The 57,671-nt window shown below is 37.8% G+C and carries 58 protein-coding genes and 2 pseudogenes (2 of these 60 running past the window's edge); 39 read left to right on the forward strand and 21 right to left on the reverse strand.

Annotation, left to right across the window (positions count from 1 at the left end; genetic code table 11):
- From rsiV to ACIQZI_RS01795, 7 genes and pseudogenes are all read right to left on the reverse strand, one after another.
- Positions 1-617, reverse strand: the 5' portion of a protein-coding gene (gene rsiV, locus ACIQZI_RS01765; RefSeq protein ID WP_403068614.1) for an anti-sigma-V factor RsiV. Its footprint begins 250 nt before the window's first position; 617 of the gene's 867 nt are visible here — the first part of the coding sequence; it begins with the start codon at positions 615-617; its stop codon lies off the left edge, out of view.
- Complete coding sequence (locus ACIQZI_RS01770; RefSeq protein ID WP_403068617.1) at positions 610-1,122, reverse strand: RNA polymerase sigma factor SigV; 513 nt, start codon at positions 1,120-1,122, stop codon at positions 610-612. The genes rsiV and ACIQZI_RS01770 overlap by 8 nt, the downstream gene beginning before the upstream one ends.
- A 140-nt stretch (positions 1,123-1,262) precedes the next feature.
- A pseudogene (locus ACIQZI_RS01775) lies at positions 1,263-1,671 on the reverse strand (D-serine ammonia-lyase); the annotation flags it as partial.
- A 366-nt stretch (positions 1,672-2,037) separates the two neighbouring features.
- Positions 2,038-2,718 (reverse strand): ABC transporter ATP-binding protein, encoded by a 681-nt coding sequence (locus tag ACIQZI_RS01780; protein ID WP_403068620.1) that lies wholly within the window; start codon positions 2,716-2,718, stop codon positions 2,038-2,040.
- Positions 2,718-3,818: an ABC transporter permease gene (locus ACIQZI_RS01785; protein WP_403071974.1), complete on the reverse strand. Its 1,101-nt coding sequence runs from the start codon at positions 3,816-3,818 to the stop codon at positions 2,718-2,720. Before ACIQZI_RS01785 ends, ACIQZI_RS01780 begins: the two co-directional genes overlap by 1 nt.
- Positions 3,819-3,893: 75 nt before the next feature.
- The gene (locus ACIQZI_RS01790; protein ID WP_403068623.1) at positions 3,894-5,276 is read right to left on the reverse strand and encodes a sensor histidine kinase; all 1,383 of its coding nucleotides are present in this window, start codon (positions 5,274-5,276) and stop codon (positions 3,894-3,896) included.
- Positions 5,273-5,950, reverse strand: a complete 678-nt coding sequence (locus tag ACIQZI_RS01795) for a response regulator transcription factor (protein WP_403068626.1) — start codon at positions 5,948-5,950, stop codon at positions 5,273-5,275. Before ACIQZI_RS01795 ends, ACIQZI_RS01790 begins: the two co-directional genes overlap by 4 nt.
- Positions 5,951-6,399: 449 nt before the next feature.
- Here ACIQZI_RS01795 and ACIQZI_RS01800 point away from each other — a divergent pair, with 449 nt between their 5' ends.
- The 4 genes from ACIQZI_RS01800 (at position 6,400) to ACIQZI_RS01815 (ending at position 10,344) form a co-directional block, all read left to right on the forward strand.
- Positions 6,400-7,860, forward strand: coding sequence for an MBL fold metallo-hydrolase (locus ACIQZI_RS01800; protein WP_403068629.1), 1,461 nt, complete (start codon positions 6,400-6,402; stop codon positions 7,858-7,860).
- A gap of 13 nt (positions 7,861-7,873) precedes the next feature.
- Positions 7,874-8,086: a DUF3006 domain-containing protein gene (locus tag ACIQZI_RS01805; RefSeq protein ID WP_062176372.1), complete on the forward strand. Its 213-nt coding sequence runs from the start codon at positions 7,874-7,876 to the stop codon at positions 8,084-8,086.
- 648 nt (positions 8,087-8,734) lie between these two features.
- Positions 8,735-9,187 carry a YoqH family protein gene (locus tag ACIQZI_RS01810; RefSeq protein WP_403068633.1) on the forward strand — a complete coding sequence of 151 codons (453 nt, stop codon included), beginning with the start codon at positions 8,735-8,737 and terminating at the stop codon, positions 9,185-9,187.
- 512 nt (positions 9,188-9,699) lie between these two features.
- Complete coding sequence (locus ACIQZI_RS01815) at positions 9,700-10,344, forward strand: glycosyltransferase (protein WP_403068636.1); 645 nt, start codon at positions 9,700-9,702, stop codon at positions 10,342-10,344.
- A gap of 192 nt (positions 10,345-10,536) precedes the next feature.
- On the opposite strand, the gene ACIQZI_RS01820 is transcribed toward ACIQZI_RS01815, so the two are convergent.
- From ACIQZI_RS01820 to ACIQZI_RS01835, 4 genes are all read right to left on the reverse strand, one after another.
- Complete coding sequence (locus ACIQZI_RS01820; RefSeq protein WP_253722331.1) at positions 10,537-10,755, reverse strand: hypothetical protein; 219 nt, start codon at positions 10,753-10,755, stop codon at positions 10,537-10,539.
- Between the two features lie 262 nt (positions 10,756-11,017).
- Complete coding sequence (locus tag ACIQZI_RS01825) at positions 11,018-11,710, reverse strand: LrgB family protein (RefSeq protein WP_062176380.1); 693 nt, start codon at positions 11,708-11,710, stop codon at positions 11,018-11,020.
- Complete coding sequence (locus tag ACIQZI_RS01830; protein WP_062176382.1) at positions 11,680-12,084, reverse strand: CidA/LrgA family holin-like protein; 405 nt, start codon at positions 12,082-12,084, stop codon at positions 11,680-11,682. The genes ACIQZI_RS01825 and ACIQZI_RS01830 overlap by 31 nt, the downstream gene beginning before the upstream one ends.
- A gap of 446 nt (positions 12,085-12,530) precedes the next feature.
- Positions 12,531-14,009 carry an MFS transporter gene (locus ACIQZI_RS01835; protein ID WP_403068641.1) on the reverse strand — a complete coding sequence of 493 codons (1,479 nt, stop codon included), beginning with the start codon at positions 14,007-14,009 and terminating at the stop codon, positions 12,531-12,533.
- Positions 14,010-14,508: 499 nt separating this feature from the next.
- On the opposite strand from ACIQZI_RS01835, the gene ACIQZI_RS01840 reads away from it, so the two are divergent.
- A complete protein-coding gene (locus ACIQZI_RS01840; protein WP_403068644.1) occupies positions 14,509-15,168 on the forward strand; it encodes a phosphatase PAP2 family protein in 660 nt (219 codons plus the stop codon).
- A 226-nt stretch (positions 15,169-15,394) separates the two neighbouring features.
- Here ACIQZI_RS01840 and ACIQZI_RS01845 read toward each other — a convergent pair whose 3' ends face one another.
- The 3 genes from ACIQZI_RS01845 to ACIQZI_RS01855 form a co-directional block, all read right to left on the reverse strand.
- Positions 15,395-15,601, reverse strand: coding sequence for a hypothetical protein (locus ACIQZI_RS01845; protein ID WP_157279351.1), 207 nt, complete (start codon positions 15,599-15,601; stop codon positions 15,395-15,397).
- A 459-nt stretch (positions 15,602-16,060) separates the two neighbouring features.
- The gene (locus ACIQZI_RS01850) at positions 16,061-16,723 is read right to left on the reverse strand and encodes a lysozyme family protein (RefSeq protein ID WP_403068648.1); all 663 of its coding nucleotides are present in this window, start codon (positions 16,721-16,723) and stop codon (positions 16,061-16,063) included.
- Between the two features lie 188 nt (positions 16,724-16,911).
- Positions 16,912-17,739: a MurR/RpiR family transcriptional regulator gene (locus ACIQZI_RS01855; RefSeq protein ID WP_403068651.1), complete on the reverse strand. Its 828-nt coding sequence runs from the start codon at positions 17,737-17,739 to the stop codon at positions 16,912-16,914.
- Positions 17,740-17,919: 180 nt separating this feature from the next.
- Here ACIQZI_RS01855 and ACIQZI_RS01860 point away from each other — a divergent pair, with 180 nt between their 5' ends.
- From ACIQZI_RS01860 to ACIQZI_RS01935, 16 genes are all read left to right on the forward strand, one after another.
- Positions 17,920-18,810: a DUF8171 family membrane protein gene (locus ACIQZI_RS01860; protein WP_403068654.1), complete on the forward strand. Its 891-nt coding sequence runs from the start codon at positions 17,920-17,922 to the stop codon at positions 18,808-18,810.
- The gene (locus tag ACIQZI_RS01865; RefSeq protein WP_403068662.1) at positions 18,811-20,541 is read left to right on the forward strand and encodes an ABC transporter ATP-binding protein; all 1,731 of its coding nucleotides are present in this window, start codon (positions 18,811-18,813) and stop codon (positions 20,539-20,541) included.
- A complete protein-coding gene (locus ACIQZI_RS01870; protein ID WP_403068665.1) occupies positions 20,513-21,340 on the forward strand; it encodes an energy-coupling factor transporter transmembrane component T family protein in 828 nt (275 codons plus the stop codon). The genes ACIQZI_RS01865 and ACIQZI_RS01870 overlap by 29 nt, the downstream gene beginning before the upstream one ends.
- A gap of 16 nt (positions 21,341-21,356) precedes the next feature.
- Positions 21,357-22,115, forward strand: coding sequence for a PHP domain-containing protein (locus ACIQZI_RS01875; RefSeq protein ID WP_403068668.1), 759 nt, complete (start codon positions 21,357-21,359; stop codon positions 22,113-22,115).
- Between the two features lie 430 nt (positions 22,116-22,545).
- The gene (locus tag ACIQZI_RS01880) at positions 22,546-23,205 is read left to right on the forward strand and encodes a TetR/AcrR family transcriptional regulator (protein WP_403068671.1); all 660 of its coding nucleotides are present in this window, start codon (positions 22,546-22,548) and stop codon (positions 23,203-23,205) included.
- Positions 23,206-23,272: 67 nt separating this feature from the next.
- Positions 23,273-24,040 (forward strand): transporter substrate-binding domain-containing protein, encoded by a 768-nt coding sequence (locus tag ACIQZI_RS01885; protein ID WP_403071977.1) that lies wholly within the window; start codon positions 23,273-23,275, stop codon positions 24,038-24,040.
- A gap of 22 nt (positions 24,041-24,062) precedes the next feature.
- On the forward strand, positions 24,063-24,707 hold the full coding sequence (locus ACIQZI_RS01890; RefSeq protein ID WP_062176414.1) for an amino acid ABC transporter permease: 645 nt from the start codon (positions 24,063-24,065) through the stop codon (positions 24,705-24,707).
- A 14-nt stretch (positions 24,708-24,721) separates the two neighbouring features.
- Positions 24,722-25,471, forward strand: a complete 750-nt coding sequence (locus ACIQZI_RS01895) for an amino acid ABC transporter ATP-binding protein (RefSeq protein WP_403068675.1) — start codon at positions 24,722-24,724, stop codon at positions 25,469-25,471.
- A 13-nt stretch (positions 25,472-25,484) separates the two neighbouring features.
- The gene (locus ACIQZI_RS01900; protein ID WP_403068678.1) at positions 25,485-25,916 is read left to right on the forward strand and encodes an OsmC family protein; all 432 of its coding nucleotides are present in this window, start codon (positions 25,485-25,487) and stop codon (positions 25,914-25,916) included.
- A gap of 242 nt (positions 25,917-26,158) precedes the next feature.
- Positions 26,159-26,701, forward strand: a complete 543-nt coding sequence (locus tag ACIQZI_RS01905; RefSeq protein WP_403068681.1) for a TetR/AcrR family transcriptional regulator — start codon at positions 26,159-26,161, stop codon at positions 26,699-26,701.
- Positions 26,698-27,942: a beta-ketoacyl-ACP synthase II gene (gene fabF / locus ACIQZI_RS01910; protein WP_403068684.1), complete on the forward strand. Its 1,245-nt coding sequence runs from the start codon at positions 26,698-26,700 to the stop codon at positions 27,940-27,942. Before ACIQZI_RS01905 ends, fabF begins: the two co-directional genes overlap by 4 nt.
- A gap of 1,036 nt (positions 27,943-28,978) precedes the next feature.
- Positions 28,979-30,760 (forward strand): stalk domain-containing protein, encoded by a 1,782-nt coding sequence (locus ACIQZI_RS01915; RefSeq protein WP_403068687.1) that lies wholly within the window; start codon positions 28,979-28,981, stop codon positions 30,758-30,760.
- A 17-nt stretch (positions 30,761-30,777) separates the two neighbouring features.
- A complete protein-coding gene (locus ACIQZI_RS01920; protein ID WP_403068690.1) occupies positions 30,778-31,647 on the forward strand; it encodes a phosphate ABC transporter substrate-binding protein in 870 nt (289 codons plus the stop codon).
- A 200-nt stretch (positions 31,648-31,847) separates the two neighbouring features.
- Entirely contained in the window at positions 31,848-32,723 is an 876-nt protein-coding gene (gene pstC / locus ACIQZI_RS01925) for a phosphate ABC transporter permease subunit PstC (RefSeq protein WP_403071980.1), read from the forward strand.
- Between the two features lie 4 nt (positions 32,724-32,727).
- Positions 32,728-33,621: a phosphate ABC transporter permease PstA gene (gene pstA / locus ACIQZI_RS01930; protein WP_403068693.1), complete on the forward strand. Its 894-nt coding sequence runs from the start codon at positions 32,728-32,730 to the stop codon at positions 33,619-33,621.
- A gap of 626 nt (positions 33,622-34,247) precedes the next feature.
- Positions 34,248-34,751 carry a GNAT family N-acetyltransferase gene (locus tag ACIQZI_RS01935; RefSeq protein ID WP_403068696.1) on the forward strand — a complete coding sequence of 168 codons (504 nt, stop codon included), beginning with the start codon at positions 34,248-34,250 and terminating at the stop codon, positions 34,749-34,751.
- A 100-nt stretch (positions 34,752-34,851) separates the two neighbouring features.
- Here the strand turns inward: ACIQZI_RS01935 and ACIQZI_RS01940 are convergent, their stop codons facing one another.
- Positions 34,852-35,481, reverse strand: a complete 630-nt coding sequence (locus ACIQZI_RS01940) for a nitroreductase family protein (protein ID WP_403068699.1) — start codon at positions 35,479-35,481, stop codon at positions 34,852-34,854.
- Between the two features lie 98 nt (positions 35,482-35,579).
- Here ACIQZI_RS01940 and ACIQZI_RS01945 point away from each other — a divergent pair, with 98 nt between their 5' ends.
- The 5 genes from ACIQZI_RS01945 (at position 35,580) to ACIQZI_RS01965 (ending at position 39,969) form a co-directional block, all read left to right on the forward strand.
- Entirely contained in the window at positions 35,580-35,975 is a 396-nt protein-coding gene (locus ACIQZI_RS01945; RefSeq protein WP_082674944.1) for a winged helix-turn-helix transcriptional regulator, read from the forward strand.
- Between the two features lie 526 nt (positions 35,976-36,501).
- Positions 36,502-37,911, forward strand: coding sequence for an amino acid permease (locus tag ACIQZI_RS01950; RefSeq protein WP_403068703.1), 1,410 nt, complete (start codon positions 36,502-36,504; stop codon positions 37,909-37,911).
- A 306-nt stretch (positions 37,912-38,217) separates the two neighbouring features.
- Positions 38,218-38,373 carry an FbpB family small basic protein gene (locus tag ACIQZI_RS01955; protein ID WP_403068706.1) on the forward strand — a complete coding sequence of 52 codons (156 nt, stop codon included), beginning with the start codon at positions 38,218-38,220 and terminating at the stop codon, positions 38,371-38,373.
- A gap of 21 nt (positions 38,374-38,394) precedes the next feature.
- Positions 38,395-38,784, forward strand: coding sequence for a sporulation protein (locus ACIQZI_RS01960; RefSeq protein ID WP_403068709.1), 390 nt, complete (start codon positions 38,395-38,397; stop codon positions 38,782-38,784).
- A gap of 297 nt (positions 38,785-39,081) precedes the next feature.
- A complete protein-coding gene (locus tag ACIQZI_RS01965) occupies positions 39,082-39,969 on the forward strand; it encodes a mechanosensitive ion channel family protein (protein ID WP_062176449.1) in 888 nt (295 codons plus the stop codon).
- Between the two features lie 253 nt (positions 39,970-40,222).
- Here ACIQZI_RS01965 and ACIQZI_RS01970 read toward each other — a convergent pair whose 3' ends face one another.
- Complete coding sequence (locus tag ACIQZI_RS01970) at positions 40,223-40,849, reverse strand: hypothetical protein (protein ID WP_403071983.1); 627 nt, start codon at positions 40,847-40,849, stop codon at positions 40,223-40,225.
- Positions 40,850-41,250: 401 nt separating this feature from the next.
- The gene (locus tag ACIQZI_RS01975) at positions 41,251-41,748 is read right to left on the reverse strand and encodes a staygreen family protein (RefSeq protein WP_403068712.1); all 498 of its coding nucleotides are present in this window, start codon (positions 41,746-41,748) and stop codon (positions 41,251-41,253) included.
- Between the two features lie 204 nt (positions 41,749-41,952).
- Here ACIQZI_RS01975 and uvsE point away from each other — a divergent pair, with 204 nt between their 5' ends.
- Entirely contained in the window at positions 41,953-42,918 is a 966-nt protein-coding gene (gene uvsE, locus ACIQZI_RS01980; RefSeq protein ID WP_403071986.1) for a UV DNA damage repair endonuclease UvsE, read from the forward strand.
- A 469-nt stretch (positions 42,919-43,387) separates the two neighbouring features.
- Here the strand turns inward: uvsE and ACIQZI_RS01985 are convergent, their stop codons facing one another.
- Positions 43,388-43,816 carry a YugN family protein gene (locus ACIQZI_RS01985; protein WP_403068715.1) on the reverse strand — a complete coding sequence of 143 codons (429 nt, stop codon included), beginning with the start codon at positions 43,814-43,816 and terminating at the stop codon, positions 43,388-43,390.
- Between the two features lie 168 nt (positions 43,817-43,984).
- Here ACIQZI_RS01985 and ACIQZI_RS01990 point away from each other — a divergent pair, with 168 nt between their 5' ends.
- On the forward strand, positions 43,985-44,140 hold the full coding sequence (locus ACIQZI_RS01990; RefSeq protein ID WP_403068718.1) for a hypothetical protein: 156 nt from the start codon (positions 43,985-43,987) through the stop codon (positions 44,138-44,140).
- 86 nt (positions 44,141-44,226) lie between these two features.
- On the opposite strand, the gene ACIQZI_RS01995 is transcribed toward ACIQZI_RS01990, so the two are convergent.
- Positions 44,227-46,470, reverse strand: coding sequence for an MMPL family transporter (locus ACIQZI_RS01995; protein ID WP_403068721.1), 2,244 nt, complete (start codon positions 46,468-46,470; stop codon positions 44,227-44,229).
- A gap of 124 nt (positions 46,471-46,594) precedes the next feature.
- On the opposite strand from ACIQZI_RS01995, the gene ACIQZI_RS02000 reads away from it, so the two are divergent.
- On the forward strand, positions 46,595-47,215 hold the full coding sequence (locus ACIQZI_RS02000; protein ID WP_403068724.1) for a TetR/AcrR family transcriptional regulator: 621 nt from the start codon (positions 46,595-46,597) through the stop codon (positions 47,213-47,215).
- A gap of 303 nt (positions 47,216-47,518) precedes the next feature.
- On the opposite strand, the gene ACIQZI_RS02005 is transcribed toward ACIQZI_RS02000, so the two are convergent.
- Positions 47,519-48,481 (reverse strand): ABC transporter substrate-binding protein, encoded by a 963-nt coding sequence (locus ACIQZI_RS02005; RefSeq protein WP_403071989.1) that lies wholly within the window; start codon positions 48,479-48,481, stop codon positions 47,519-47,521.
- Positions 48,482-48,695: 214 nt separating this feature from the next.
- Here ACIQZI_RS02005 and ACIQZI_RS02010 point away from each other — a divergent pair, with 214 nt between their 5' ends.
- Genes ACIQZI_RS02010 through fhuF form a run of 4 tightly spaced genes read left to right on the forward strand, consistent with a single transcriptional unit; the run spans position 48,696 to position 52,369 of the window.
- Positions 48,696-49,700, forward strand: coding sequence for a FecCD family ABC transporter permease (locus ACIQZI_RS02010; RefSeq protein ID WP_062176478.1), 1,005 nt, complete (start codon positions 48,696-48,698; stop codon positions 49,698-49,700).
- Positions 49,697-50,752 carry a FecCD family ABC transporter permease gene (locus tag ACIQZI_RS02015; RefSeq protein ID WP_062176481.1) on the forward strand — a complete coding sequence of 352 codons (1,056 nt, stop codon included), beginning with the start codon at positions 49,697-49,699 and terminating at the stop codon, positions 50,750-50,752. The genes ACIQZI_RS02010 and ACIQZI_RS02015 overlap by 4 nt, the downstream gene beginning before the upstream one ends.
- Positions 50,753-50,790: 38 nt before the next feature.
- Positions 50,791-51,615, forward strand: a complete 825-nt coding sequence (locus tag ACIQZI_RS02020) for an ABC transporter ATP-binding protein (RefSeq protein ID WP_403068729.1) — start codon at positions 50,791-50,793, stop codon at positions 51,613-51,615.
- Positions 51,605-52,369, forward strand: a complete 765-nt coding sequence (gene fhuF / locus ACIQZI_RS02025; protein WP_403068732.1) for a siderophore-iron reductase FhuF — start codon at positions 51,605-51,607, stop codon at positions 52,367-52,369. Before ACIQZI_RS02020 ends, fhuF begins: the two co-directional genes overlap by 11 nt.
- Before the next feature lie 73 nt (positions 52,370-52,442).
- On the opposite strand, the gene ACIQZI_RS02030 is transcribed toward fhuF, so the two are convergent.
- Positions 52,443-52,616 (reverse strand): YjfB family protein, encoded by a 174-nt coding sequence (locus ACIQZI_RS02030; RefSeq protein WP_082191167.1) that lies wholly within the window; start codon positions 52,614-52,616, stop codon positions 52,443-52,445.
- Between the two features lie 146 nt (positions 52,617-52,762).
- Between ACIQZI_RS02030 and hmpA the strand changes: the two genes are divergently transcribed.
- The 6 genes and pseudogenes from hmpA to ACIQZI_RS02060 all read left to right on the forward strand — a co-directional run.
- Positions 52,763-53,980, forward strand: a complete 1,218-nt coding sequence (gene hmpA, locus ACIQZI_RS02035) for an NO-inducible flavohemoprotein (protein WP_403068736.1) — start codon at positions 52,763-52,765, stop codon at positions 53,978-53,980.
- Between the two features lie 156 nt (positions 53,981-54,136).
- A complete protein-coding gene (locus tag ACIQZI_RS02040; RefSeq protein ID WP_403068744.1) occupies positions 54,137-54,481 on the forward strand; it encodes a hypothetical protein in 345 nt (114 codons plus the stop codon).
- A gap of 100 nt (positions 54,482-54,581) precedes the next feature.
- Positions 54,582-55,568: a ketoacyl-ACP synthase III gene (locus ACIQZI_RS02045; protein ID WP_403068748.1), complete on the forward strand. Its 987-nt coding sequence runs from the start codon at positions 54,582-54,584 to the stop codon at positions 55,566-55,568.
- A 146-nt stretch (positions 55,569-55,714) separates the two neighbouring features.
- Positions 55,715-56,464 (forward strand): annotated as a pseudogene (locus ACIQZI_RS02050) (cation:dicarboxylate symporter family transporter); the annotation flags it as partial.
- A gap of 717 nt (positions 56,465-57,181) precedes the next feature.
- On the forward strand, positions 57,182-57,622 hold the full coding sequence (locus ACIQZI_RS02055) for a helical membrane plugin domain-containing protein (RefSeq protein ID WP_403068751.1): 441 nt from the start codon (positions 57,182-57,184) through the stop codon (positions 57,620-57,622).
- Between the two features lie 45 nt (positions 57,623-57,667).
- Positions 57,668-57,671 carry the 5' end (the start) of an NAD(P)/FAD-dependent oxidoreductase gene (locus tag ACIQZI_RS02060; RefSeq protein WP_403071992.1) on the forward strand. It continues 1,178 nt past the right edge of the window, so 4 of the gene's 1,182 nt are visible here — the first part of the coding sequence; the start codon lies at positions 57,668-57,670; its stop codon lies off the right edge, out of view.

A 57,671-nucleotide genomic window follows, 5' to 3' on the forward strand; every position in this document is an offset into this window, starting at 1 on the left:
TTTATATTTTCACTAATTACATCCACATAATCCTCATTTTCAAATAGACTTGGTAGATTTATTAGAATTTGGTTTTTTTTATCAATCGTATCAAATTTCATTGTCGTTGATGAAGAGCCTACCGTATTCACATTATACCTAGCGATTGAAAGAAGTTGCTCGTTGTCTGTTTTAATTTCATAACCACTATCTATACCTAAATGGCCACCTCCACTTTTCTTTACCTCTTCCATGTCTTTTAAAAATTCTTGATATAATTTTTCATTTTCTTGTAAATATTTTTCGTTTAAACTTTTTTCTAAATCTTTATTGTCTAAGTTGGTAACTGCAGGTACTTTAATATTTGCATTATAAGTATCCTCATTAACTCTATACTCTCTAAACGTAATTAAGTTTACCATTTTACCTAAAACTGGAATATCGGAAAAGGCATGTGCAATAGTTGAACTTGTGTTCACACTCGAAATAAATAAAATAGCTGCAACTGCAATTCCTATATACATTTTTTTAGGTTTTCTTTTCTTTTCTTGACGTAGTGCTTGCTTAACCACTGTGTGTAATTCTTCTGGGATTTCAATATTTTGATATTCTTTTATCAGTTGTTTCATTCTATTCATACCTTTGATCCTCCTGAATTCCATCTTCTAATTCTATTCTTAATAGCTTTAGCGCTCTATATAATCTCGTTTTAATGGTGTTAGCATTTTCCTCTAATACCTTGGCTATTTCTTCGATCTTCAGATCTTCAAAAAAGCGAAGAAAAATAATGGTATGATAATTATGCGGTAGCGACTCGATCGCATTTTTCAAATCTAGATTCTCATATTTATCTGTACCACCTAGTAAATGTTCAATGGCTTCACTTTCCATTGGATGTACTTTTTTATGCTTTCTGATGCTATCAATCGAAGTATTTATTACAATTCGATACATCCAACTTTTAATTACTGACACATCTTCAATCTTGTGAATTGAACATAGCCCTTTTCGAATAGACTCCTGAACCACATCTAAAGCATCTTGTTGATTTTTCACATAATTATAGGCAAAACGGTATAAGTTCGCTTCATTTTCAGTCACGAATTGAATAAATGCTTTTTCTATTTTCCTTTTTTTGAACATTATTTTACTCCCTTGCTGTGTATCAATTTTGAATACAATACTAAAACGTCGTTCTTCTGCAAAAAGTTTTAATTAATTAAATTTTTTTTCTTAAACTTTGTTACTATAGAAACGTAACAATAAGTTATCTGTGAATTAATGGAGCCTACTGCGATTGAATATTGCGAGAAGAAGGTTCGAGACCTATCACTATCTAAAATCGAATAATCATCTTGAATCGTTAACGATTGATGTTGAAAAGCTAATTCTTCTGCATGTTTGAGAATTTCATAAATCCCGCCTATTTCTTTAATAGATCCTGATATAGGAAGGTGACTATCATAATTTAGTAATAATTCCCCTAATATAGGTTGTTGCTAATTCTGTTCTAAAGATTGTTTCGAGGCAGGAACTCTCCCTAAAGGAGATTCTATGATACCATTCGTTCCTTTTGTTTCAGGGGAAACCTTGGCGATATATGGAGCAAAACGTTTAAACTTTTCCTCTGCATTTCTTACATCTTCTTGAGTAAGGGGGGGATCCCGATTGAAATTTTTCGACATTTGGATTACATTGTTGTAGTGCTGCCGCCCGAAATCACTATTGAACGTACTTGACCTTGTAACAAACTTTCATAATTTTCTTCAACAAAAAAACAGAAGCCTATTAGCCCCTGTTCCTACCTACTTTAACAAATTTGGCAGTATACGTGATATTGGTGATCTGCTAAGGCACAATCACCAATATCTTCATACATCTCATTAAGATAACCTGCCACCCGATTATGAATCTCATATAGGGGTACCGTCGCATGCCCATCAAATTAGTATTTTGATGGATCCCCAAAACGAAACATTTACCTTTCTATAGTTTCCCATGGGGATTCAACTCATTTTTAAGTTTTGGGACACCCGCAGTGCTACTAGACTTCTATTTTTATTGCTTTTCTGACAGTCGTCCATCCTCGATATACACAACGCGATCACATAAATCAAGCATCCGCTTGTCATGAGTAACCATGATGGCGGCTTTTTTATGCAATTTCACTTCATCTGCGAGCATTTGAACGACAGCTCGACCTCGTTCGGAATCAAGGCTTGCGGTTGGTTCATCTGCTAAAATAATATCAGGATTATTCATCCAGGCGCGCGCAATGGCAACGCGTTGACGCTCACCGCCGGATAAGCTTTCTGGGTAATGGTTCTTTCTATGATTTAAGCCAAGTCGATCAAGTAGATTATCAGCTCTTTTTTTTGCATTTTTATTCTGCATTCCACTTAATTCGGAAATGAGCAACAATTGATCTTGAACGGTTAAATAAGGAATTAAATTTGCCGATTGAAAAACAAAGCCAATTTTTTCTAATCGAAGTTGATTCATTTTTTTCGGAGAAAGCTTGTGGATCTCCTTACCACCAATCATGATACGCCCGCTTGTTGGTGATAATAATGCACCTGTAATAGAAAGGAAGGTACTTTTACCTGATCCAGATGGGCCGACGACGGCGACGAATTCACCGGCTTTTACTTGTAATGATACATCATCTAGAACTTTCACGGACGTATCGCCGTCACCATAAATTTTGCTGATATTTTCAAGAAGTAGTTGATTTTCCATTATGCAGCCCTCCCGATTGCTTCAATTGCATCAATTTTCGATACTCGGTATAGCGATAGTAAGGCACCAATCATCGATACCGCTAAGAAAAGAAACGAGCAGCCTATTACTAATTGAGCACTAAGTTCAAAAGGCATACTATCAGGTAAAATGAACGATACACCAAAGGTGAGTGAGATGCTGATTAGTAAACTTATAATCGTAATGAATACGACTTGGAAAATAATCGTCCGTGCCAAGTATGTTGATTTGGCGCCAATTGCTTTTAAGACACCGAATTGATTCATTTTTTGAATCGTCATCACATAGAAGAATGCGGCTAAAACAAATGCAGCAATGACGAATAGAAATGCAATCATCATCATCAGTGATCCTTGTTCTTCTTTATAGCCTGGGATGCCTTGCAGGGCTTGATCTTTACTAATCACGTCAATGTTTGGAAGATTTTTCTCAATTTGTTTCGCTTTATTTGCCGAGATGTTTAAAGCAATCGTATTAAATATGTCTTGATTCGGAGTCCGATTATGAGAAATCGTAGACCAACCGTTGAAATTCAGATAAACAACTGGTGTATGACTGAAAGATTGACCTTCTGTGAACCCGACGATTGTGAAAATTTCTCCTGATGCCAAGTCTTCTATTTCATCACCGAGCTTTAATCCTTCATGTTGTAATGAACGATCGGCTACTACTTCATGGGCTGCTCTATGATTGAGCATTTTTCCTTCGGTTATCGTAGGAGCAAGCATGCTGTTTATGTCAATTGCGAAAAACGTAATATCGCTTTTTTTTGAATCGCCATTTTTCGTAATGGTTGTCATTTGCACGCCAAGTGGTGTGGCCTGCCCCTCTTTGGTGTATTCGCGTACATCCTGCAGATTTTTATCAGATAAGGTTGAACGGGTTAAGCGATGGTCTGAATCTTGTTGGAGGACTAAGTAATCCGCATTCATATTTTGAATCGACGATGCGTTATCCGAAGACAGCCCTTTGGCCAATCCGGAAACAAACAGGACCAACCATATAAGTAAGATCATGATGAATCCAATCAATACGTACCGTAATTTAGCGTGCTTCATTTCCCTTAATGCGAGAAACATGATTTGTTCATCTCCATTCATTAATAACTTAAATATAGGATAATACAGCAATATGAACGGAGTATGAACAGTTCTTTACATTCTCGGAAGCTGGATGCGGAAAGTCGTTCCGTTTCCAATTTGACTTGTAACGGAGATTTGTCCAGAGTGAAGTTCGACAATTTTCTTCGTAATCGCAAGTCCTAAACCACTGCTTCCGATTTCGCTTGGAGTTCTAGCTTGATCTACTTTATAAAAACGGTTAAAAATATTGGCTAACTCGCTTTGGGCAATCCCAATGCCTGTATCTTGTACTTCAACGATACAATCATTTTCTTGTTCAGTGAGCCGAATGGATATCGTTCCACCAATAGGGGTGAATTTAATGCTGTTCGTTAAAAGATTCGTCCATACTTGGTGGAGGAGATGCTGATCGGCATAGATGAAGGTTGTGGGTAAACTTAAGTCAATCGCTATCTCTTTTTCTTGCCAGCTCCATTCAGACATAAATATGACCTGTTTAATTTGCTCGGCAACATTAAAGGTGCTCTTTTTTATTAGATGTTCTTCTTTATCTAATGAAGCAAGCATCAATAATTGTTTACTTAATTGGGACATTCGCTTCGTTTCTGCTTCAATAATGGCTAAATAATGCTTCCTTTGTTCTTCAGGTAAAGTATCGGATTGCAATGTATTTGAAAATCCTTGGATGGATGCGAGTGGGGCTTGAATTTCATGGGAAACGTTTGAAACGAATTCTTGTCGCATACTCTCAAGTTGTTCTAAATTCTTTGCCATCTCTTTAAAATGTTCAGCTAATTTGCCAATTTCATCTCGTCGTTTCATATCAAGCTGAATATCATATTTTCCGGTGGATATCCTTTTCGTTGCATCGGTTAGTTTGATAATCGGTTTTACAATATATCGCGTACTAATAATGACGAAGAGAATGCTTACTATGAGCGAAAGAATGAGAAGAACGGAAAAGAAAATCCGCATTTCACCAAACTGCATATCGAGATTCGGACGAATGAAAAGTGCATAGTTCTTGCCATCTACAGTCATTCGTACCCCGATTGTGTTTGTTAATACATTATCGAAAAACCCTGTTATAAACGCACTTGAGGGGAAGTCCAAAATGCCGTGATACACATGTCCATTGAGCACATTTTGAATGATTTCTGAATCCATCTCTTTATTTCTAAATTCTCCACCATAAAAAAAACCTTGTCCATTTGGATCCACTATGTACAATTGATAGCCAAGATCGGCGGTATTTTCTAAATAATCGTTAAGCAGAATTTCTTGATTCTTTTCATAAAAATTAACGATATCTTTCGAAAGTCGAGTCACTTTACTGTCGTTAAAAGGCTTAAGTTTATTTTGGTAATAGAAATTGGCAAGGATAAAGGCTATTATTCCGCTTAAAATCATCACAAAAATGGTGGTAAAGACGATACGTAAATAGAGAGTTTTCACTGTTTGGTAACCTCCAATTTATAGCCAACCCCTCGTACCGTTTTAATCATGAAATCGCCATCTTGGTTCGAGAAACGCTCACGTAGCCGTTTAATATGTACATCGACTGTGCGGTCATCCCCAGAAAAATCTGTCCCCCAGATTAGCTGGATCAATTCATCTCGCGTGAAAATTCGATCAGGGAAGCTGGCTAGCTGTGCTAATAGTTCAAATTCCTTCATGGGCAGCATTAGTAGCTTCCCATTAGCATGTACTTCATAACTTTTACGGTCAATTATGGTTTGATTGAGCACGATTTTCTCAGCATTGACCATTTGAAAACGACGAAGCAGGGCTTTAATTCGGAACAATAATTCTTTCGGTTCGAACGGTTTTGTGACATAATCATCCGTTCCAACAGCAAATCCTTTTTCTTTATCGATCAACTGATCTTTTGCAGTTAATAAAATAATCGGGAAATCATAATCGCTCCTTATTTCCTCACACAGCTGATAGCCATCCTTATTCGGCATCATCACGTCTACAATGGCTAAATGAATTTGCTGTTCCAGTAGAATCGTTGAAGCTTCTACACCATCAGCTGCCTCGTAGACGGAAAAGCCTTCTTTTTGTAGAAAATGTTTTAATAATTCACGAATGTGTTGATCATCATCAGCAATTAAAATACGGATCATTTGGATATACAGCTCCTAAACTAGAATGATAGCGGAAGTTCACCTTAAATATACAGCATCCAGTTAAGAAGATGAAATATTGGTCTGTTTTTATCCCGGTTTAACAGGCTGTAAAATCCCGATTGGTTCAACTAACCATCAGTGGGGATGAAAGAAACCTCCGCTGATGGAAGTTTCACTTTATATTCTACATTTTGCTCCTTCAGATTATGGCGGCTCGCAAAATTCGAATCCGGCATGAAAAGTATGAATTCTCGCTCGAAAATCCCGAATCCGGCGCGAAAAGAGTTGATTCTGGCTCGAAAATCTTAAATCTGGCACGAAAAGGGAGGGCTTGCTCATTTTGTCTATACCATCGACAATTGGAAGTAGGATAAACTTGGTTCAACAGAGGATGAATTTGTTTGCTACAATCAAATATGATAGAAAACGTGGACAGGGGAGAGAAAATGGAATTTTTAGCAACAATATTAATGTTAGTCGCTTTTTTTAGCTTTTTTATCGGTCTTCTTGGTGTGATAAAAGGAAGCGTGAAATGGATAAGATTACGCTCTAGGAAGGCAAGCTCCTTGTTTGTTGTGGCTGCATTCGTAGTGTTTATGATCGGGGGAACCATGATACCAACGGACCCTACCACAAATGCTCCAACAGAAGATCAACAAGAAGCAACTCCTATAAAAGAACAAAAAGAAACGAAAACGGAAGAGACTCAGAAAGCAAATGACGTAGCTGTCTCCGAGCCATTAACAGAAGAATTGGCCGTACATTTTGTCGATGTTGGTCAAGGAGCCGCACAAGTGATTATTGCACCAAATAAAAAAGTGATGGTCATTGATGCTGGTAATAACGATGATGAAGACAAAATGGTCGCTTACTTGAAAGAGTTAGGAGTATCTAAGGTTGATGTGCTAATTGGCACACATCCTGACGCCGATCATATTGGCGGAATGGATGCGGTCATTGATTCTTTTGATATTGGAAAAGTATATATGCCGAAAGTACAACGAGATACACAAACATTTGAATCGGTTTTACAATCGATTCAAAATAAAGGATTAACAGTAACAACAGCGAAAGCGGGTATCGAACTTAATTTAGACCCTACGGTACAAGCGAAAATGATTGCTCCGCTGGACGATACAGCAAGTGATGCGAATGAAATGAGTGCAGTCGTCAGACTTCAATATGGTGAACAATCATTCCTTTTAACAGGGGATGCGGGAATACCAACAGAGGAAAAATGGCTTCAGTCAGGTGAAATGATAAAATCTACGGTCCTTTTAACCGGTCACCATGGTAGCAGTCACTCTACTAGTGAAGCATTCTTACAAGCGGCTCAGCCGAAATACGCAGTGATTCAAGTAGGAAAAAACAGTTACGGTCATCCGACTAGCGAAGTATTAGAACGACTTCACAATGAGAACATAAAGATATATCGTAATGATACGGATGGAACGATTGTGTTTAAAACGGATGGCAAAGAAATCAATGTCAACAAACAAGCATGGGTGTATACACCTGTACCTAAATCACAGGAACAGACACAAGGGAATAACCAAACGACACCCAATCCAGTTGTAACTCCACCAGCAAGTATACCGGATGTGACAAGTAGCTTACAGGCTACTGCTGTGATAGATGAAGCGACTCCAAATCAAAACGAAGAAGTTACAGTGACCGTTACGGTAAAAGATCAAAATGGTAAGCCTGTAAATGGAGCGAATGTTCATTTGAACCTTCAATTTAAGTCGAAAGATACGGTGTATGAAGGGGTGACAAATGCAAATGGTGTTGCCTCTCTTGCCTTTAGAGTAGGTCGAGCGGCTGCTGGATTCACGGTAGATGGCGACATTACAGTTTCAGCGAATGGCATTACTGCAACCACGAAAACAGCTTTTACTCCAAGATAAAGGAAGTGTAAGCATGAAAGGAATCATTGATCGATTTGAAGGGGATTTTGTTGTGATTGAAGTCGATGGAAACACACAAAATGTTCCGAAAGAGTTAGTTGAGTCTAAGGTGAAAGTCAATGATGTCGTGGAATTCGTCAATGAAAAATGGGTAGTTCATGAAGAAGAAACCGAAAAGCGTAGGAAAAAGATCAAATCACTTATGGAAAGCGTTTGGGAAGATTAAAGAAAGAAATATGTTTAGAAAAAAGGGGCGGGGATGTCCCAAAAGGATCTGACCTCGCACACTAAATCAGTCTGTAGTGTTTCAAACACTTATCTTATACTGTATTTTAGTTGTTGCGGGGTCTGCCCCTTGTTTTGTATGAAGAACATGGGGACTTAGGCTTCACGACTTACTAATCTAGCCAATCTATTTATCAGGTAAACTGATTTTATCGAGAAAGCATCCAAATTCCGGCTCCGCACCTCCACCATTGAGATTAGGTGAGTGTAGCGTGTAATGGGATTTATCCTTCATAGTAAATGGTGGCGTTTTAACGCCATATTTGTTTTGATAAACCGGCGCCAATCTTAAGTAAGAAGGCGTCTTTTTGTATTGGGCCATTTTGTATGAAGAACATGGGGACTTAGGCTTCACGACTTACTAATCTAGCCAATCTATTTATCAGGTATTCTGATTTTATCGAGAAACATCCAAAATCTGGATTCGCACCGCCACCATTGTGATTAGGTAAGTGTAGCGAGCTACAGGATGGATCCTTCATAGTACATGGTGGCGTTTTAACGCCATAGGAGTTTGTATAAGAGGTATTATTTATTATTAGGTAAGAAATCGGGTAAATTAACCAAAAGAAATTGTAAGGGGTGTACTATGAAACAATTTGTTTTGGTTTTCTTTCTTTTCGCTACTTTAGCTATGTATCCATCTCAAACAAATGCGATTTCAATGCCTTGTAGTTTACTATTAGAACCAGTTGATAAAAATCTAAAAAATGCTAAGGGTGTAGCGCTAATTTATGAAGTGCAACTACACCCACCGAGTTTCGCACGAACCAATATAAGTATTCTTGCTGTTCACCTTCCAGAACCATCATCTTATGGAGATTATAATAGCTATGAAGGTTTTGCGTTTATACCAGATGAAATAAGTTGGCGATTTAGGCTTTACCCTACCGCAGAAGAGGAAAGTCCAACGTGGGCTGGAAGATTTGATTTAATTACAGCAGAAATGGAAAATGTTGAAGTTCAAGTTCGTCCTTCTAATTCAAAAACTAAGAAGTTAGGACCAAGGATTTTAACAAAAAATATTAAATCCTGTAAGTAGTCTATTCAGCTAAAGGTCGCTTTTATGAAGTAACTAAGCCGAATTTCTCACTTACAAAACCAAGAAATTTGGCTTTTTTAACGTTGTAAATCCGCATTTATCCCGCATTAACGGGCAGTAAGACCCCCACTGATTGAAGTTTCACTTTATCTTAACTTCGATGTTAGAACTATTGGGATATCAATGGCTCTCACATCACTTACATGTATTCAATGTAAATTTTGGTTTACAAAGGTATGCTCATTTTTTGATGTCTTGTTCAAGTAATACACCCGTTAGCTTAAGTGAAGCCCTTCACATACATGGATGAAGAATTAAAAAGTAATACTTTTTAATTTCTTACTTCCTACTAAAAATTTAGTATTCTACCAGAAACCACTATTACACTTTGTTATTTATTCAGGTTTCATCCCTTCTTGTAAAACAGGGTACAGAACCATTTTTAGGAATAAAAAAATCCCATATATCAATAATAAAGAGGGATACTTTTTAACTTTGGAAGGAGAAGGTTTATGAAAAAAGTATTGTTGGTGGGGTTTATTTTGTTATTTCCTCTAAACATGGTGGCTGGAACAAGCAGTACCTATGCTAAACCGCAGATACAATGCATTAGCCAATCTGAAGTAAAGTTCAAAAATAACTTTAGGAAACTTTGGATTGATCATGTATTGTGGACAAGTAATTATATTACAAGTGCAACAACAGCAGGAGCGGAAGATCAACAACAGGTACTGACGAGGCTTCTGAAAAATCAGGAGGATATTGGTAATGCTGTAAAGCCAGTATACGGAGAGAAAGCTGGGAACAAACTTACGGATTTGCTTAAGGAGCATATTGTTATTGCGGGAAAGATTGTAGATGCGGCTAAAAGCGGAAATGAAGCCTTGGTGAATCAGCTAAACAAAGAATGGTATAGAAATGCTGATGAAATAGCGGCTTTCCTTAGCGGTGCCAACCCCTATTTGAAAAATGAAGATCTAAAAAATTTGCTGTATATGCATCTGAAATTAGTGACAAATGATTTATCTACAAGTTTAGCAAAAGATTGGAATGCAAGAATCGTTTCAATTGATCAAGGAGTCACACATATAATCCTAATGGCCGATACTATCTCTACGGGAGTTGTGAAGCAGTTTCCGGATACGTTTAAAAAATAATCTTAAGAATCTCCAACATTCTGTTGGAGATTCTTTCATAATGGGGCATTTGTTTACATTTATACAACTGGTTCAAGCAAATACCGCGCCCTGGTTGCGTAACTGCATTCTTGCACTAAACTGATCAGTTAGCACAAGAAGCGACTGTTCTTATTGAACAATCGTACCCTTTAGTTCATGAAGGACCTAAATTTATTCAGAATACAACCAAGGAATAGCTGGTGGTATTCCTGCTTCAGGCAAGAGATAAACAAAGACAAAAAACACAAAAATTAGTACCCCAAAAAGAGAAACGAATACAGAAATTAAAGGATTAACTCTTTTCAAAATACCATATATCCCACAAACAAAACTGGCTAATCCAAGGAATAACTCGAAAAATGCTACTGGATATACATTAAACTGTTCCATTACATAAATTCTAATAAAGTTAAAAACAGTAATAGATCATATAAATAACACTTGTAAAAGTAATCCCCAAACTGGAATATTCAGGAATAGGCCGCTTTAATGAAGTAACGAAAAAAGCCCAATTTCTCAGTATTAAAATTGAGAATATGGGCTTTTTACATTGGAATTTCCTGAAACGTTGTAAAACCATATTTTCCAAACGTTCGGCCTTATACAATAAATCTGGATTCTTCCTATAATATTGTGACTTCACGTAGATCATTTAAATTGTGATGAGCCACGCGACGATTGGTCCGATAATTGATCCTAGTATGGCACTCAATGTCATGGAAACGGAACTCATGGACAAAGTAAATTCACCATATTCAGCGGATTTTGCTGTGCCTAAAGCATGGGAGGCACTACCAAAGGCAATACCTTTTCCTAATGAACTGTTAATTCGCAGTCGTTTCATGAAGGTCGGACCTAAGATGACGCCAGTGAATCCTGCAATCATGACGAAGACAGTCGTCATGGGGGGGATGCCGCCAAGTACTTCTGAAACTTGGAGAGCTACTGGGGTAGTAAGAGATTTAGGTAACATGGATAATATAAGTGTTTGGTCGATTCCTAAAACACGTGCGAATAGGAGAACACTGATCATACCAGTAATTAAGCCGACGAATACGCCACTTATAATGGGGAACCAATAGCTCACGACGATATGGCGCTGTTTGTATAAAGGATAGGCAAGTGCTACTACAGCAGGTCCTAGAAGGGATTGAATCCACTGTCCGCCAATCATATAGCTCGAATAGGGAATATGAAAGAGGGTAAGTAGAATGATTAGGATGATTGTTGTTGTCAAAACAGGCAGGAGAAGTGGGTAAGAAAAGCGTATATATAACCGATTCATGAGAACATATGCGGTAATTGTTAATACGATTACAATGATTGCGAATAGTGTTTGCTGCATTTCTCTTTCTCCTTTCTTATTTGTGCCCGCTTTTCAAGATACTGACTCATCATTCCAGCTGCCCCCATCGTTATCAACGTACTTATGACAGTAATGACAATTAATAGTACGCCTTTAAACGAAACCAAAGAAGGATAATTCATGATCCCCAACATGGCTGGAATAAATAACAAGGATAAAAATTTTAATAAAAACCCAACTCCAGCTTCAATAAATTGTAGCGGGATAATTTTTAAAGACAAACCAATCAATAACAAAAGCATACCAATGATACTTCCTGGAATTGGCAGATTGAAAAAGTCATGCAAAATATTTCCGATAAAGGAAAAGGCATAAAGAATCGCAATCTGGATGATGATTTTTATGATTTTCATGTATCTAGCTGCAGTTTTGAACAGCTTTCCACCTCTCTTTGAATAAACACTTATAAACTTACCATACTATGATACAACTATAATTATATGTGTCAATGTATAGTTTAATGGCTCAGAAGATAAATGTGGCATGTTTGAGGTTCGAATAGTCAGGGTGAACGAGGTTTTTATCAATTGAAAAATTTTTCTACAAAAATAAAAGTTGTCTCGTATTTCTACGAGACAAGCTTATTACTGAACGCGATTTATCCCGCATTAACGGAAAGTCAAGACCCCCACCTCAAGGCTTAGAGGAATCGAAGAAGCAAAGGTGGGGGACAAACTGCCCGTAAAAGCCCGATTGGTTCAACTAACAATCAGTGGGGGATGAAGAAAGCCCCCGCTGATTGAAGTTTCACTGTATTGTATTTATATTTTTTAACTCCAAGTTGTGTAGATTCCTTACTTCAAGAGACAATAGACTCTTTCTTAGTAGCTTTTTCTTTAATTTCTGCAATCTCTTTTTGAATTTCTTCCATTCTCTTACTATCTAATTGATAGAATTTCATTGCAATGATTGACACGACCAAGCAAAGTGCTGGTAAACCGAATGCTAATAGTAATGTGACTGCAAATAAAGGGGTAGTTAATGCTTCGCCAACTTGTGGGAATTCTGAACTATATCCGATCATGCCCACTACAGCACCAACGATCACCGGAGCTAAAGATGAAACTAATTGATCAATAAATGAGAAGATCGTACCCATCATGCCAGGGACATAACGCCCTGATTTAGCCGTTTCATAGTCAGAAACATCGGCAATCATCGGAACGACAAGAGTAGTTGGAATGTTACCAAAGCCAAGGCCTAATGAATATAAAACTAAAAACAATATAGTGGTTATCCCGATATTACTAAGGGATACCGATGTTGGATCATCAATGATCAAGAATAGCGCAATCAGACCAATAAATGACAGCATACCGATCCAAGCCGATTTAACATATGAATTTTTTAACCCTGATTTTCTTGCAACGGAAACCACTAGGAATGTTATTAAAAGTTGCGGTATTATTGTAATTAATCCGATTGTGCCACTTAGTGCATAATCTCCTAGTAAAATACCAAACAACATGACGACTACGACTGAATGTCTGAGCAAACTAGTTGCAAGTTTGTCAAAAGAAGCGGAAAGAGAGAGCATTTGCAATGGTCTGTTTCCTTTAATAATTGGCCAATAATCACGAAGGCTTGTTTTTGTCGTATCCTCAGCCAATCCATAAAATTCTTTACGATCTTTCTCCCAAATGCCCACCATTGCTAGAATAGCAAATATTCCTGATAGAATAAGTCCATAAGAATTTAATTCAGTAAACAATGGCATATTAAATCCACCATGTTTTGCAATCAGATAAGAGGAAACGAAAATTTGACCACCAGTAAACACCCCTACATTAAAAATTCCGTCAAATATAGCATAAAGTGGTCGTTGCTTTGGATTATTTGTCAAAACAGTTTGCGCAGCTTTCGTCACACTACATTGAAGTGAATAACCAATTTTATTGACTATTAACATTGCAACAAAGAAAATTAACTGAAGAGATTCCGGTAATAAATGAGTTACATTGTATACAATTAATATGGTAGCTACTGAAATGAGATATCCTATAATAATTAATGGTCTGAATTTTCCGAACTTGGATTCTGTTTTATCGATAATATAGCCAATAGTAGGATCAATAAGACCATCAAATAGGCGCGTAGCCATTAAAACCGTACTTATTACCATAACAGCGAGTCCAGCAATTCCGGTTGCATAATACGTGACAAACCCTAACAAAAACATTTGGAGATTTGTTGATGTGTTATTTAATGTAAAAAAACCAATTTGCCATAACTTTGACGAGTTGTATTTGGGACCACCTTGCATTGTAGTACTTGACATTAAAATTACCCCCTTTGATTTTGATGTAGAACCTTTCCGTTTACAGAATTTTTAGAAAATTTTAAACAAAAAAATTATCTAACGAAATAATTATTTCTCATGTTCAGTTAATATGTATGCAAATTAATTTATTCGTTTGATAAACTAACTATTTATTAACTAAATAATAAATGTAAGCGCTTTAAATAGCAAGGTATTTTTTTGAAAAAAATAATTTTGTTTTTTTACGGTGAGCCTATCGATTCTGGTTGAAGAAACAGCCGTTTAATGGGAGCAATGAATCGATCTACTATCACAAAATAGTGGAGAGTTATAATTATGTTGCCCAAGCTATTGAAAAACACAGTCTGTGCAAACATGATTGAAGAATATAAGGGGATAGTAAGGCAGACCGTGTTTTTCCGAAAGGTACTGTTAATTGTCTACTCTTATCGTATAATTCTTCTGAATAGAAAGTTCACACTGCTAAGAACTATCATGAATTTGGGGTGTCTTCAACATGAAACAAAACGGACAGTTTTTGATTGCTTTTCTAATAAGTTTGTTCTCGCTTATCGGATTCTGTGTTATGGCGATCCTAGTCAGTGGGAAAAGGATTGTTCAATTTGATCAAAGCGTTATTTCCTTTATTCGGGGATTTGAGTCATCGGTGGTAACTTCGATTATGAAATTTTTTACATTTATTGGTTCGTTGCCATTTGTGTTGGTGATATCTCTCATAGCATTAATTCTTCTTGATAAAGTATTAAAACATCGAATCGAATTATTGTTATTTATTGTGGTCATGATTGGAACGCCGCTTTTAAATCAGGTCCTGAAATTCGTTTTCCAACGTGCCCGTCCAGATTTTCATCGCTTAATTGAGGTTGAGGGCTTTAGTTTTCCAAGTGGTCATGCGATGAGTGCATTTGCTGTTTATGGGATTCTTTCGTTTCTATTATGGCGTCATATTCCTACCCGTTTGGGCCGCGTTACTCTAATTATGTTCAGTAGTCTATTCATTCTCATGATTGGTGTGAGTAGGATTTATCTAGGGGTACATTATCCAAGCGATATTATCGGTGGCTATTTCGCAAGCAGTTGTTGGCTTGCCATTGCCATATGGATATTCCAGAGATTAAAAAGTGAAGCAAGAAGAAAGAAAACTTGGGTGGAGTAGTAATTCATCGCAATTAGGAAGTCGCGTATAGGTTTACCGGATTAGGAGACATGACTATGGATAAAGCTTAACAAATTTCTTTATTTACATAAGAGGATGAAAAGGATCAGATCCCACAATAACCCTATACAGTTCAAATTTAGCGTAAGTACCACAATGAACTGTGTATAGAGTGCGTGATCAGATCCTTTGCCACGACATCCTCAGTTTAAAGTAAAAAGAAAATCTATTTGTTTGCAAATGGATCTTTGTAAGGTACTAATTCCTTTGAAAACTCTGTTACATTCGCCATTTTTGGCATTTGCCCATCATTTCGCGCCCGAAAATTATTCATTAAGTTTTGAATCGGAATCAGCATATTTTTGTTTCGATTTCTTCTTAATCCATAAGCGGCGGCACTAATACCCAGACCTAACATAGATGCCCACATCATTCCTCTATTGTTCCTTCTTCTTTTTCTACTATTAAAAAGAGTAGGTATCCGGTTATTCAGTTTAAACACTCCTCATTAGCTATTTGAAAAGCACGTGCCTTTCATCATCTAATATTTGCTTGTAGGTGTTTGATAATGCTGGTAATGTTTATGGACTTAAATATCAATAACCCTTCAGTAAGGTTTTTACATAATAGCTAATGACTAAATATGCCTAAAAAACTTTTCGTTCGTTTCCATTGTAATATTGTACATAAACGTTATGAAATAAGAGGAAAATATAATTTAAATATCCAACTAAAATTGGAATAGATGGGAAATGTAAATGCTAAAAAAATACATGTGGTGGTTGATTTATGATCAATACAAATGAAAAAAAGCGGGGGGAATATTTAGCATTAAGTAATCAATTCACAAGATGAAGTATTGTCTGTGTGATAATTGAAAAAACACCCAGATTTAAAAAGCATCTGGGTGTTTTTCGCTAACAAGTGCAGGGATACTATCTGCTAACGCTTCAATATTTTTTGTTACTTTCGCGCTATAGGAGAAATCACCGTAGCAATATGGGTAGCGGAAATTGTCTTTATTTCCGCCGCAATTGTACAGGACAGGATTTTTATCTACTTGGATCTTTGAGAATTTCTTCGCTAGTTCCTCACTATGCTTTCCGCCATTTTCCGCGATGTAATTGATATAGCCCATGCCCATATTATAGGATTGAATGATGGTCTGGAAATCTACATTCTTTTCTTTGCCATAAGTAACAACGCGCTGAAAATGCTTAACGCCATATTGAATGCTTTCCTTAGGATCAGTGATTGTATTAGGGGCAAGTCCAGCAGATTCTGAAGATTGCATCGGATCTCCACCCTTACCGCGGCTTTCTTGTTGCATAACTGCAATAAGTACGACTGTATAGTCTTGCAAGTTATATTGGACCAGTTCATCGTGAAGGATTGTACTGTATTTCTTTACAGATGCAAAGGGGTCCGGTTGAATCATGGATGTCGATGCCTTTTCCGGATGCGGAACTAAGATGACCTGCTTAATCAGTAAGATCGCAAAAAGTAGCGCAAACATGACGAAAAGGGTTTTAGATATTTTCCGTTTTCGTTTCATTTCTTCTCCTCATCATTTCATCTATGTACTTTCAGTTTATCAAATAAATGAAAGGGTGACTATCTGAAAATAGTAGTATGCGAATCTATTGATAAATCTAAAATTGCAATATTCCCCTATTTTCAATAACCATTCACGCAGCTTTCAACTTTGGAAAATAGATTTTTTTAAAATAGTTTTGATGTGACTTAATTTTTCGGTAATTCTCCCGCATAAACTTTCCTCAATGTCTGTAACTCGTGTAATTTAGTTAACGCTACTTCTCCCATTTGTTTTCCTATTGCAATGATCATGCTTTCGACAAATGCAATAGCAGCGACCATCGAGTGAAATTCCCGCATGTCGCCTCTTTCGGTGAAAAAGGTGTATGTTGCCTCTTCAATCATAGGCGAGACAAGCAAGTCTGTGATTAGTACCGTTTGACAGCCTTTTTTTCTAGCATAGTCAAAAAGTGTTCGAATTTCTGGTGAAGTCTGTACAAAACCGAAGATGATGAGAATGTCCGTTTCTTGGCAGTGTACAAGATCCTCAAATAATTCATGCCCGCTTTTCGCCATGGTTTGAACACTCATGCCAAAGCGTTTTAGTCGAAATTGAAGCAAAGTTGTCAAGCATTCTGCAGATCCTGAGCCATATAAATGAATGTTATCACTTGCAACTATTCTCTTAATTGCCTCGTAAAAGCTGTGATTATCCATATGTTTGCTTGTTTCCTCTAAGTAATAGACGCCCGCCCTTAGCATATGCCCAACTCTTGTTTGTTCATATTTCTCTAGAGCTGTTTTCATTTTACTAGCTGGTGTGATGATGGAATCTTTTTTTAATTGCATCTTATATGCTTTGAAACTTTCATAGCCGATCGCTTCCCAAAAGCGTGAAACAGTAGCAATGCTGACACCTGTTGCTGTGGAGATGTCTTTTTCCGTCATAAAGGGAATAGAGTCTGCTTGCTTCGTTATATAATCTGCAATAATCTGCTGTTTCTTCGTTAAATTCTTCGTAATCTCTATATTCATTGTGTACATTCCTCCTAGTTTGAAAGAAAGACTTACGGTTCCATAAGTCTATTTTATCATCAATAATGAAAAGAAAATTACATTTCAACAAAAATGTAATTTTTACATTCAATTAATATGTACTTAACAAAATTTTCTTACTATTAAGTTCGGAAGTAAGTTATGGAGGAGGAAGGGAAAATGAAAGTAAACGTAGAGAGAAAGTTAACACAGTCTCAGAAAATGATGGTGTTTGTTTTATCAATGGCCTTATTCGGTTTATCTAAGATGATTACAGAAATTTTACCTTCAAATGAAATTGGACCGATTGAGTTTTCTGTTTCGTATTTCGCTTTTATTCCGCTTATTCTTTGTGTATTGTTTCATCCGCTGTACGCAGCGCTCGGTGCTTCGGTGGGGAAGATTATTTTCGCTGATGTGCTGATGGGAGATTTTAGCGGTATTGGTGAGTTAGAAGGATTTATTCAATTGACGGTGGGAATGTATGTGGCAGGGTTGATTGTGAAAAATCCATTAAATAAGGTACAACTTACAATCGCAGCTCTAGTAGGTGTAGGAATTGATCAGATCTTAAGTTCGGTTGTTGATATTACAAAGGTCTGGATTGGAATTGAAGGGTTTGATGCAGTCCCGGGACTTCCTGAAAGTATTGTCTTGCTAGAAGCCGTTAGCTTTGTGAACGAAATGGTTATTACAGGTGTACTATTCGGCGTTATTCCAACGCTGATTCTTGTTCCGCGATTGTATGGAAAGATTGAACCCCTGCTTGGAATGAAACCACGCGAAAAACGAGTAAATGCATCGATGGCGGAGTTCGTCAAACCTGGTTTAATCACCATAGTGATTATACTAGGATTTGTTTCAATGATTGCTGAATTTATGGCAGAACTGGACTTGAACTTTGCATTTTGGACGCCAGATTTTCTATTACAGTTTGAAAATGGCTATGAATGGATCGGCATTTCAGCAGGTCTGATTGTTCTCGGTCTTGTGCTGTATATAGTTAAGAAGATTTTTTCAAACAAGCAGCAAGTAGAAGAGACAATAGAATCAAATAAAAGGGTGTTGTAAATGATTTCGATTAACTCTGTTTCGTTTCGTTACCCTGGTTCTGAAAGTTGGGTTTTGCAAGAAGCAAGTGTAGACATAAAACAGGGTGAATTTACGGCAATCATTGGTGGAAATGGAGCTGGCAAGTCGACACTTTGTAAAACATTAAATGGGTTAATACCATCTTATTATGTAGGTGATTTCGAAGGAACGGTTATGGTAGATGGCTTGAATGCAGCTACTACAAGCGTGGCAGTCTTGTCTGAGAAGGTGGCATATGTGTATCAGGATTTCGAAAATCAGCTTGTGCGTCCGACGGTTTTGGATGAAGCCATCTTTTCACCCCTGAATTTCGGATACCCTGATTATATGGAACGCGGGAGGGAAGCGTTACGGATTCTTGGATTGAGCCATTTGGAGAAGGAACATATATGGCAGTTGAGCGGTGGGCAGAAACATTTAGTTGCGTTAGCTGGAGCATTATCACTACAGCCGGCGATCTTGATTATTGATGAGCCAGTCGCACAGCTAGATCCGGCACATGCTATTGAATTATATGACAAGCTTAAGATGTTGAATGAAGAGTATAACAAAACGATTATTGTTATTGAACACCATACAGAGTTCATAGCGAATTATTGTTCAAGTGTCATCATGATGGAGCAGGGTTCTGTTTTATGGAAGAAACCCGTTAAGCATGGCTTATCTTTAGTGGAGGAATTGATGGATAAGAATATTTATCCTCCTCAGGTCACACAAGCGATGTTCCAGCTGAAACGAGAGCAAAAACCTAAGTTATTTCCGATAACGGTTCAGGAAGCGAAAGCAGAAATTCACGGGAAGTATGAAATCTTACCTGGGCCTCATTTATTTTCTTCACAAGTACCACAAGTCAAAGGCGTAGAGACCATCTCAATGGACGGGGTTGATTATGGCTACAAAACAATTACCCGAAAGCGAAAACCGATTATAAATGAGCTTTCGCTGACTTGTTATGAAGGAGAGAAGATTGCACTAGTTGGTAGCAATGGCGCTGGGAAGTCAACTTTATTAAAGATGATTTCCGGTCTTGTGAAACCACAAGGTGGGTCAATGTTAGTGAATGGACAATCCACATCGAAGCTTAGCATGGAACAACTTGCTGAAAAGGTCGCTTATATTTATCAAAACCCGGAAGAAATGTTTATCGAGGATTCAATTTATAAAGATATTGATTATTTTTTGAAAACGAGAAAGATTGCAGAGCGCAGGGAGTTCATTGAAGAAATTATTCAACGTTTCCACTTAGAGGAGCTGAGGGAGAGGGACGGTCGGTTATTGAGCGGCGGGCAACAGCGGAGAGCGAGTCTCGCGATTGGCATTGCGATGAAACCGTCAATTGTACTTCTAGATGAGCCAACAGCAAGCCTAGATATTGCAACGCGTAAGGATATGATGAAGATGTTGAATAATTTGAATGGTTTTGTGAAAACAGCAATTGTTGCCACACATGATATGGAATTGGTGGCAGAATGGGCAAGCCGAGTGATTGTATTAAAGGGTGGGATAATTCTCGATGATACAACACCGCATATATTGTTTTCAAATCCAGCCCTGCTGCGAGAGGCATCTCTTGTCGCTCCGCAGATTGTAACCTTGTCCAAAGAGGTGAACATGCACCCGGCAGCGATTACGACTGAAGAGTTTCTGTCTCGTGTAAAACAAGTGGGTGTTGGAGGTGGAAGTGTTGAATGTGTTTCAAAAGCTCTTTAGTAAGCTTTCAGTCGAGAACATCAAGATTGAGTTGATGAGAACAGCTTATGGGACAGAGGAAACGGTTCTTTCAAAGCTTGACCCGAGAATGCTAATCGTTTGGTCCCTGTTCTTTACAACAGTTCCTTGGTTTATTCATAATATGACCATTTTGATTGGGCTGGCAGTGTTGATGGGGGTGCTTGCTTATATGGCTAGAGTTAGCCCACTATTGATCGTGCTGTTGATTATTGGCGTGATATCACAGTTTACGTACTTGATTTTTGTGGCGCTTTTTCTGGGAGGAACATTTACGGCGCTCCTTGCCGTCATTCCGCTTACTATCAAAATCATGATTATTTCGCTATCCAGTATGGCGGTTTTTACAAGCATGGATCCTGAAAAATTTAGTGATGCACTCTTAAGCTTTGGTGTTCCGGGTAAATTCAGCTTCGGTGTTTCCTATGGATACCGTATGCTTCCTATCCTAATCGAAGAATATCAAAGTATTATCCAGTCATTTCGTTTACGTGGAAAGATGCCTACTAAGAAAGGAATTCTGTATTGGCGCTACATCGTCTATTTTCTGAAAATAAGTGTTCTTGCCTTTTACCCGATGATGCTCAATACAGCTAAACGAACTCGGACCACTGTTGAGGCTTTAGAAATTAGAGGGTTTAGTTATTCAGAGGAAAATGATTTAGCAAAGAAATTAAAGCTTAAAGCGTTAAAAATGAACAAATACGATTATCAGTTTGTCGCCATCACATCAGTCATTACGATTTGTATCATTAATATAGGACTGTTTTACCCATTATAAGAAGGGGGATGTTAGTATGATTATTGACTTCCATACACATGGGAAATTAGCAAAACGAGTGGATTTTGATCTTGAATTTTTTAAAGAAGTGATTGTAAACGCAAAAGAAAGCGGATTGACGGCGCTTGCTTTGACAGAGCACTTTAATACGAAGAATTTCTATGAAATCTATGAAACGCTTGATGAACATTTCGAGTATAAGCATGATTATTATGATGTAAATGGTTTCAAAGTATTCACAGGAATGGAGGTCGATGCAAAGGAAATTGGGCATCTGTTGTTCTTGGCAAATAAGGAATCAATCCTTGAAATCCGTAATCAACTGAGTGACCATACGACAGAAGAGACGTTTCTACCCATCACCGAGCTTTTGAACTTGGCTGATAAATATGGTGTTTTGAAGATTGGGGCTCATCCGCTAAGAGAATCCACACCTTTACACCAGCATCCAGCGGAAGTGTTAAGGCGCTTTGATGCGTTTGACTTAAACGGAAAAGACATGCATGTGCATGGGGTGGAGGTAATGATGTTCGCGGTCCATGAATTCGCCGATATGTGTGATGTACCTGTTGTTTGCGGTAGCGACTCCCACCATCCCATTCATATTGGCGTTGTGAAAAACAAACTGCCAGAATGTGAAACGGTGGAAGATATAAAGCGAGCAATCCGAACACGCAGCTTTACGAGCGAGATTTCGCCTGTTCTGCACACAAGAATTCAAGCCGCGACAATTGTAAAGAAAAAGATGAAAGAAGAACTCGTATACGACATGTAAGATGACACCTTATGACAGTGCAAGCTGTCTGAGGTGTTTTTTTGTTAAGCCATAAAACAGGGGAGAAATTCGTTAGTTGACCGGTAAACCCGGACCTGTAGTATGCTCTGGATGTATTCTCCCATGATTAGGATGAATCATCTAATCTATTATCTTTCTTTCATCGTTCCATCTTTTCAATATCCAGAATTGAGAAAACTCAATAGGGCTCGTATTCTTACTTTTCCGTACAGGGCACTCGAATTTTTTGCGGAGAATAGGGCAAGAATCGGATGATTTGCATGCTATTAATCGTAGTCACAGGAATAGTCTGAGAACTTTGTGAAAGAACTGGTTCATTCATTCACTTTATTTCGCATTGTTAAAATTTTTAATTCCTACCAAACAGGTTCAATTAATTGACGAATTATGAGAGATTTTATACGATAAGGTGTATCGACTGACTGATCAATCGAGAGGAGGAATTGTAATTACAGAAAATGAGAAGTCTATTGATCGAAGAGAGCAATTGATTGCGATCGCCATTCAGTTGTTTGCTATGAATGGTTATCATAAGACAAAGATAGCGGATATTGTGCGCGAAGCGGGAATTGCTCAAGGGACCTTTTATTGGTATTTCAAAAGCAAGGAAAGTATAGCACTTGAGATTATTCAAAGCGGACAAGCACAGATTCTTGCAGTTGTTTCTAAAGGATATCGGACAACTCCAGGTACTGTAGCCGATGCAGTGGCCTCTTCTGAAAAATTATTTGAGGATTTATTTACCTTTTCTAAGGATAATCGATATTTGATGGAATTAATTATTAAAGGAATCGATAGTGAAGAGTCCATCAAGCATTTAATTTTCGAAACTCGTATAAAAATTGAAGAAGCATTCAAGAATAATGTAAAGCGGGCAATGGATTTAGGGATTTTGCCAGAAAAAGATCCGACGATTCAAGCGGCGTTATTAATGAGCTTAATGGAAGGGATGCTTGCGAGATGGCTATTCGGCCCTGTTACATACGAATCAGCAGTAAAGGAACAATCAGCAAATGACTTGGCAAAGGAATTGGTGAAGTTCGAGTTCCATGGACTGTTAGGCATATAAGAGAAGGAGTGAATCGAAATTGAAAAAGCGTTTAGTGTCCCTACTGATTTTTCTAGTGGCTATCGTGATGATAGTAAGTGCATGCGGTACAAAAGATAACGCCAGCAATGCGAAAAAAGAATTACTTCAAGAGGTGAAGGATCGAGGCACATTACGGGTCGGTGTCATGGGAACGTATCAGCCCTATAATTTCTTAAATGAAAACAAAGAAATGGACGGTTTCGATGTAGACATTGCCAAGGAAGTCGCGAAACGTTTAGGGGTAAAGGCTGAGTTTGTCGCTCAAGAATTCTCGGGAATGATTGCGGGACTGCAAACGAATAAGTTTGATGTTGTAATCAGCCAAATGACGATTACGGATGAGCGGAAGAAACAAATGGATTTTACAAAGCCGTATATTACAAATCACGTAAAGGCCATTGTTCAAGAAGCGAATAATACGATCAAGTCTGTTGATGATTTTAAAGGGAAGAATATTGGCGTCGGGTTAGGAACAAATGACGAGACCTATCTTCGTACAGAGTTAATGCCAAAAGTAGGCGATTTTACAATCAAAACGTATGATGATGTGATTACATCATTGAAGGATTTGGATACAGGCAGAATTGATGCAACGATTAATAACATGTATGCCATTAAACCGATCGTTGAGAAGAATGGTTTTAAAATTAAAACGGTGGGCGAACCGGTGAAGTCTGATCAAGCAGGTATTGCTGTTCGCAAAGGAAATGAACCATTTCTAAAAGAGCTGGACCGAATTTTAGCAGAAATGAAAGCAGACGGAACGTATAAAAATATTTATATGAAGTGGTTTAATGAAGAACCAGCTGAGTAAAGAGGAAGGGCTGGATAAGTAAATGGATATTATATGGTCTAATTTGCCATTTTTATTACAAGGAGCCTATTATACGCTCCTTATCACCATTGTATCGATGTTTTTCGGATCGATTCTTGCGATTATTGTTGCAATCGCGAGACTGAAAGGAAACCGGCCAATTAGATGGTTGGCGCGTGCTTATGTATCGATTATTCGAGGAACGCCAACACTTGTGCAGATTATCATTATTTATTATGGATTAGCGGATTATGGCTTAAACCTTAAACCGTTGACTGCCGCATATATTGCGTTAAGTATTAGCATCGGTGCCTATTTATCAGAAACATTGCGTGGTGCGATACAAGCGATTCCAAAGGGACAATATGAAGCCGCATATGCATCGGGAATGACACCGATCCAAACCATGAAGAGAATCATTCTACCACAAGCGATTCGGATTGCGATACCGCCAGCAGGAAATACCTTCATCGGGATGCTTAAGGAAACATCGCTCGTATCCGTTATTACTGTCACCGAATTGCTTCGCTCGGCGCAGCTTTTAATTGCGCAGTATTATGTGTACATGCCGTTTTATCTAGCCATTGCGGTGATGTATTGGATCCTTAGTACGGGATTTTCCTTCATTTTAGAGCGAATCGAGAAACGGCTATCAATTTATGAATAAGTATGGTGATCCCTATGATAAAAACAAACGATCTATCAAAGAGTTTTTCAGGACTTGAAGTATTAAAAGAAATCAATTTATCTGTAGAGACAGGTGAAGTAGTCGCTATTCTTGGTCCAAGTGGTTCAGGGAAAAGTACTTTGTTGCGTTGTTTTAATGGGTTAGAGGAATTGTCAGGCGGCAGGATCCAAGTAGGCGAAATTGAAGTGGATGCGAACCAATCGCCAAGAGAACGAAACAAACAAATTCGTAAAATTCGACTACATACTGGAATGGTCTTTCAACAATTTAATCTATACCCACATAAAACCGTGTTGCAAAACGTCGTAGAAGCATTGCTTATTGTCAAAAAAAGCCCGAAAGAGAAAGCAATTATTTTAGGGGAAAACCTGCTTAAGCGAGTTGGATTATTTGAAAAGAAAGATCAATATCCGCAAAGACTCTCTGGCGGCCAACAGCAAAGGGTAGCCATTGCAAGAGCACTGGCGATGGAACCGGATCTTATGCTTTTTGATGAGCCAACTTCTGCTCTTGACCCAGAATTAGTGGATGAGGTTCTAGCTGTTATTAAAGAGCTCGCTCATACAGGTATGACAATGGTTATTGTGACGCACGAAATGGAGTTTGCGCGTGAAGTTGCCGACCGAATTGTGTTTATGGCTGATGGCGTGATTGTGGAAGAAGGAACATCAGAAGAATTCTTTAACCGGCCAAAAACAGAACGAGCACGAAAATTTTTGAAAATGGAAGAAGTCACTAATTGAAAGAGGGATCAGCATGAAAGTACTAACGAAATGGACAGGACAACGCGCCTTCACAGCAGTCGGCGATTCAGGATATGAAGTGAAAATGGATGCAACAGAAAAATACTTCGGGGAAGGCAAGGGAGTTACCCCAACCGAAATGTTGCTCGCGTCTCTTGCTGGTTGTATTGGGATTGATGTTACGATGATCCTAAGACCATACTTGTCTGAAGTAGATACACTGGAAATCGAAACAGATGGCACAAGAGAAGAAGACATGCCAAAAGCATTTACAACGATTAACGTTACATTTACCATTAATGGAACTGTCGACAGCAAACGAGTGTGGCGAGCCATCGACCTAGGTAAAGAGAAATACTGTTCGGTATCGAATTCATTGAAAGCAGATATTATCTTCCACCTTGTCTTAAATGGCGAAAAGCAGGAACGCCCTGTAAAAGCATAACTCCTTTTTGCGTGAAAATATAACCGAGATTCATTTTAGCTTTGATAAATAAAACACGAAAACACCGACTAAATAATAGGTCGGTGTTTTCGTGCAGATTGTAATACCGATAACACTAAGGGAAACTCACTTTTTCTGTCTTAAACAAATAGAATAGTATTCAGATGTGTTCAATGAATATTGAAGGTCAAATAATGTTCTCTAACGTTGACACTTACTTAGTAGTAAGTTAGTGTGTAGATATGGAAAATAGAAAAGAACAAATCATTGAAAGGGCATTAGTGCATATAAAAAAAAGAGGCTATCTATCTTTCAGCTATGATCATCTATCAAAAGAGCTTGGTTTGACGAAAGCAAGTATTCATTACCACTTTGAAAAAAAAGAGAGTTTAGGGCTTGCTGTTTGTGACAGGCTGGAAACCGGGTTGGATCAAATGATATTAGCCATTAATGGTATGCATATTGATCCGAAAGAAAAGCCGATGGAGTTTTTTAGAATGAGGATTTCTCACATTGATGTAGATGAGATTTGTCCAATTTCAGCGTTTCAAGCGGATTTTCCGTACTTACCTGAAATCCTCAAGCAATCTGTTCAAGATGTAACGAAAAAAGAATTAGGCTGTGTAGCTGAATTACTTCAAAACGTACATAAAGATATAAATAAAAATGAAGCCAAGGCAATCCTATTATTATCCGCTATGAAAGGCGCGTTGCAGTATAGACGAGCAGTTGGTGGGGAAATAATGGAGACAATAAGTTATCAATTGGAGGAGATATTGCAATGAGTCGAAGAGTTGTTGTAACAGGGTATGGGGTCGTATCCCCTTTAGGAAATGATGTAGATACATTTTGGAATCATATAAAAGAAGGTAAATCAGGAATAAAGAAAATCACATCAGACGAATTTGATGGGATTAATACACAAATTGGCGGATATATTGACGATTTTGCGCCAGAGTCGTACTTAGATAATAAGGAAATCGGCAGATACGATAGATTTATTCAATATGGATATGCTGCAGCAAAGCAAGCGCTTGATCAGTCAGGATTGGTTTTGGAGACAGAGACGAATGACCGGTACGGTGTTTACGTCGGTTCAGGTATTGGCGGGATTGATACGACGCTTGAGAATCATAAGGCGTTGCTAGAAAAAGGGCCGAGAAGAGTGTCACCATTTATGGTACCGATGATGATTAGTAATATGGCATCAGGAATCATTGCCATAAAAACTGGGTTTGCTGGTCCAAGTTTCTCACCGGTATCTGCCTGTGCGACTGGTAATCAGGCGATTGGCGAGGCTTTTTTGAACATCCATCATGGTTATTCAGATGCGATACTTGCTGGTGGCGCTGAAGCGACGATAAATCCACTGTCATTTGCAGGATTTTCACGTATGCGTGCGATGTCCACCCGAAACGAAGAACCCCAAAAGGCAAGCAGACCGTTTGATAAGGAACGCGACGGTTTCGTTATGTCTGAAGGTGCAGGTGTGTTAATGCTTGAAGAATATGAGCATGCCAAAAAGAGAGGCGCTGTAATTTTAGGAGAAATTGTTGGATACGGATCCTCGACAGATGCGCATCATATTACTTCTCCTGATTACTTAGGTGCTGCTAAAGCAATGGAAAAAGCGATACAGATGGCAAAAATCAATCCAGAACAAATTGATTATATCAACGCACACGGAACGAGCACACCTGAAGGGGACAAGTCTGAAACGAATGCGATTAAGCATGTATTTGGCGAACACGCCTACAAGCTAAAAGTTAGCTCTACTAAATCCATGACAGGTCATCTGTTCGGCGCAGCTGGCGGTGTAGAAGGTGTCATCACAGTGAAAAGTATCCAGGAAGGGATTTTACCTCCAACAATTAACTATGAAGAGCCGGACGAAGAGTGCGACCTAAATTACATTCCGAATCAAGCTGTAGAAGAAACAGTAAATTATGCTCTTTCTAACGGCTTTGGATTTGGTGGACATAATGCCGTGCTAGTGTTTAAGAAGTTTACGGAAAATGAACGGTAATAAATGAGAGTTCTGAGTGAAATAGGTCCATTTTATACTCAAAATTTATAAATCAATAAAGGTAGGCACATATTAGGTATGCATAATATGTTTGCTTACCTTTATTTTTTGATTAGTGGGCATCACTTACATGGATGGGGAACTTTTTGTTGAAACCCTGATAGATCTGGTATTTCTGTAGATGAAATTATAGATCAAAATAATTTTAAAAAACCTTGATTGGCTTTCTGCCTTTCAAGGTTTTTAAGTGGAGCGAAGTGCTAAATAAAAGGATTTTTATTACAAAGATAATATTTTATCAATCCAATCCCATATAATATTTAATCGTTTTAATAGTCCGACTATAGTAGGAAAAGTGCTGGTGTAAAGGGTGTGGGAAAAAAATACAAAATTTTAATTCGGAATGGTGAATTTAGAGATGCTATAAGAAATGTAGAAATATCAAACTCAGCTCAACATAAAAAATAGTATATGTACGCGATGGAACAAGTGAGAATAGATAGAATGTCAATGTCGTATACACAAATAAGAAAAATGTACGGGAGCAAAAAAAAATGCTCCTTTATTAACGAGTAAAAAGCACCTTCGAACGAACTAGATCCCATCCCAAAATGCTCATGGAATCTAGTTCGTTTAAGTAATACTCCGTGGTAAACAGTGCAAGTTATTTTCTCCGAAGAAGATAGAGATGTTTCAAGTTATCATTTCCAAATAATACTATATGAAAAGAATTATATAAGAGAATCCATGTGATGAACAAGAAAATAATACTATTGTACATGCGGAAAAGAACTGACTTATTTAAAGCTAATGTGGTGATTATTTGTTACCTTTTATTAATTTCGTGAGTATAGGGGTGGAAAAATTTACTTTTTATTAACAAAAAACAGCAATAAACCTTTGGTTTCTCATAATTCTTAATAATCAGTTAACAATAGTTAATTATAATTACTAATGTACTAGATTTCCTAATTTTTAAAAGGAGGATTTGTTAGGTTTGGATCAATAGTCCTAGAAAAAAGATGGAGGAAAAGGGATGAAAAAACAATTATCAACGCTTATTATTGCAACATCTGTGTTAGCTGGAAGTGTAGTCACACCTATTTTGCCACATGAGGTGAGTGCTGCATCGGTTCAACAAAAAGGGGAGTTCAGTAAAGAAAAAGTATTGGTAAATGGACAATTGAGAGATATTCAATACACAGTATCGAATAAGCAAAAGCTCTACTCTGCTAGTGATCTAGCAAAATTAATGTCTGCAACAGTCAGCTATGAAAAAAAGTCAAAAGCATTCACTTTTTCAAAAAAAACTGGTACTAAAAAGGTAAGCATCGTGGTAGTGGCCAGTAAAGGGTCTACAAAAATAAATGGAAAAGAAGTAAAGCTAAATGCTGCACCGAAAATTGTAGGGAATTCTTTGTTCGTTGAAGCGAAATCTTTCATACAGGCATTTGGGGGAGATCTATTACTGGACAATGGATTGTTAGTATCAACAGCTAGTTCAATTAAATGGCAAACATCATCCTTGCAAGTGGATGGGCATCCTAAAAAAATCCGTACCGTAATGATTGGTGGTAAGTCGTTATACTCCGTTTCAGATCTTGCAAATTGGTATGCGGCTACTGTAAATACGGATAAGAACAATCTGGTCACAATCAAACAAAAAGGAAAGACAAGCAGCTTTAAAATTTTAGAAAATACGGTCACACAAAATGGCAAGAAAATAAAAATTGGGAATTACCCAATCAAAGTAAAAGGTATTGTATATGCGGATTTAAAAGATTTAACTACAATAATTGGAGGGGAATTGGTCACTACTCAAAACGGACCATTCATTTCAGTTTCGGGATTAATTAGCGGTGATACATTCAATCCACAGTGGGTTAACAATACAACAGTCCTAGCCGGTAACGAAACGACATCAGGTGCGAAAAATTACTTAATTAATGTTGATAGTAAGAAGTCATCACTTGAAATCAGTGGCACAGAAGTTTCTGTTTCACCAAGTGGGAAAAGTGCCATTTATACGGACGAAAAGGGAATCATCTATCTAACCAATTTGACCACGAATAAAACGGTTATTTTGAATGATCTGGACGATAACGAAAAATTCGAATTTGTCTGGTCTAAAAATGAAGATAAAGTGTATTTCTTTAATGGAAAAGATACAGATAAAATCTATAACGTGAATGTGAAAGACGGTGCATTAACAAAAGTTTACGCGGATGCTTTCAAATATAAATCCGACCTGCACCTTTCCAATGACGGGCAAAAGCTGATTTATTCTGTGTCAAATGAAGCTAAAACCAATTATACAGACTCAGATAATACGGACGTATCGGATATCGACTTAACGGATACGGAACCACAGTTGTTTTCACTGGATTTAAATGCGGCTGAACTTAAGCCTTTACAATTAACAGTTACAAAAGACAATAAAGTTTTTGTTAATTTACTGAATAATGGAAATATTGTGTATACTAGTTACTCAACTGACAGTAATGTAATGCCCGTTTTATACATGATTGATCAAAGTAACAAAGTTTTACCGTTAGTCACGAATAAGGACATCATCCAAACCGTTGTTACTGCACAAGGTAAGCTATTCATTTTAGTAGCTGAAAAAAATGGATATCAAGTGATTTATGAAGTGAATGCATCCACGAAAGCATTAACGAAAGTCGCACAAACAAAATTAGAGCTTACTTCCTTCTCTGTATCGATAGATGGAAAAAGAATGGCTGTTACATCACCAGGGAAAAATGGCGATGTGTTAATGGTTGTGAAGAACGGATTCTTTGAAGCAGTAACTAAATAATAAAGGGGCGAAATAAAATGACGAAAAATGTAAAACGCTTTACTGTAGCAATAATGGCAATTATCATGTTCATTGGTTTTTCATTTGGAGGGTTTATTACAAAAGCAAGTGCAGCATCTACAGTATCAGGGAAAATCACAATTGCAGGTTCGACTGCTTTACTACCACTGACTCAACAAGCTGCAAAGGAATTTAAGAAAGTAAATCCGAAAGTAACGGTTTCAGTTTCAGGTTCTTCTTCCATTGCTGGGCCACAGTCTGTTTTGAAAGGTGCAGCGACAATTGGAGCAAGTGACTGGGATGCTACTAAAGCGGTACAAGGGTTTTCAGCATTTAAAGGACTAGTTGCTCATAAGATTGCAGCTATTCCATTTGCAACAATCGTTCACAAATCTAATCCTGTAAAAAACTTAACAACAAAGCAATTACAAGATATTTATGCTGGGAAAGTCACGAACTGGAAACAAGTTGGTGGTAAAGATGCACAGATTGTTGTTGTAAATAGAAAGCACGGTTCAGGAACTCGCGTCAACTTTCAAGCGAAAGCATTGAAAAATGCTAGCTTTATGTCAAAAGGCGATAATTATAAAGAAGTTGGAAAAAGTGGTGAAATGTTAGCAGCAGTAGAATCTAACCCAAATGCAATTGGCTATACAGATTTAGCTTATGTTAAAGGAAATGTTAAAGCTGTAAGTTATAATGGTGTGGCTGCTACTACTCAAAACGTTGTGAATGGTAAATATCCTGTTTGGTCTTACGGCTATTTATTGACTAAGGGCCAACCAAAAGGTGCAGACGCTGAATTCATTAAATACATCCAATCAAGTAAATTTCAAAATGGTTCATTGAAAACATTGAAATTTATTCCACTAAGCCAAATGAAATAATCGTTTCATTGATAAATAATAGATTAGTGAAGGATGACCTAGTATGGGGTCAGACCCCTCATATGAAGATGCTCATTTTAATCATCTTCATATGAGGGAATCACCCCCTTTTAAGTCATCTTTTTTACTTTATTCCAGGGGGATTTAAGGTGAAATTAGAAGGGAATATAAAATCATCAGCCTACTTACCTGTTCATGGATTGAAAATAAAAGCCAGAACAAAGTACGTTAGAAATTATTTGTTTTTTATATTTTGCTTACTTAGTGCTTTAATGCTAGGAGTCGTTCTCTTCTGTATCGTTCTATTCATTGGGAAGACTGGTTTGCTTGTATTTAAGGATGTATCCGTGATGGAATTCTTTTTTTCAACAACTTGGGAACCGTATGATGGAAAATATGGCGCAGCGATTTTTATCTTAGGAACGTTGTCACTAACTGCCTTAACGATGTGTTTTGCTGTTCCGCTTTCTTTAGCTTTAGCGGTCTTTATTGTTGAGGTAGCACCAGATTGGGTAAAGAAGATACTTCGGCCAATGCTAGATTTATTAGTTGGAATTCCTTCCATTATTTACGGTTATTTAGGACTAACATTGCTCATTCCACTTTTACGAAATATAACGGGTTCAATTATGGGAGACGGTCTGCTTGCTGCATCACTCGTCCTGACGGTTATGGTGTTGCCGACGATCACAAGAATTAGTGATGATGCAATCACAGCTGTGCCTAAAGATTTGCGTGAAGCTGCTTATGCACTAGGGAGCACGCGCTTTCAGTCTATTTTTCGGGTTATTCTACCAGCTGCGAAACCAGGAATCTTAACAGCAACGGTACTTGGGATGGCTAGGGCGATTGGTGAGACAATGGCTGTTGTAATGGTAATCGGAAATACGGCGCAAATTCCTGGCGATTTATTAACGCCTACAGCAGTCTTAACAAGTAATATCGTCATGCAAATTATCGATGTACGATTTGATTCAACTTGGAATTACGCCTTATACATGATGGCTTTTTTATTGTTAATCATTTCTTCCCTCATGATTCTTATAATAAGAAGAATTAGGGGAAAAGGAGAGTAACCTCATGAATGAACAGATTTTTAGAAAATATGTGGTAAGGCGAAAGAGTCCCGTTGCCATGGATAAAATCTTTACATACAGCCTTTGGTTAGTTGCTAGTATGATTCTATTATTAGTTACTTTTCTTTTGATTCGGATATTATGGAATGGCCTTCCGGGAATATCGTTACATTTCCTCACTGGATTACCTGATGAAATCGAGGCTGGAGGTGGAGTAGGCCCTTTCCTATTCAACTCCATTTACATTCTTCTAATCTCAATGATCCTGTCTCTTCCAATAGGGATTGGCTCAGGCATCTACTTAGCAGAATATGCACCAAAAAATCACTTAACAGGATTCATCCGAACAAGTGTAGAAAGCCTTGCCTCTGTACCTTCAATTATCTTTGGTTTATTTGGCTATGTACTGTTTGTCGATGTTTTTCAAATTGGCTTAACGATATTGGGAGCTGGGATTGCTCTTTCGTTACTAAATCTACCAGTAATTACTAGGGTTACTGAAGAAGCGATTCAAGCAGTTCCGACTGAGTTAAGGGAAGCATCTTATGCGTTAGGAGCCACAAAATCACAAACCATTTGGAAAGTGATTATTCCGGCAGCATTATCAGGTATTATTACGGGAAGCGCTCTAGCCGGTTGTAGGGCTTTTGGTGAATCAGCTGTCATTCTGTTAGCTGGTGGAACAGGTACCTCAGGCATTATGTGGGATTTTAATCCAATGTCTCAAGGAGGTACATTGCCCGTTCATTTATGGTATGTCCAATCAGAAGCCCTTGTTGAAGATGCTAAACAAATTGCCGACCGCTCTGCAGCCGTCATGATTCTATGCATCCTGCTTATTAATATGATCATAAGACTGCCACTCTTATTTCGTGATTTTAGAATGTGGAAACATTAAGAGTAGTATAATCAAGTCAGTTATTCAAGAATTCTTGAGGAACTGACTTTTATAGTTTTGAAAAGATATTGATAGAATAAGCCTTTAGTTTTCTGCATTAATTTCTAAATATACTTTAATTGATGGATAAGGAGTAGAATATTTATCCCGCATTAATGGGCAGTAAGACCTTCACCTCAAGGTTTAGGAGAATTGAAGAAGCGTAGGCAGTCGCCTCGCTTTTTAATGTAAGATCCCGATTGGTGAGATACAGTGAAACTTACCAATGCGTGAGCAGAGGTTTAGTTGAGGCCCACAGGATGTGGGTCACACAGACGTTGCTTAGTCTGTGAATCATTGAATCGGGTTCGTAGAGCCGCTTTATCGAAGCGGAGCGAAAGATATTAGCGACTCTAGAACGGGCCTCACAATCAGTGGGGGATGAAGAAAAACCCCCACTGATTGAAGCTTCACTTTATTAAAGAGGGTAGTAGTATTCGTGATAAATCATTAGACGAAGCTAAGATACGAAGATAAGATTAGTATCTATGTAGGTATACAAATGATAGTTAGCAAGTACGAGATGTAATCGAGGAAAAGAAGATGAAGTTTCATTAGAATAACTGGGGGTAAAAGGGGGGAGAAATTTGAATATTCGTATATTGAGAGCAGTAGATGCAGAAAAATATTGGACGTTACGTTTAGAAGCATTTCAGGCATTTCCCGAAGCATTTGCTACAAGTTATGAGGAGGCAATTGCGAAAGAAGATCCGATTCAGGAAGCTAAAGATAGACTTGAAGCAGAAGGCAGTTATACTTTTGGTGCCTTTGTAGATGGTGAACTGGTTGGTATTGTGACACTTGTTCAAGAAATGCGCGAAAAGCAGCGGCACCGAGCAGATATTTTTGGCATGTTCGTTAAAAAGAATCAACAAGGTCTTGGGGTGGGAAAAGCTTTGATGAGTGAGGCCATAAACTTTGCGAGGAACGTTCGGGGAATTGAAAAATTGAACTTATCAGTCGTTGCAAGCAATGAAGGTGCTAAAAAGCTATATAGAAATCTCGGTTTCAAGGTGTTTGGTCTCGAAGAAAAAGCACTGAAACTAGGCGATGTATACTTAGATGAGGAGTATATGGTTTTATTTTTATAAGGTTGTAGTTAAATTCAAAATTTGCGATTCGACATCACTTAACCTAAAAACGAAACCGCTGAATTGTCTAGCGGTTTCGTTAGGAATGGAGAGGCTAGAATTAAATAAACTTTGCAACTTCTTCCAACGGCAGGCGGGAAGATCCGTGCGCTGGCGCAGCTGCTTTACCTAATGCGATTAGAACAATTGGGAAGATGTGTTCTGGAAGCTCGAATCTTTCTGTGAATTTCGCTTTATCGAAGCCGCCCATTGTTACCGTATCATAGCCTTTTTCCTTAGCGATCAGCATCAATTGCATGGAAACAAGTCCAGCGTCGAAAGCCGCGATATTCATTCTTGCATCTTTTGAAGCTTTCGGATAAGTAGCATTCGTATTTGCAATCATTAGCTCTTTGGTTGACTCATCCATATGGCCTTCTGCTACATTTTGTGTATATATTTGATCTACTTTTTTATACATGTCGCTATTACCCAAAATGGCAATAACTGCAGATGAAGATTCGACTTGTGCTTGGTTAAATGCGATTGCTCTTAGTTCTTTCTTTACGTCTTGATCTTGAATGACAAGAAAGCTCCAAGGTTGCAGGTTACTTGATGAAGGAGCTGTTGTTGCTTGCTTCAACATGTCCTCAATTTCTTCTTTGGTTATTTGAAAATTAGGATCGTAGACTCTTACAGATTTCCTTGCAGTCATTAGATCATATAATTTTGAGTTTGTTGATGTAGTCATTGTCGTTGCCTCCTAGGTATATAAACTTACTAATAATAAGTTGTTGAATATAACTTACCATTAGTAAGTTTGATGCGTCAACCATAAAGTTTCGTGCTATGATTAAAGATAGAAAATTCGAATGGGGGCTTATTTTATTGAATCAGCCATACAATTGCAAGAATTCATCACATGTCTGCAGTAATTTTCACGATACGATTGAATTTATTGGTAGAAGATGGATGGGTGTAATCATTTATACATTAATGTCTGGACCGAAGCGTTATTATGAAATTGTCGCCAGTATTCCTGGAATTTCCGATAGACTCTTAACAGAACGACTGAATGAATTGGTCAAAGAGGGGCTCGTCACGAAAAACTTCCTAGAATCGTCCGTAAAGAAGGTGGAATATGAACTAACGCCGAGCGGTCTAGCTTTACAGGAAGTCATTATTGCGGTAAGAGACTGGATTGGATTGCGTGAAGCACTTCAGAATAAGATAGAAAATGACTAGGCAGGGTTCTCAAAGCGGGAATTCTGTTTTTTTTTTGTCTAGAAATTACATTATATGATGTTAAAATTGTTTCTAATTCAAAGGGCAACAATATTGAGCCCTTGTTTAATTGGAGAAAGCCGCTTTTATCTGAGACTCTTTTTCCTAGGAAGGACACAGGGGCGATGCATTGTTAACTTAAAACAGCGTTACCAATTGAATAACAAGCTCAACTGGAGTTTGAGTAGAAATCTATAAAATTACTGTTACACTTTGCCTCTTTATTTTAGTTAGTTTTCCTATTTTATTAAGCCTTCTTTCAAATTAAATCGAAGCGTTCTAACACTAAGTTGCTTCTTTGGCAGATAAACGATACTTAACTTATTTTTCACCCAATTCTGAAGGTCGGTTATTCCATTGACTTTTGTTGTGGCTGCTTTTATATTAATACGAGTTATTGAATAAATATCTCATTCGTTTTGCATATAATTGACAAGAAATCGTCTCCTTACAATGCAATCAAACAACTTAGAAAAGGAGATTTTACATGAGTACAAAAAAACTTGGGTTTTGGATATTAACGGCGCTTGTCGTTGGAAATATGGTTGGTACGGGCATCTTTATGTTGCCTGGATCCTTACGCTCAGTGGCAAGCCCCCTCGGAGTTGTATCGGCTTGGCTTGTAACCGGATTTGGTGTACTGATCCTTGCATTAGTATTTGGAAATCTTTCGCTTAGAAAACCGCATTTAACAGGCGGACCGCAGCTTTATGCGAAGGAATTATTTAAGTCTGGTAGCAAGATGTCAACTTTATCAGGATTTATGTCAACTTGGGGATATTGGATTGGGAGCCTAATCGGAAATATTGCGGTCATTACATCGTTTGCCGGCTATTTATCGACTTTCTTCCCGATTTTAGTAAGCCAGGCGGAATTATTCACTTTTGGTGATTTTACGTTAAAGGTTGGAAATGCGTTAACCTTTATCGTATGTACGGTTCTGTTATGGGGTGTTCATTTCATCGTACTACAAGGAGCTAATCGAGCTGGTAAAATAAACTTTATTGCAACGGCAGCAAAGGTAGTAAGTTTCTTCTTGTTTATTGTGATTGGTTTATTTGCCTTCGAAAAAGCCAATATTATGCCATTTGTCGCACCAACTGTTAATGAGCTCGGCCAGTCAGTTAGCTTGCTTGGACAAGTGAATAGTGCAGCTGTGATAACTCTTTGGGCGTTTATTGGAGTTGAATCAGCGGTTGTCTTCGGATCACGTGCGAAACGACAAGTTGATGTGAAGCGTGCCACTGTATTGGGATTATTCATTGCGCTTGCCATCTATATTGGCATCAGTACGCTTGTTATGGGCTTATTACCACATGATCAATTAGTCACATCCGAAAAGCCATTGATAGATGCTTTCTCAACCGTAACGGGACCGGTTGGCGGGAAAATTCTCGCTGCTATCGGATTGGTCAGCTTTTTCGGTTCGACGATTGGTTGGATTATGCTCAGTGCAGAAGTACCTTATCAAGCTGCAAAGCAAGGCATGTTTATGCCTCAATTCTTGAAAACGAATAAAAACGGTATGCCGGTTTTCTCGATGATTGTCACGAATGCAGTTGGGCAACTGTTCATCTTCTCAACCATTTCGAGTTCGATTTCAGCGGCCTTTCAGTTTATGATCGTTGTTGCGACCCTTTCTTATTTAGTCCCTTATCTGATCTCATCGCTTTTTCAGTTGAAATTGGTAATAACAGGTGACACATATGCAGATGGGAAAGGAAGAATCGCAGATGGTATCATTGCTGCTTTTGCATTACTTTACTCTATCTGGGTGATCTACGCAGGAACAGCCGATCTGAAAACCTTCTCAATGGGAATTGTTCTGCTACTGAGCAGTCTATTTTTCTATAAATGGGTTAAACCAGTTGCTGCAGTAAAGGAAAACGAAGTCTAAGTAATGATTTTAAAAGAGGATGTCTCATAAGGGTGTGATCCTTTGCTCTTTCGCGAATATAAAAAATTGACAAACTCTATAACTTTATTTTAAGATAGCTATATACAGTTGAATAGTTTCTCCTAAGGGGAGTAGCTTTTACAGCAAGGTCGTCATTACGGAGTGTTACACTCTCGGCTTTGTTGGCAACATAACGTTGTTAGCCAGACCTTACCTATTGGTAAAGGTCTTTATACGTATTCAAAAACCTTTACCTTTCGGGTAAAGGTTTTTTGTTTTCAATTCAACTAAGCGATTCATCTAGTGATGAAAAAAATGAATAGAGGTGAGAATCTAGTGAAAAAAAGAGTCCAATCATTAACTGAATTAATTAGAAAAAATAGAGAAGCCATTCTTAAAGATGTAGCAAAACTTGAAAAAATTGAAAAGCAAATGGATGAAAAATATTCTAATTCTAAATAAATCGATATAAAAAATGAAGGAGTGCATTCTTTGATACTAAGAAAATCGATGTCACTATTAGGGATCGGTTCAGCGCAAATTGATCTTATCTTACCTAAAGAAATATATCATCCTGGAGAATCTATTCAAGGGTATTTTTTGATAAAAGGTGGTACGATAAAACAACAAATGAAACGAATTGAGTGTGATTTGATCATGTTTGATTATGTCAAGGGTACAGAGACGATAATCGATACAACGATGATCTTGTCTTCAAGAGATATTGCCGCAGAAGAAGTAAACGAAATCCCGTTTTTCTTTCAGCTGCCAACTTTTCCTTCACCTAAAGGAATGGATTATCAATTTAAAACAAGGCTAACTTTTGATAAAGGGATGGCCAGCAAAGATTCGGATCTTATTCAGATTATTTAAAAGTAGTGGGATGTAGAAGGAAGCATCCCATCTCGATACCATCTCTTTGATACCGAAGATCAACATTACGATCGGAAATTGCAAATTAGATGCCAACGAGTTGTATCGATCCAGAATGAAAATAAAACTGAGAACATGTCTTCAACCTATATAGTTGAATTGTTAGTCAACGTAATTAAGTGAATGATCATTAATAAGAGTACTTCAGCCGGTTAAAACAAGGATAAATTCATCGGCTTAGCCTAACATTAAAAAGATAGTCGCTGATAATGGATTTCATGCTACTGAGGTGAAAATGTGAGTATTTTAACTTTTACAAAAAAAATATCAGACTATATAGATGATTTTTTAATTTTAAAATTAATATTATTGGGATTAGTGTTAATAATCCTTTCCTATATCATAAACCGAACGGTGGCCTGGTTCTTCGGAAAATCTACATTTTTTGAAGAAGAAATTGAAAAGACGATACAAAGTGTCATTCGTTCAACGTTAAGATACGGATTCGTGACAGTCTTTATTATCTACTTGATTGGACAATTCATCGATCTAAAAGGATTACTTGCTGGAGCGGGGATTATTGGGGTAATTATTGGTTTTGCTGCACAGCAAATGTTGAAGGACATTTTACTTGGCGTCACTCGATTATCTGATAATGAATTTCGCGTTGGCAACTTTGTCACGTTTAACGGAACAAGTTCAGGTACGGTTGAGGAAATTGGGATCCGTTTTATGCAGATTCGTGAGTGGTCGGGTAAGCTTCTTACGATTCCTCACGGAGAAATTAGGACGATTCAGAATTATAATAAAGGAAGAATGCGTATAATCGAAAGGGTTACTGTAAGTTATCAGGAGGACCCAAGACGAATGGAGCTCTTGTTAGAGGAAGTGTGTAAAATTTGTAATGAAAAGTATCATCAAAGTTTATTACCATTAGAGGATGGAGAGCCTGAACAGGATTTTCGGTATATTGGCGTTACTAATTTAAATCCAAATCAAAAGTATCTCGGCTATGAACTTTGTATCGTAGGCTTGGTGAACCCTGAGGACTATTTTCAAACTTCACGAGATGTAAGATTCGAACTGATGTCTGTTTTTTATGACAATGAGGTACAGATGCCGGCAGCCAATTTAATGATGCAATCTGAGAAAAGTGAAGGGCAATATTTCTCGGCGAATGAGTGAATTTGTATACTTATGAAAAAGCTCCGCTTAAAGAATATAGCATCGTAAAATCAGTTTCATGATTCTACTAGACAAAAAACGTTACATTACACAAGTAATTTGGGTGCCAAATATCATAATACGAAGAACCTTGCTATATGTGTGCAAGGTTCTTTTTATTTCGAAGTAAAAAATACGGAATATGGGAAGAGGTTGAAATATATCATTTAGTCGGTTCGGTATGGAGGATATTCATGTTCAGGTAAATAAGGCCCTACATATTGTTGCAGCCATACTTGAATTTTGGTTCTGTCTGTATGAAATAACCATTCCTAACCTCTGCACTCCAGTTGGCAAAGGCCTCCCGCCATTGAATACTATTAAAGAATTGATCAACGGTTTGATTTTCAGAATCCCACTCTATAAATGTATTGAGTGGAGCGATTCCACCTGCCCAAATTCCATTATTTACGTCCGTACCTTTTTCTCTTACTAATAATATGGGTAGACCATGTTGAAAAGCCATCGATGGTTCAATTTGCAAAAACACGGACCCCTCCCAAAATGGAGTAGTTGAGGGTAATGGTCCTACATTGGTGTCAATGAATTCAACGAGAAATCGTCGAAAGTTTATTGCTAACAATCCATAACTCGATAAAACCAATCGACGAATGCTTGTCAAAATTGTTTCGGGATACTGTTCACTACTAGGCAATGTCCGTGGAAAAAGTAAGGCTTGCTCAATCTCTGAGATAAGTCGATCTAGAAATCGCCCTTGTTTGGTATTAAGGGTATTAGTCGTACTTAAAAAAATCGGGATTCGGAAGGCACGATCGACGCATTCTTGTAATGATGCTGAAGGTTGTGCTCTTTCTTCAATGTGTTCATCCGTTGATTCCATAGGAGGAAGTATATGGTTATTTTTTAAATGTTTATCGTGAGTCATTCTCTCATCTCCTTGTCTTTTTCAATATATGAGCATGGAGTTAAAGGAGATTGGACAAATGTTATATAAACTAGTGCTTCTTTCTAATGAAAATGAAGGGCTCGCCTGTTTGTAAAGCAATAATGTGCTTCTGTACAACAATGCTGTGTTCGTAAACTTTATTTAAATCTTATTTAGATGGAGGAATATCCTTTTATATTAAATCCAGTAAACAGTCTAACGGCGGCACTAAACTGTCATCTTGTTGCTATTATTAAAACTGTAAAAACTGGATAAATAGAAAATGCGATTTAACATGAACTGTGTTTTTATATTTTCATGTTGGGGTTTTGCAAAGCGTCAAGGGCAACGAATCACTAAGTAACATCTGGAAAAAAGATGGGATTTAAATATTGACGTGGGGTACCATAGTAAAGAACTTGATTATATTGAGGGAAAATGGAGTCAAAATGAATCAAGATGGCGGAATCCAGCAGTTGTGGATAATAGCTGAACAATCTACGATCACCGTAAAAGATGGCAGTTAAGGCAAGTTTGATTTCTCTTTGAAAAATTATAAAGCGTTGTTTAGAGGAATGTTCATCGAATTCTCCTCCACTTACATACACTTTGCCTTTACATATAAACTGCTCATATTGCGAGATCCATTCTGCTAAAACCTCATCTCGGATTTTTGCATTTATGGCAGGAAGGTTATAGTGATTGCCAATACTTAAAAATAATTTCCCAGTAGCATCAGAATGCGTCAGCGTATATTTTCGACCATCAACAGGCAGACATTCAGTGGTAGATGCCAAAAACGTAGTACTTAACTTTGAGGCATTAAATGTACTCATGATGACCACTTCTTTCATTAAGAAGATAATGATATGGAATCATATGTTAAAAAAAATAATTGGTTCTAAAAGATGCGTTAAACTGGTAAATGCATCCTTGGAGTTTTACTGTAATGAAGGAGAAACATGGATCCGTTTTGGGATGTCGCTTCACGTATATCCAGTGTAGGGATTGACTGGTGAATGGGAAGAGTAACTACTTTTTGGAATGAGGTGCAAAAAATGACGATTGTACGGCTCGGTTATGTAGCAATGAGCATGGAATTAAAGAACGCATCTCCCTCGCAAACCATGACATTTAAGCAATTCCAGAAAATTGCTGACAGGGAAGCTGCTGTTCGCAAATTGGAACGTATTTCATTATCGAATTTACAAAATACACTTAGAATTCTAAGGCATAATGCAGAATCCGATATCCATTTTTATCGTTTATCTTCTCGTCTAATCCCTCTGGCCAACCATGAAGAACTTCTTGATTGGAATTATCTGAAGCCCCTGCATCAACTGCTGCATGAGATTGGTGATTTTGCAAAAGAACACGAAATAAGAATTGATTTTCATGCGGATCACTTTGTTCTCATTAATTCCATGAAGAAAGAGGTTTTAATAAGCTCCATTCAAACGTTGAAAATGCATTATTTATTATTAAAAAGGATGGGAATTGAACCGACTCATCGCTGTGTTATGCATGTGGGCGGTAATTATAAGGAGACAGATGTATCGCTTGAACGATTTATAGATAATTGGATGGTCGTCCCAAGATCGATTCAAAAAATGATTATGCTTGAAAATGACGATACTTCATTTACGCTAGAGGATACTCTTTATTTATGTGAAAAATTGGATATTCCTCTTGTCTTCGATTATCACCATCATCTTGCTCACCATCGGAATGCTGATTGGGAAATTCATTGGAACCGAGTCATCCAAACGTGGAAGCATTCTACTCTCCCTGTGAAAATGCATATTTCTAGTCCGAGAAGCGAACAGGCATTTCGCCACCATGCTGATTTTATTGATGTGAACATGTTCTTTCAGTTTCTAAAAGAAATTAAAGGCAGCATTAAGCAAATTGACTGTATGATTGAAGCGAAAAAGAAAGACGAAGCACTTTTTAGTTTAATGGAGGAGATTAAAGCGAGGGATGATGTGGAAATAATTGATGGCTCTTCTTTTCATTTAAAATGAATGATGGGCCAATGAAGTAAATGATTTACAAATCGTTTTTTTACAAAAGCTCTGTTAATCATGGCTGTTGCTTTCTGCTGCAGGCGTTCGTTTTCTACGGGCTCCCCTTGAAGAACATAAAAACCACGCCTTAAAAGTTGAGGAAAGGATTCAAAATCTGGGAATACTGGTTGGTGATGAAGGCGTGATTGGATCAGTGCAAGGTTTTTTAGTCAAATTATGATTCCTGAAACCTTGGTTAGAATTATGGAGAGTGTAATAAAGGGGAAGGGGGATTATGGGATGTTGTCGGCAGAAATCGTGAGAGAGGATTTCGATCATGAAAGGCAGCAATTAATCGCAGAGATATTAGCTGAAGATCAAGAGCATGTTTATTATTTACAACGCTACTTCACGAGATGAATGGAAAAGGGTCTGATCCTTTCGGTATGGGACAGCCCTTTTCCGTTGTTGTTTTCATGGTGTGTCATTAGGAAACTAATAATCCATTGATCGAACGATAGACTTGTTGAATTGTTTCTTCTCCGGCTTTAGCCCATCTGCTTTTATCATGGATATAGTCGTCATTATCCAATGGTGTTTGAAATTGATCAAGCCCGGTAGTAGCAGTTAGAAATGAATTTTCATCATGATCAAGCCCAAAATTGACAACATGCTTGATAACAAAAGGTTTTCCAAACTCAATCAATGCACTAGGATGATCTAAAGCCCCATCCAAAACATGAATGGGGACTCTTAGATAAATAGACTCCCCTCTATCACGCCATAACAATGCGTCGAATTTCCCTTGTTCATAATCAAAATTACTGCAAAAACTACATCCGTAAGAATGGAAGATATCACGAACTGTACCAAAATACGCCCTTTTCCCTTCAATTTCTGTCTGTAATTGAAACAAATTTCCTTCACTCCCATATTAAATGTCAGTTACTAGTCTTAACTTAAAAGTGAATAAAATACCGGACCTTCAGTGAGAATTTCCGAAAATGTTATTATCTCTCTTTCAGCATGCTTCGAATAATTTCAAGGGGGTAACAAATCCTAATGAACAAGGGAGGTGCTTATATTGTCAAACCAGCAACGTACTAATGGCGAGAAACAAAGAAGGCAATCCGGCAATCAACCGGGTTCAGGATCGAAGTATCATGAAGAACATGCAGGAAAGATTACCGGTTACGGACAACCTGATCCAAACGCTAAAGAGGCTTACAAAAATAGTTGATAAGCCTTTATTGTGATCATTTCAGCCCTTTGCATAATAAAACCCGAGGAAATATAACTATCCTCGGGATTTTAGATGCAACGGATTTACTCCATATTATTATCTGTATTATACTTTTGCGATAAGTCATCCTTCTTCCAAAGTTTACCTGGCCAGAAAGCGAATCGACCCAGAACAGCGGTAATCGCAGGCACGAGAAGTGGACGAACGATAAATGTATCTAATAGCACACCAATTGCTGTAACAATGCCAAATTGAACAAGCACTTGAATAGGTAAAGTAGCCAAAACAGCAAATGTTCCAGCTAAGATTAAACCGGCCGAAGTGATCACACTTCCGGTTTGAACCACTCCGCCCGCAACAGCATCAAGATGAGTTTGAGTCTGTTTTTTCTTCCATATTTCCGAAACCATAAAAATATTATAATCCTCACCTAATGCAACAAGGAAGACGAAGGCATATAAAGGAATTGCCCCTTGAATGGCAGGGGCTCCAAGCCCGAAGTGAAGAATAAGCCAGCCCGCACCTAGTGCAGAAAAGTATGATAAAACTACAGTTAAAATCAAATAAATCATGGCAATGATAGAGCGTAAGTATAACAGCAACAATAATGAAATAATACAAATTATAACAGGGATAATAACAGATTCATCCCGTTCTGTTATTACTTTTGTATCATATAATGAGGCAGTTTCACCACCAATCCAAACATGGTTCTCGGTATCTTGGACACTAGCGTTTGTTAACGTCTTTTTCAAATGACTTCTTAGCTCCGGAATCCGACTCAACGCTTTAATGGAATAGGGATTCTCAGCCAAGGACACTTCGTACATTTGCAATTGATGATTATATTTTCCTTTCACGGGCTCAGTCACTTCCGCTACGAAAGAAAGTTGTTCCAATTCTTTTTTTAAAGAGATGTCTTTTCCGTTTGTATCAACAACAATTTGGAGAGGTGCCAATCCACCCGGAGAAAAATGATCAGAGATTAAATCAAACCCTTCCCTTGAGGGCATGTCTTTAGGAAAAGACTCCAATAAATCATACGTATATTGAATACGTGGAACAACGGCAGCCAATCCTCCAAGTAGAATGAGCGTTGTAATGATCACTGTCCATGGACGTCGGGTCACGAGTCGGCCAAGCGCCTTACTAAAGACCCCTTGTGATTTTCTAAGTTTAATTGTTTTCCCTTTCTTTTTAGCCCATTCGTCTGTCATTTCGTTCGTTCTTGGAATAAACGGGTAAAATGCTGCCCTTCCAAAAATGGCAAGCAAAGCTGGAAGAAGTGTTAATGCTGCAATCCCCATCAATAGAACGGCGAGACTAAATGGAACGGCAAACCGATGGAAAGAACCGAAATGAGCAAGCAATAATGTACCTAATCCTATCACGACAGTTAGAGCACTCATCGAAATAGCCCCGCCGGATTCTTTCATGGCAAGTTGTAAGGCTTTAAATGTATTTTTCTCGTGAAGCAAAAATTCTCGATATCTGGAAATGAGGAATAAACAATAATCCGTTCCAGCTCCGAACAATAGCACTGTCATAATGGAAACACCTTGGGCATCAGCTGTGATCCAGCCTTTATTCGCTAAAAAACCAAGAGTTGGACTGATGATACCATAAGCAAAGCCAACCACAATTAACGGTAAAATTGCCAGAACAGGTGAGCGATAGAGAAGAATTAATAGGACTAAAACAAGAAGTACAGTCGCAATTAATAATTTGACATCTGCTTGGCTGAATAAACTAACAGCATCCGTTTGAATACCAACAGGCCCGGATAACCGAACATGTAAACCAGAATCAGATAGCTTTCGTTTAAATGGATCTTCGTTCAATGTACTCTTTACTATTTTCTTTAGTTCATCCATATTACCTTGAAGAGTTTCCGTTCCAGCATTTTTGTCAAAAAATATCGGAGTGACTAGAGTTGTACCATTCTTTGAAACACTTTGCGAAAGTGCCTGTTCGGGAATCGTATCAAATGGTGGTAAAGTCGATTGTTTTGTTAATGGTTTATCTTTTAGCTGCTTATAAACAGTTTGAATCGCTTGATAGTCCTGATTATTTAGCTTGTTATCTTTGTGCCATACGATAAGAACGGGGATTCCAGCATCGTTTGGAAATTCCTTTTTGATGAGTCTGTCCGCTTGTTGTGACATGGATGAATCAGGAAGGTCTGCTGCCGTATCATCTTCGACTGAATTGATCGCTGGCCAAGTAAAAGATAAAACGATGGTTAGAAGCACCCATATTACCAGCGTAATCCAGCGAGTCTTTAAACCTCCAACGAATGTTCCATATAAATACCATGGATTTTTCATAAAGAACCACCTTTTCAATTGAATGATTATTATTAATTATATATACCAGTCAGTTAATTAATCAAGAACAAATTGAAGAATGTGCTATACTATTTTTTATATTGATAAGTTAGGGGAGAATGATATGCAACGGGAACATCGACCACTTGGAAGACCACGTCAAGATCTTAAAGGGAAGCCTACAAAAAACGTAATATTAGACGTAGCTACTCAATTGTTTCTTGAACAAGGCTATCAGGTAATTACTATGGATGATGTTGCAAAAAAATGTGGAGTTACCAAAGCAACCGTGTATTACTATTATAAAACGAAAGCTGATCTCTTTACAGATGCGATGGTCCAAATGATGATTCGAATTAGGAAACGCATTTTTGATATACTTTCTGCGGACAAACCACTAAAAGAGCGATTATTTGAATTTGCCAAGGCACATTTGCAAGCAACAGTAGATATTGATCTAAATGGATTTATGAAAGAAGCAACAACTTCCCTTTCAAGTGAACAATTACAACAAATGAAGGGAGCAGAAGATAAAATGTATGAAGTGCTTGAGCAAGCATTAATAAATGCGATGGAAAATGGAGAAATTCCAAAGAGTCATCCACAATTAGGAGCCCATTCTTTTGTAGCTTTGCTAACAGTGGGAAATTATAAAGACGCTGATCAACAGCCTATTTTTCCATCAATAGATGAAATGACAAAACAGATTGTTGATTTTTATTGGAATGGTTTAGGGAATGAATGAGATTTACCTCCTCGTACTATTGTGCAGGCGTGCTATATTAGAAAAAATCAGGGAAGCCTGAATCTAGACAGTTCTACATGTTCAATGGTGGGTGTCCAAAAGGGTGTGACCTCTTGCACTCTATATAACGTACATAGTAGTAAAATGCTCAATGGATTTTAACTAGACCATTATATTATTCGCCTATCGACCCTACTCTTGTAAAATCGCTTTTTTAGGCATAACCATATAGACCAAAAAGAACCGGACAATTTTTGCCCGGTTCTTTTTGGAACTTCTATTTTAAGAGGGTGTTCGCAGCTCTTATTTTGTCTCTTTTAGGAAAATATCCGCGATATCATCTAGCATTAAGTTAGCAGCTAGAACACCACCTGCTGTATTCCAAACAGCGTCACTGACTTCGTGAACATTTCCAGTTTTTACAGCATTTAAGTTTTTCCAAAGTGGATCATTGGTCCATTCTTTAGCTGTATCGAGTGCTGCTTGATCACCGTTTGGCGCATAAGTGAAGTAGAAGAGAACATCTCCATCCATTTTAGGAATGACTTCTTTTCCTACCTCTATGGCAAGATTACCAAGCTTGTTATCAGCAGCGAACAGCTCTGCTTGAGGTTGAGTTCGTTTAAATCCTAATTGATTGAAAATTACACCAGAAAATGAATCCGTATAATAAATACGAGATTTTCCGGCCATAAAACGAACAACGGATACTTCTTGATTGACTTGATCACCAAGTTTTTGTTTTACATCGTCTACGTGTGCATCAAATTGGCTTAATACTTCGTTCCCTTTTTCTTCAAGGTTCAAAGCTTTTGCATATAATGAGAAGTTTTCTTTCCAATCGCCTCTTAATGTCTCGGAAAATACCGTCGGAGCGATTGCGCTTAATTGATCGTATATAGCTTCTTGACGTATTTTGGTTCCGATAATTAAATCAGGTTTTAACGATGCAATCTTCTCTAAATTTACTTCACTTTCAGTACCTACTACTTCAACACCTTGCATATCATCTGTAATATGGTCATACCATGGATCTCCTGTCCAAGATTGAACAGCACCCACAGGTGTTACTCCTAATGCAAGAAGAGCTTCAGTCCCTTCATTTGAAAGAACGACTACTTTTTTAGGTGTTTGATCTAAAGTAGTTGATCCCATTGCATGTTCAATTGTATAGCTAGTGTCTTCCGTTTTAGTGCCTTCATCTTTTGGTTTTTCAGCTTGTTCATCCGTACTATTTCCACATGCAGCCAATAAGAAAATGGTCATGATAGAAATGATGGTAAATAAGAATTTAACAGATTTCAATTTGTGACGCCTCCATAATGATAATCATTTTCATTTATAACGTTATACTAAAACGTTTTTGAGGACATGTCAATGACTAATTGATAATGATTTTCAAAATCGTTGACAATGAAAATATTATACAATAGACTTGAAATTACTTATTTAAAATTATGTGTTTGGAAGGTTATTTATTATGTTACTAAAGGATAATAGCCAAAGATTATTTGGCTTGTTAATTGCTATTGTTTTATTAATTTTTTTAATGTGTGCAAGCATTGTCTACGGATACACGGATACAACTTGGAAAATGGTATTGGATGCCTTCCGAAATAATAATGGCTCAAACGAACACATTGTAATCGAAACGGTGAGATTGCCTCGATCTTTAATCGCTGCAGCAGTTGGCAGCAGTTTAGCAATCGCTGGTGCACTTATGCAAACTCTTACGAAAAACCCTCTCGCTTCACCCGGTACTTTCGGCGTGAATGCAGGAGCAGGATTTGCTGTTGTGCTTGCCGTAACTTTTTTCTCAGTCGGAAATCTTCAAGCATTCACCTGGATTTCCTTTTTAGGGGCTGCTATAGCCGCCGTTGGTGTATATGCCATTGGTTCCGTTGGTAGAGAAGGGCTTACACCAATGAAGCTAACCTTAGCAGGGGCTGCTATGACTGCCATGTTTGCTTCGTTTACTCAAGGATTTCTTGTCATCAATGAGGCTGCCTTTGAACAAGTTTTATTTTGGTTAGCAGGATCTGTTGAAGGAAGAAAAATGACGGTTCTAACTACTGTACTTCCATATTTAGTGATTGGTTGGCTAGGGTCGATCATCATTGCATCAAAGTTGAATGTCTTGTCGATGGGAGAAGATGTAGCAAAAGGACTAGGTTTAAACACTGGCTTCTTAAAGATATGTGCTGCTATTATAATCATTTTTTTAGCAGGTGGTTCAGTAGCCATTGCCGGACCAGTTGGGTTTATTGGTATTGTTATTCCACATGTAGCTAGATCGATTATCGGTATTGATCATCGGTGGGTGATCCCTTTCTCTGGAATTCTAGGTGGAATCCTTTTACTTACAGCGGATATATTGGCAAGGTATATCATCATGCCACAAGAGGTTCCCGTTGGAGTGATGACCGCCATTATTGGAACTCCATTCTTTATCTACATTGTAAGAAAGGGGTTTAATGCCCGATGAGTGAATATAGAAGTTTTCGGATATTGAAAGGTAAAGTTTCTTTTCTATTAGATAAAAGGGCAACCGTTGTTTTAACAATATTGCTGTTATTATCTGCTGTCATTTTCTTATGGAGCACAGGGCTAGGTGAAATGAAAATAAGCCCACTGACTGTTTTGCAGGTGCTTTTTGGCGGTGGCACAGATATGGAGAAGCTTGTTGTACAGGACTTTCGTCTACCAAGAATTATTGTGGCATTGATGGTAGGAATGTCTCTAGCAGTTGCTGGGGGAATTCTTCAGGGAATGATTCGAAATCCTCTAGCATCCCCAGATGTTCTTGGGATTACTGGGGGAGCAGCAGTTGCAGTAGTAGGTTTTTTAGCCTTTTTTAGCGATCAAAATAATGCATTAACAGTAAGTATAAAATGGATGCCTTTAGCTGCGTTTGCTGGTGCTGGAATTATTGCGCTACTCGTTTATTTTCTCGCCTGGAAAAATGGTGTATCACCGATCAGGCTCGTATTAATTGGTATTGGACTTTCAGCTCTTATGCAGGCGTTAACAACATTAATGATGATATTAGGACCTATTTATCGAGCTAGTCAAGCAAACATTTGGATTACAGGGACCGTGTATGGCTCAAATTGGGCGAACGTAGCGACATTAGTTCCATGGACCGTTATTTTTCTGCTTATTGCCTTTGTCATGGCAAGGAATATAAATGTTCTAGAACTTGGCGATGAAACGGCAACAGGTGTTGGAGGCCGTGTGCAAAGACACCGTTTTTTGTTGTTATTGATTAGTACGGCGCTAATCGGAAGTTCTGTAGCCTTTGCTGGGGGCATTGGCTTTGTAGGATTAATGGCTCCGCATATGGCAAGAAGGCTAGTAGGTTCTGCTTTTGGAGCACTATTACCTGTTTCGGCATTTATCGGCGGGATATTAGTCATGCTAGCTGATCTAATTGGCAGAACATTATTTTCTCCTCTTGAAATTCCAGCAGGTGTTTTCACAGCTGGAATCGGAGCACCTTACTTTATCTATTTATTGTTTAAAACGCGTAATACTTAATACACGGTACTCATTTTTTAAAAAAGGAGCGGACTTGAATGGTGCAAACGATTGAAACTCAAAATTTAACCCTTTCATATGGGGATAGCATTATCATCGATGAATTAGATCTGGAAATCCCAAAAGGTGAAATTACGGTTTTTATCGGTGGAAACGGCTGTGGAAAATCAACGCTTCTTCGATCAATTGCCCGATTGTTAAAACCAAAATCTGGAGCCGTTTTGTTGGAAGGAAAAGCAATTTCCAGAATGTCTACGAAGGACGTGGCCAAACAAATGGCTATTCTTCCTCAGACACCTGTTGCACCAGAAGGTCTTACCGTTCTTCAATTAGTTAAGCAAGGTAGGTATCCTTATCAAACATGGTTAAAGCAATGGACAGAAGAAGACGAAAAACAAGTAACCAATGCTCTAAAAGCAACTGGGATAGAAGAGTTAAAAGACCGGCCTGTTGATTCTCTTTCAGGAGGGCAACGTCAACGAGCATGGATCGCGATGACTTTAGCCCAAGATACTGATATTGTGCTTCTTGATGAACCAACTACATATCTTGATATGACCCATCAAATTGAGATTCTCGATTTGCTTTTTGAGTTAAATGAAACAGAACAGCGAACGATTGTCATGGTACTACATGATTTAAATTTAGCTTGTCGGTATGCGGATAATATTGTCGCGATAAAGGATCAGAAAATATATGCGCAAGGTAAACCGGAGATTGTCATTAATTGCAGCTTAGTAAAGAATGTGTTCGGTATGGACTGTGAGATTATTACGGATCCGCTTTTGGGAACGCCATTATGTATCCCATATGGAAAAGGCCGTTGTATTTTAAAAAAGGCAGGAACGATGATTGGCTCGTGAACTCTCGGATTTACAGATTAATAAGCTAAGTAAGCTGCGCCTGACGACGAGTAAAACTGATTCACCACTTTCCGTTCAAATAAAAGACCTGTTCCATGAGTCGTCTTTACAGAAATATTTGAAAATTGTTGGCAGCCGCATACAGGCTCCAAATGATAAAGTGACGGCTTCTCTTTTCGTAAAAAGATATGCATTTTTGCCGGTTATTTATCTTTATGCCATGTCAGCGTGGAATGTAAAGCTGTCAATCTCATACGAAAATGTATCGATGGAAACAGATGATAACGCAACATTGTGGCTCCCGAGTTTTCGCTTGGCAAATTTGAAGACAGAAACCTTTAAAGAAGATAGAGACAACTGGAGAAAGAATTGTCTTGAATCTTTATTTAAAGAACATTTACTTCCTTTAATCGATTGCCTTGCACGGACTACAAAAGTGTCCAAGCTAATACTATGGGAGAATATAGCCGTGTATATTTACTGGCTTTATGAAACCGTATTAGTGGAAGAAAGTACGGAGGAAGCGATCAAAAATCGTGCCAAGGAAGACTTCCAATTCCTTGTTTTTCAGGCTTCGGGTGATTTATTCGGGGAAGATCTCAAAAATCCGTTAACAAGATATTATAATGAACGCATATATATTGAAGAATTTGGGAAAGAAGTTCGGCCAAGGAAGACTTGTTGCCTGTCCTATTTAACGACAAACAAACAGCGTTGTCAGACATGCCCTCATGTTTGTAAATCAGGTAATTAAAGAGATCGAATAATTGGGACGGACCTAACCTATATGAAAAATGCATCCAGACTTGGATGCATTTTTTTGCCCTTCAGCCTTTTAGATCAATAGAATGACCTAGATTTGGGTGGGGAACTTGAAGCATTTCAATCATTTGAACAGCATTTTGTTGAGAAGAGTCCATCACTTTCTTAGTTAAAGCAATGCCGACATTTTGACTGAGAGAAGCTTGGCTCATTCCGATTGATAAAGCAGCGATATCCATTTATGATACACCTCCTATAAAACGTATATCGGTTAATTTGGAACAATATAAATATTAGTGCAGCATTTATGGTTAATAATGAATTCAATTGGATATGTTAAATTTTATACTAATTTATAAATTTAACCATGAAAGGCTGATGGAACATGCTAGATGAAAAATCGATACAAATTGTTCAATCTACTGCACCTGTTTTGAAAGAACATAGTCAACAAATTGGGAAGAAATTTTACGAACTCCTATTTTCAAAAGCTCCCGATTTATATAACATCTTTAATCAAACGAATCAAAAAAGAGGTATCCAACAGGAAGCTTTAGGATATGCAGTGTATGCTGCTGGTGAGCATATTACGAATCTTGATGCGCTAAAACCGGTTATCGAAAGGATTACACAGAAGCATCGAGCGATTGGAGTTAAGGCTGAACAATATCCGATTGTCGGTGAAACATTGCTTCAAGCAGTCAAAGATGTTCTAGGTGATGTTGCTACAGATGAGATCATTGAGGCATGGGGAAAGGCATATGGATATATTGCCGATGCCTTTATTGAAATTGAAAAAAATCTTTATGAAGAAACTGAAAAACAAGCTGGCGGCTGGGAAGGATACCGAACCTTTTATGTCGATAAAAAAGCAGAAGAAAGTGAAACGGTTACTTCTTTTTATTTAAAACCCAAAGATGGAGAAAAGATTGCTTCATACTCTGCAGGGCAATATCTAACAATTAAAGCGGAAATACCGGGGGAGAAATATAGCCATATTCGCCATTACAGCCTTTCTTTGGCACCTGGAAAGGAGTATTACCGCATTAGTGTGAAACGCGAAGATGCTCATACCGACGCTCCAGCTGGAATTGTCTCTACTTATTTACATGAGAAAGTGAAAGCGGGAGACACTTTACTCGCATCAGCGCCTGCAGGTGATTTCGTCCTACAGAACAACGAACGACCAGTTGTCCTAATCAGTGGTGGAATCGGCATTACACCCATGCTAAGTATGTTAAATACGATCATGGAAGAACAGCCGCAACGTGAAGTGACGTTTATTCACGCAACTGTCAACAGTCAAACACATGCCTTTAAAGATCATGTCTCTCAATTAGTGAAAGAGCATTCGAATCTTAAATCAGTGATATGTTATTCTTCACCAACTGAAGACGATCGAACGTCGGGTCATTTCGATAAAGAAGGCTTTGTAGATATGAACGTATTGCAAGCAAACCTTCCATCAAAAAAAGCGGATTTTTACTTTTGCGGGCCGATTCCTTTTATGCAAGTTATAAATCAAGCACTAAACCAATTGGAAATACCAAAAGAACAGATTCATTTCGAGGTATTTAGTCCAATCGCTATGTTAGACGAATAATTATCGTAAGATTGTCAATTTCTGAGTTGCCTTTAAGGCGCTCTTTTTTTATTTTCACAAGTGTATAAGGAACTATTTTGAAAAAATAGCTATTAATAACACGAACCTTCAGCCGATAAATAGAGGGTACTATATACTAAAGGAGTTAAACATCATATGGCTGAGAAATACAGTATTAAAGTGAATGCGGGTAAAAAGGTTGTCGATATGTTTGTGGGAGGTTCGTTTACCCCTATAGATGTCCAAAATTTTGTCAAAGACTATCAAAAAATAGTTGCATCGATTGACGCGTCATCATACCAATTAATCATTGATTGCACAACAATGGATTTGTTGACACAGGAAATGGTTCCTAGTTTGGAAAATTCCTATAGAATGTACAAAGAGTCGGGGTTTGAAAAAGTCATTTTCACTATTAAAGAGAATACGATTCTGAAAATGCAATTATCTCGATTAGCTCGAAAGACAGGGCTTACCAACGCGGAAGTTGTTAACGTATAATAAAAAATGTGGAGGTTGTCTTAACAAGGGCCTGATCCTTGTTTGGGACAACCTCTTTTTCTAAGAATTTCAATTCGGCTTATGAGGGGACTATAGTAATATGATGAACATTGCGATTAAACAAGTAGCTATTTATCATCCTGAGAATTCGATTAGCAATGATGTGTATATTAAGCATTTCAAGGAAAAAGGAAAAAATATTGAACGATTTTTAGAAGTTATGGGGAGAGAATCTCGCTATGTGATTACTAATGAGAAGGAAAATGGCTTTACAATGGGAGTGGAAGCAGCAAAAAGAGCTCTACAAAAAGCTAACTTTTCTGGTGAGGATATCGATCTTATTGTATTTAGTACACAGGTTCCGGAAACGACTTTCCCAACAAATGCCCTTTTACTGCATGATGCAATTCAAGCTGGTAAGAATACGATCGTTTTGGACTCGAATGCGAATTGTGCGGGCATGACAGTAGCGGTGGAACAAGCAAGTCGATATATGCAGGCTAATCCTCATGTAAAAACAGCTTTAATTGTCGGATCTGATTATAATACATTGATAAGTAATCCAGAAGATGAAATTACATATGCTAATTATGGAGATGCTGCCGCTTGCGTAATTTTGGAAAAAACAGATGAAGATTGTGGATTCCAAGATGCGATTTACTTTACTGATTCAGTAAACCGGGAAAAAATTATGTATCCACCTAAAGGATTATCGCATACCTTGCGTGGAACTGGTGATGATAAATACATTCAATGGCTCCCGTTTGATGGAAGTATGGCCATGCCTCCAACGTATGAAATGCTGCATATCCTGTTAGAGAGAAATCAGCTTACCACCCGTGACATTACCGCCTATTGCTTCTCACAATTTGCCTTGGTGAATATTTTGAAAATCAAGAAGCGGTTACAGATTGCTGACAGCCAAGTTACCTATATAGGCGATCGATTTGGATATACCGGCACAAGCAGCCCTTTTATCGCTTTGCATGAAGGGATTGAAACTGGACGGATTAAACGAGGCGACTATGTAGTGTTCTGGACAATTGGTTCAGGCTATCAATTAGTTGCTATGTTATTTAAATATTAATTTGTTGAAAAAGAGATCATCTAATTTCATTAGGTGGTTTATTTTTGTATGGGTATTAATCCATTCGATCCTTTACGACCCAGAATCGAGATTTACGATCCGAAATGCAAATTTAAAAATTATGAACTCTTCTACAAAAAATCACAGCTTACATTAAAGGTAATACACTGCAGCTTGCATTTGACGATTTTCAACAAATTGTTGAAAAATTAATTAAAACAGCGATTATTCCAATCTTACCTTGTCACATTTTCGGAATCTTTGCGAACATGACATATGGCGGACAAGTTCAATCGATTCTTTCCGTGTTTGCAAAAGTATTTGTAATGATTATTGTGCTGCATATCGTCATGCTTATTCTTCAATATACTGTTGGCGGTTTGCTTCATAAGAAAAATCCGTTTACATTGTTGAAAATCATGGCACCTGCTTATTTTACAGCTGTTGGAACGCAATCTTCTGCGGCAACTATCCCAGTTACGCTTGGACAAGTAAAGAAAACAGGTGTTCAAAGCAGAATTGCTGATTTTACTGTGCCATTATTAGCAACGGTTCATTTGTCAGGAAGCATGATTACACTTGTCAGCTGTTCTGTAGGTGTTATGCTTCTGAATGGTACAACGCCTACCATTGCCATGTATATTCCCTTTATTCTCATGCTGGGTGTTGCAGCTCCAGGTGTACCGGGTGGTGCTGTGATAGCAGCGTTGGGAGTGTTGGAAACGATGCTTGGGTTCGATCAAACGATGATCACGTTAATGATTGCTTTATACTTGGCACAAGACAGTTTAGGAACCGCTACAAATGTGACAGGTGATGGTGCTATTACGATGATTGTTGACAAATTCAGTCCGAAAAAAACTGGGAAAATGAAACAAACGAAAGCAGCTATTTAATGTAGAATTTGGATATCTTAGGGGCTGCCCTTTGTTTTTAGATAAATAACTGTACCACGGTTTAACAGGCTGTAATATCTTCACTTCCTACAGCTTTAGTTCTTCGAATTCATAAGTTTTACTACTCAGTGGCAAACTACACGAGTCGCATCGATTTATTAAAAAACTAAAAAACTTTAAGGTTTAGCGACAGTTAAATGAACCTAAATAACTGTATGTAATGAAAAAAAACTTTCACTGAAATAAGTTTCATTTTATTTTTAATGAAACATTTCAACAAATAGATTATAATATAAGTGCGTCCCTCAAATGGGAAGGTAAGCTAAAGACAAAATTTTTTAGCCAAAGTTTATTGTTTTAATTAGGTGATTTTAAAATTAAAACCTTTAACATTTTAATGGTTTTATTAAAGGTATTTTTTAAAGTTTACTGGAAATGGTAAGCTTAGAAGTATTATTTATTACCCGAATTTATCTATTCGTCATCCATTTTTTGGTGGTCGTAGTAAGGCTCGCCAAGTAATCTGATGTAATTTAGTCGTCTTATACGTATCGACGACTACGGGTGCGTTATGCTATTCTTAAACCATATTAGTATTTGTGTTATGTTTCACGAACTTCTCAGGTCCACATAGATTTGAGAGTCAACACAGGAAATGGGGTCCCTTTTGCCCCGAAAATTAAAAGCATAATTGCTTATCGTAAAGGAGAATTGGATATGTCAGAAACAATCGCTAAAACAAAGCCAGAACAAGAAACACAAAAATTGTCTGCTAGCCAAGAACAACTTGATATCCTTGATCAGCTTTTAAAACCAGAGGTTCAAGAATCCTTGAATGCCTTAGTAGAGCAACTTCCGAAATTAACGGAAATTGTCAATATTATGACGAAGTCTTATGACTATGCTCAATTAGTAGCTACTGACGAAATATTAAAAAATGATACGGTTGGAGCGATCAAAGAAATTGCAGGACCTGTAGCTGGTTCAGTGAAATCACTTGCACAAACTGCCATTGAAGCAAAAGACCGTGCAGACCAAAGCAAAGATGTAGTTGGTCTCTTTGGACTGTTGAAAATGCTAAAAGATCCACAAGCACAGAATCTTTTCCGTTTCGCAAATGCATTCCTTGAAATTAATGCAGAACGTAATAAAAAATAATTCATTATCCATATAAATCGTAAGGGCGGAGGATACACGATGTCAATTT

The sequence above is a fragment of the Peribacillus sp. NPDC096379 genome (genome assembly GCF_044762875.1).
Taxonomy (GTDB): Bacteria; Bacillota; Bacilli; order Bacillales; family DSM-1321; genus Peribacillus.

Bases quoted from the DNA above. Each gene is read 5' to 3' on its own strand.
- ACIQZI_RS01835 (WP_403068641.1), bottom strand. From the start codon at position 14,009: ATGTCAAGTACTACAATGCAAGGTGGTCCCAAATACAACTCGTCAAAG.
- ACIQZI_RS01970 (WP_403071983.1), bottom strand. From the start codon at position 40,849: ATGGAATCAACGGATGAACACATTGAAGAAAGAGCACAACCTTCAGCA.
- ACIQZI_RS01850 (WP_403068648.1), bottom strand. From the start codon at position 16,723: ATGAAACGAAAACGGAAAATATCTAAAACCCTTTTCGTCATGTTTGCG.
- ACIQZI_RS01865 (WP_403068662.1), top strand. From the start codon at position 18,811: ATGATTTCGATTAACTCTGTTTCGTTTCGTTACCCTGGTTCTGAAAGT.
- ACIQZI_RS01995 (WP_403068721.1), bottom strand. From the start codon at position 46,470: ATGAAAAATCCATGGTATTTATATGGAACATTCGTTGGAGGTTTAAAG.
- ACIQZI_RS01890 (WP_062176414.1), top strand. From the start codon at position 24,063: ATGGATATTATATGGTCTAATTTGCCATTTTTATTACAAGGAGCCTAT.
- ACIQZI_RS01915 (WP_403068687.1), top strand. From the start codon at position 28,979: ATGAAAAAACAATTATCAACGCTTATTATTGCAACATCTGTGTTAGCT.
- ACIQZI_RS02045 (WP_403068748.1), top strand. From the start codon at position 54,582: ATGATGAACATTGCGATTAAACAAGTAGCTATTTATCATCCTGAGAAT.
- ACIQZI_RS01800 (WP_403068629.1), top strand. From the start codon at position 6,400: ATGGAATTTTTAGCAACAATATTAATGTTAGTCGCTTTTTTTAGCTTT.
- ACIQZI_RS01885 (WP_403071977.1), top strand. From the start codon at position 23,273: ATGATAGTAAGTGCATGCGGTACAAAAGATAACGCCAGCAATGCGAAA.
- ACIQZI_RS02030 (WP_082191167.1), bottom strand. From the start codon at position 52,616: ATGGATATCGCTGCTTTATCAATCGGAATGAGCCAAGCTTCTCTCAGT.
- ACIQZI_RS01920 (WP_403068690.1), top strand. From the start codon at position 30,778: ATGACGAAAAATGTAAAACGCTTTACTGTAGCAATAATGGCAATTATC.
- ACIQZI_RS02010 (WP_062176478.1), top strand. From the start codon at position 48,696: ATGTTACTAAAGGATAATAGCCAAAGATTATTTGGCTTGTTAATTGCT.
- ACIQZI_RS01785 (WP_403071974.1), bottom strand. From the start codon at position 3,818: ATGTTTCTCGCATTAAGGGAAATGAAGCACGCTAAATTACGGTACGTA.
- ACIQZI_RS01945 (WP_082674944.1), top strand. From the start codon at position 35,580: ATGATTAAAGATAGAAAATTCGAATGGGGGCTTATTTTATTGAATCAG.
- ACIQZI_RS01860 (WP_403068654.1), top strand. From the start codon at position 17,920: ATGAAAGTAAACGTAGAGAGAAAGTTAACACAGTCTCAGAAAATGATG.
- ACIQZI_RS01810 (WP_403068633.1), top strand. From the start codon at position 8,735: ATGAAACAATTTGTTTTGGTTTTCTTTCTTTTCGCTACTTTAGCTATG.
- ACIQZI_RS01780 (WP_403068620.1), bottom strand. From the start codon at position 2,718: ATGGAAAATCAACTACTTCTTGAAAATATCAGCAAAATTTATGGTGAC.
- ACIQZI_RS02005 (WP_403071989.1), bottom strand. From the start codon at position 48,481: ATGACCATTTTCTTATTGGCTGCATGTGGAAATAGTACGGATGAACAA.
- ACIQZI_RS01950 (WP_403068703.1), top strand. From the start codon at position 36,502: ATGAGTACAAAAAAACTTGGGTTTTGGATATTAACGGCGCTTGTCGTT.
- ACIQZI_RS01895 (WP_403068675.1), top strand. From the start codon at position 24,722: ATGATAAAAACAAACGATCTATCAAAGAGTTTTTCAGGACTTGAAGTA.
- ACIQZI_RS01815 (WP_403068636.1), top strand. From the start codon at position 9,700: ATGAAAAAAGTATTGTTGGTGGGGTTTATTTTGTTATTTCCTCTAAAC.
- hmpA (WP_403068736.1), top strand. From the start codon at position 52,763: ATGCTAGATGAAAAATCGATACAAATTGTTCAATCTACTGCACCTGTT.
- ACIQZI_RS01905 (WP_403068681.1), top strand. From the start codon at position 26,159: ATGGAAAATAGAAAAGAACAAATCATTGAAAGGGCATTAGTGCATATA.
- ACIQZI_RS01855 (WP_403068651.1), bottom strand. From the start codon at position 17,739: ATGAATATAGAGATTACGAAGAATTTAACGAAGAAACAGCAGATTATT.
- ACIQZI_RS01845 (WP_157279351.1), bottom strand. From the start codon at position 15,601: ATGATGTGGGCATCTATGTTAGGTCTGGGTATTAGTGCCGCCGCTTAT.
- ACIQZI_RS02000 (WP_403068724.1), top strand. From the start codon at position 46,595: ATGCAACGGGAACATCGACCACTTGGAAGACCACGTCAAGATCTTAAA.
- ACIQZI_RS01825 (WP_062176380.1), bottom strand. From the start codon at position 11,710: ATGCAGCAAACACTATTCGCAATCATTGTAATCGTATTAACAATTACC.
- ACIQZI_RS01795 (WP_403068626.1), bottom strand. From the start codon at position 5,950: ATGATCCGTATTTTAATTGCTGATGATGATCAACACATTCGTGAATTA.
- ACIQZI_RS01940 (WP_403068699.1), bottom strand. From the start codon at position 35,481: ATGACTACATCAACAAACTCAAAATTATATGATCTAATGACTGCAAGG.
- ACIQZI_RS01770 (WP_403068617.1), bottom strand. From the start codon at position 1,122: ATGTTCAAAAAAAGGAAAATAGAAAAAGCATTTATTCAATTCGTGACT.
- ACIQZI_RS01955 (WP_403068706.1), top strand. From the start codon at position 38,218: ATGAAAAAAATGAATAGAGGTGAGAATCTAGTGAAAAAAAGAGTCCAA.
- ACIQZI_RS01820 (WP_253722331.1), bottom strand. From the start codon at position 10,755: ATGGAACAGTTTAATGTATATCCAGTAGCATTTTTCGAGTTATTCCTT.
- pstA (WP_403068693.1), top strand. From the start codon at position 32,728: ATGAATGAACAGATTTTTAGAAAATATGTGGTAAGGCGAAAGAGTCCC.
- ACIQZI_RS01805 (WP_062176372.1), top strand. From the start codon at position 7,874: ATGAAAGGAATCATTGATCGATTTGAAGGGGATTTTGTTGTGATTGAA.
- ACIQZI_RS01975 (WP_403068712.1), bottom strand. From the start codon at position 41,748: ATGAAAGAAGTGGTCATCATGAGTACATTTAATGCCTCAAAGTTAAGT.
- fabF (WP_403068684.1), top strand. From the start codon at position 26,698: ATGAGTCGAAGAGTTGTTGTAACAGGGTATGGGGTCGTATCCCCTTTA.
- ACIQZI_RS02015 (WP_062176481.1), top strand. From the start codon at position 49,697: ATGAGTGAATATAGAAGTTTTCGGATATTGAAAGGTAAAGTTTCTTTT.
- ACIQZI_RS01840 (WP_403068644.1), top strand. From the start codon at position 14,509: ATGAAACAAAACGGACAGTTTTTGATTGCTTTTCTAATAAGTTTGTTC.
- uvsE (WP_403071986.1), top strand. From the start codon at position 41,953: ATGACGATTGTACGGCTCGGTTATGTAGCAATGAGCATGGAATTAAAG.
- ACIQZI_RS01875 (WP_403068668.1), top strand. From the start codon at position 21,357: ATGATTATTGACTTCCATACACATGGGAAATTAGCAAAACGAGTGGAT.
- ACIQZI_RS01900 (WP_403068678.1), top strand. From the start codon at position 25,485: ATGAAAGTACTAACGAAATGGACAGGACAACGCGCCTTCACAGCAGTC.
- ACIQZI_RS02040 (WP_403068744.1), top strand. From the start codon at position 54,137: ATGGCTGAGAAATACAGTATTAAAGTGAATGCGGGTAAAAAGGTTGTC.
- ACIQZI_RS02055 (WP_403068751.1), top strand. From the start codon at position 57,182: ATGTCAGAAACAATCGCTAAAACAAAGCCAGAACAAGAAACACAAAAA.
- ACIQZI_RS01830 (WP_062176382.1), bottom strand. From the start codon at position 12,084: ATGAAAATCATAAAAATCATCATCCAGATTGCGATTCTTTATGCCTTT.
- ACIQZI_RS02020 (WP_403068729.1), top strand. From the start codon at position 50,791: ATGGTGCAAACGATTGAAACTCAAAATTTAACCCTTTCATATGGGGAT.